Genomic DNA, 55,493 nt, shown 5'->3' with positions numbered 1-55,493 from the left:
GGGGGGACCCTGTGGGAGAGTAGGACGCCGCCGAACAATTCTTGTGAAGAACCCCCGGCCGGGGAGACCTGGCCGGGGGTTCTTCGCGTTTCCGGATCATTTCACCGGCTGGTGCGACTCCGTCCACCCCGCAGGTAGTCCTAGGTCCACCTTGGAATTGGGGTGCCATGGCCAGTGTGGGTGATGGACGGTTCGTGAAGACTGATGGAGGACGATCGGTACCGGCATCAGGAGCTTCCCGTGACAACAGCGAGTCGTACGAGCGGCGCGACCGTACGTGCTCAGGCCCAGGCGGCCCTCATGGCCGGGCGTGAGGGCCTGGTACGGCTTGCCCTGGTGGTGTTGGCAGCGGTGCCGGGGGCGGTGCTGCCGGTGGGTGCGGCGGTCTTCTCAGGGGCGATCACGGCCCGGGTCCTGGACTCTTACGACCTGGGCTTGTTCGTCTCCCTCGTGGTGGCCGCAACTGCCGGCGGGGTGGTGGCAGCCGCCAACATCCGCCGCACCGCGACGCGGACCCGGGGACAGGTGGAGCGCTGGTTCGCGATACGGCTGCCGGCCGTCTACGAGCCCTGGCCGGAGCTGGAGTTGGACGGCCGAGGGCACTGGTGGACGGGCCACACCTACCACCGTTCACGAACGGTGGCGAAGTACGCGCAGATGGTCCACTGCGGCCTGCGGGACCGGACCATCCGCGCCGAACTGGTCTGGCTGGTGGTGAACCCGTTCCTCGTGGTGGCGCTGGCCGGGCCGGTGGCCCTCCTGCTCGCGTTGGGCACCGCCTACGTCCTGACCGGCCCGGTGCCGGCCGACGGATTCGGCCCGGTGAGCAGCCGGATGGTGTCCGTCCTGCTGAGCGTCGTCCTCGGAGTGGCCATGATCGTGGTGGGCGTCCTCGTGGCCCCGTTCGCGCTGCGGGCGTACGCGGAGGCCGCCCGCCGGGTGCTGGACCAGGACGGCCGGGCGACGAACGCCCAGCTGACCAGGCGGGTGGCCGAGCTGACCGAGACGCGGGCGGACGCGGTCGGCAACCAGGCGGCCGAGCTGCGGAGGATCGAGCGGGACCTGCACGACGGCGCCCAGGCACGGCTGGTCGCGATCGGGATGACGCTGGGCACCATCGAGCACCTGATGGACACCGACCAGCAGGCCGCGCGGGAGCTCCTCGCCGAGGCCCGCCAGTCCTCGGCCCGGGCCCTCCAGGAGCTGCGGGACCTGGTCCGCGGCATCCACCCCCCGGTGCTCGCCGAGCGGGGGCTGGGCGACGCCGTCCGGGCCCTGGCCCTGGACAGCGCCCTGCCGACCGAGGTCTGCGTGAGCCTGCCGGACCGGCCGCCGGCCCCGGTCGAGGCCGCTGTGTACTTCAGCGTCTGCGAGCTGCTGGCCAACGCGGCCAAGCACTCGGAGGCCGAGCAGGTGTGGGTGGACATCCTCTACCGGGCCGGGCTCCTGCGGGTGACGGTGACGGACGACGGCATGGGGGTGGCGGATCCTTCGCGGGGGACGGGGCTGCGCGGGATCGAGAAGCGATTGGGTACCTTCGACGGTGTCCTCTCCATCGACAGCACGTCGGGCGGACCCACCACCATCACCTTGGAGTTGCCGTGCGAGTTGTCCTCGCCGAGGACCTCTACCTCCTTCGCGAAGGCCTGATCCGGCTGCTGGAAGCGCACGGTTTCACCATCGCAGCGGCGGTCGAGACCGGCCCGGAGCTGTTGGAGGCGCTGCTGACCCACCGGCCCGACGTGGCCGTGGTCGACGTCCGGCTGCCGCCGACGCTCACCGACGAGGGCCTCCAGGCGGCGCTCAAGGCCCGTCGGGAGATCGAGGGCCTCCCGGTGCTGGTGCTGTCGCAGCACGTTCAACAGCTCTACGCGCGGGAGCTGCTGGCCGACGGCACCGGGGGGATCGGCTACCTGCTGAAGGACCGGGTGTTCAATGCCGACCAGTTCATCGACGCGGTCCGCCGGGTGGCGGCGGGCGGCACGGCGATGGATCCGGACGTGATCGCCAAGCTGATGCAGACCACCTCGCGCCGGCCGGGTCCGCTGCTGCGGCTCTCCCCGCGCGAGCGCGAGGTGCTGGAGCTGATGGCCGAGGGCTGTTCCAACTCGGCGATCGCCGGCCGCCTCTCGGTGAGCGACGGCGCCGTGGCCAAGCACATCGCCAACATCTTCAGCAAGCTGGAACTCGCCCCCGATGAGGACGCCAACCGCCGGGTGCTGGCGGTCCTGACCTACCTCAACGGCACGGCGGGGCAGCCGCGCTGACGCTCCCGCCGGTCCCGCCTCCCGTCCCGCGCCGTGCGGTGGGACCGGGCCGTGGGCCGGCGCACCGTGAGACCCCAGGCTGTGGGAACGCTGGACAGGTGTACGAGTAAACTCCGGTGGGCCGAGCCCGGAGCCTGCCGGCAGTCCGGCGCCCGACCAGCGGGGCCCGGCAGCCGAGGCAGCGTACGGCCGCAGCCGACATCCAGGGGTTGATAGACGTAATGGCACGCCCAACGCTCACCAAGGCCCATCGGGGCCTGCTCGGCCTGGTCGCGGCCGGTGCCTGCATCATCTCGGGCATCGGCTTCGCGGGTTCGTACAACGCGGTGCGCGAGCTGGCCGAGCAGAAGGGTTTCGGCGCCTTCTCCTATGCCTTCCCGATCGGTGTGGACGCCGGCATCGTCGTGCTCCTCGCGCTCGACCTGGTGCTGACCTGGCTGCGAATACCCTTCCCGATGCTGCGGCAGACCGCGTGGCTGCTGACCGTGGCCACCATCGCCTTCAACGCGGCGGCCTCCTGGGGCGATCCGCTGGGCATGGGGATGCACGCCGTCATCCCGGTGCTCTTCGTCGTCGTGGTCGAGGCCTCGCGGCACGCGGTCGGCCGGATCGCGGCGATCACGGCGGACCGCCACATGGAGTCGGTCCGGGTGATGCGCTGGCTCCTCTCCCCGGTGCCGACCTTCCGGCTCTGGCGACGGATGAAGCTCTGGGAGCTCCGCTCCTACGACGAGGTCATCCGGCTGGAGCAGAACCGCCTGGTCTACCGGGCGCAGCTGCGCTTCCGGTACGGCCGCGGCTGGCGGCGCTCGGCACCGATCCAGGCGCTGCTGCCGCTCAAGCTGGCCAAGTTCGGCGTACCGCTGGACCCTTCGCTGCTGGACCGGCTCGACGACGAGGGCCGTGAGCGCGAGGCCGCCGGGATCCCGGCGGAGCAGGAGACGCAGGGGATCGCTCCCCAGGAGAACCATGCCGCCGCGGCCATCGCCCCGGTGGCTGGGGCGCCCGCCCCGCCGCAGCAGTCCCCGCAGCCGCAGCGGGCACCGCAGGCCGCCCCGCAGGTCCCGCAGGCCCAGTCCGGGCAGCCGCAGCCGCAGCCGCAGCCGCAGTCCGCACAGCCGCTGCCCGAGCCCCAGCCGCAGCCGCAGGCACCCGCCGCCGTCCCGCCCCTGTCCGCGGAGGTCGCCGCGCCGATGCTCGCGAAGCTGGCCGCCGTCCGGCTGCGGGTCGCCCAGGAGCCGGAGGAGGCGGCGGACGCCGTCCCGCAGCCGCGCGGCGAGGAGTTGAACGTCTGGACGGAGCGTCCGGTCCGCACCACCGGCCACCCCGCCGACGCCGCCCCGGGCGGACGGGTGCCCGGTCAGGCCTCGCCCTGGTTCAAGCCCCCGCGCCCGGTCGCCGGGGAGCCCGCCGTCGTGCCCGGGCCCGCGCACGCTCCGCAGGCCCCGCACCCGGCCGGCCCGCAGCAGGGGCCCGAGGCACCCGTGCAGCCCGCCGCGCCGGAACAGCCCGTCCCGGCGGACGAGCCCGCCCGCGCCGGTCAGCCGGTCCCGGCCGAGGAGCCCCCGCTCCCTCCGGCGCCCGCGCGCCTCGACCCGGACGTCGCCTACCAGGCGCTGGTCTCGTACATCGACACCTACGACCACCAGCCCGATCCCCAGCGCCTCGCCGACTGGCTGACCAGGGAGTACGGCGTCACCGGCAAGGGCCCGGACGGGTCGGTCCACCCCAAGGAGGTCGCCGACCTCTACCCGGAGCTGAACGAGCGCTACGCCGCCGCCGGTCGGGGCTGACCGCGAGCCGTCACCGTGCGGGGCCCGCTCGGCCATTGACGCCCGATCCCACCGGAGCTACCTTCGCCTCAACAAATTGTTGAAGCGCTGGTTCGGCATGGAGGAGTGCGGATGACACGGGTCGGGGTCGACGGGAACGGGCCGGCGGACGGGGCCTCCTTCTCCACCGCGGCACGCGCCGCGGTGGAGGCGCTGCTCGCGCCGGTCGATGCCGATCTGGCGCGCCGTTACCCGGGCGAGCCCGGCACCAGGCAGCCGGTGCACACCGTCTACGTCCCGGCCGACGCCTTCGGCGCCGACACCGTGCGGGAGTGGGGCCGCCGGGCCCTGGAGGCCTTCGACCGCCACGCCGCCACCCCTGCCGAGCTGGCCCGCGCCCTCGGCGTCCCGGACGACGGGCTGCTCGCCGACGTGCACGCCCGGGTCCGCGCCAAGCTGCAACGCGAGCCGGTCGAGGACCTGCGGATCGACTTCGAGGACGGCTACGGCCCCCGCCCCGACGCGGAGGAGGACGCGGCCGCCGTCCGGGCCGCCGAGCTGGTCGCGGCGGCGGTGGCCGAGGGCACCGCACCGCCGTACCTCGGCATCCGGATCAAGTGCATGGAGGCCGCCGTCCGGGCCCGCGGGATCCGCACCCTGGAACTGTTCCTGACGACCCTGCTGGCCGCCGGCGGACTGCCGGAGGGCCTGGTGCTGACCCTGCCCAAGGTGACCTACGCCGAGCAGGTCACCGCGCTGGTCCGGCTGCTGGAGGACTTCGAGGGCCGGGCCGGGCTGCCCGCCGGTCGGATCGGCTTCGAGATCCAGATCGAGACCACCCAGGCGATCCTCGGCCCGGACGGCCGGGCCACCGTCGCCCGGATGATCGAGGCCGCCGAGGGGCGTGCGACCGGCCTGCACTACGGGACCTTCGACTACAGCGCCGCCTGCGGGGTCAGCGCGGCCCACCAGAGCATGGACCACCCGGTCGCCGACCACGCCAAGGCGGTCATGCAGGTGGCGGCCGCGGGCACCGGGGTGCGGCTCTCCGACGGCTCGACCAACGTCGTCCCGACCGGTTCCACCGAGCAGGTGCACGCCGCCTGGAAGCTCCACCACGACCTGGTCCGCCGCTCGCTGGCCCGCGCCTACTACCAGGGCTGGGACATGCACCCGGCCCACCTGCCCACCCGCTACGTCGCCGTCTACTCCTTCTACCGCGAGGGCCTGGCGGCCGCGGCCGCCAGGCTGGCCGCGTACGTCGCCAAGGCGGGCGGCGACGTGATGGACGAGCCGGCCACGGCGCGGGCGCTGAGCGGCTACCTGCTGCGCGGACTGGACTGCGGTGCCGTCGACCCCGCCGAGGTCACCGCGCTGACCGGCCTGGACCGCGAGCGGCTGGACGCCCTGGCCGGCCGCTGACCCCACCGGCCGCCCGCCGCGCCCTCCGCCTCCCACCGTCCGCCTCCGGCCGTGCGCTGGTCCGTCCGTGGCCGACGGCCGCGGATCCCTCCCGCCGGGCGCCAACTAGGCTGGCGGTGCCGTCCCGGTGCGCCGGGGCGCGCGCCGTCAGCCTTCGCCGTCCTCGGGAGGACCCCCGCGCCATGTCCGCCACGCCGGAGCCCACCGCCAGGCCGTACCTCACCATCCGGCGGGCCGGCAGCCACGAGACCGAGATCAAGAAGTCCCGGTTCATCTGCCACCTCGCCCGGGTCGCCGACGAGGAGGAGGCACAGGCCTTCATCGCGGGCATCCGCAAGCAGTACTGGGACGCCCGGCACAACTGCACCGCCTTCGTGGTCGGCGAGGAGCAGCGCCGCGAGCGCTCCAGCGACGACGGCGAGCCCGGCGGCACGGCGGGGGTGCCGATGCTGGAGGTGCTGCGCCGGCGCGGGCTGACCGACACGGTCGCCGTGGTCACCCGGTACTTCGGCGGCATCAAGCTCGGTGCGGGCGGCCTGGTGCGGGCGTACGGGAACGCGGTGTCGGAGGCGGTGGACGAGGTCGGCCTGCTGGAGCGCCGGCCGGTCGCGCTGCTCGCGGTGACGGCGGACCACGTCCGGGCCGGCCGGGTGGAGAACGACCTGCGGGCGGCCGGCTATGCGGTGAGCGACCTGGCCTACCAGGCCTCCGGGGTGCGGATCGAGGTGGGCGTGCCGGAACCGGACGTGGCGGGGTTCCACACCTGGCTGGCCGAGGCGACCGGCGGAACCGCGGTGGCGGTCCCGGCCGGCCGCACCTACGTCGAGGTGCCGGTCTGACCGCGGAGGCGGGCGGTGCCCCCGTGGGACCGGCGGGACGGACGGTCCGTCGGACGGGCCGCGACCGGCCCTTCCGCGTAGCCCAGGCGCTGCGCCACGCGGAAGACCGCTTGAACAGATTCACCCGAACGTAGTGTCGTAGCCCGGAGTTGGAACTTCAGCTCCGGGCCGTGGCGTTTCCTGGGCAAGGTTCCGGCAGAACCGGACGAAACCATCGATGGAGGACACAGGACCCCACCCCCACCACGGAGGTATGCGCATGGCCTCAGACCGTTCGACCTCGATCCCCCAGACCGCGACGAACCCGACCTCGAACCGCCCGACGGACCACCTGACGGCCCACCCGGTGAACCGCTCGACGAACCGTCCGCCGTCGAACCACCCGGTCGCGTCCCGTCCCGCCCCCAACCGCGTCCGCTCGCACGCCGCCGCCGACCCGCCCGGCCCCCACGGGCCCGCCACGCCCTACCGGATGACGGTCACCACGGCCCTTCCGCACGCCGAGGCCGTCGCCCTGGCCGACGAACAGCTGGCCTCCTGGCTGAAGCTGGAGGGCTTCGAGGAACCCCCACCGGCCCCTGACACCGCCCGCACCCCCGTCGGGCGGAGCCCGGAGCCGGCCTCCACCGCCGAGCGCCTGCGCCTGGGCGAGCGCGTGCTGCTCGACCGCGACCGGGGCCGGCTGCGCGACGGTCCGGGCGCCGGCCGGTACGACCGCCGCCGCCTGCGGACCCCGGCCGCGCACGGCACCCAGCAGCTCACCCTCACCGTGGCCACCGGTGCCGAGGGCCCGACCTGGGTCCGGCTGGAGGCCGAGACCCACAGCACCGGCAGCGGCGTGCGCACCCCGTGCCGGGTGCCGGTGCCCGAACTCGCCCGCTCGCTCCTCCCGCTGCTCGACGCCACCGACGGCCCGGTCGCCGTCCACACCGCGCCCCGGGTGGTCACCGCCGACACGGTCGACGCCCTGATCGACGAGCTCTGCGACCCGGAGCGCAGGCTGCCCACGGTGGTGGCCAGCGTCCCGGTGAACCTCCCGCTCGACCCCTGGGTGCAGGACGTGGTGGCCCCGCTCTGCCAGCAGCTCCCCGGCCTCGCCACCGCCTACGTGCTGGACCCGGGCGCCCGCACCGGGTTCAACGTGGCGCTGGAGTACCACACCGTCTACGGCGGGGCGGTGCGCACCTACCTGCCCGAGGTCGACCCGGCATCCCGGGCGGACAGTGCCCGACATCCGGTACTCGCCCGCGGCCGAATAGAGGAGGACCTGCGCCGCGCCGCCGGGCTGCTCGCCCGGGAGCCGCGCCGCCTGGCCGCGGAGCAGCCGCTGCCGCCGCCGCTGGCGGCCGTCCCGGTGCTGCGCGTTCCGCCGCCGCAGCTGCGCCGGAGTGCGGAACGGGTCGCGGAGCGGACCACCGAGCCGACGGCCGGGCGCACCGTCGAGGCGGCCGTCCCGGACCAGGGCGAGGAACTGGCGGTGCTCGCCCGCGAGGAGCAGCAGGACCGCGCCGAGCAGCAGGCCAGGGCCGACGAGCTGGAGCTGGTCCGGCACACCCTGCGTCTGGAGCGCCGTGACCACCGGGAACGGAGCCAGGCCCGGGAGGGCCGGGACGGCCGGGACGTCCGCGAGGGCCGCCTGCGCTCCGGAGCCCGTGCCCTCACCGGCCGGCACTGCGTGGCGCCGGGCGGCAGCCCGGTCGGGCCGCACCCGGCGGCCCAGCCCCCCGGCGACGGCGGCGCACCCGAGACCTTCACCGAACTCATGGCCAGACTGGGCGAGTTCCCCCTGGTGACCTTCACCGGTGACCAGAAGAACGCGCTCGCCCTGGACGAGCTCCAGTGCACCGGCGCCGGCTGGGCCCGGCTCGCCTGGGACGGGTTGACGGCGCTCCAGGAGTACGCCGAGGCGGCCGTGCGCGGTGCGGCCGGCGGGGACTTCAAGCAGTGGTGCGAGCGCACCCCCGAGGGCTGTCGCCGCTTCCCGCCCCGCAAGGCGGTCCGCGGGGAGTCCCGGACGGTGTTCAGCCACACCAAGTGGAAGCGCGAGCGGATGCTGCCGGTGCCGGAATGCGTCGACTCCTCGCGGCGCGCCTTCATGGGGGCGCACCTTCGGATCGGCGGCGGCCGCACCGCGCCCCGGCTGCACTACCTCGACGACTGCTCCGGCAGCGGCCGGATCTACGTCGGCTACATCGGCCTGCACCTGACCAACACCCGGACCAACTGAGCGGCTTGGCTGACCGCTGCGCCCGTTCGGGGGACAATGTCCGGCAGGGGCGGGTCCACAGGCTCGCCGATCGCCCCGGGCAGGCGCCGGACGAGCATGGGGGAACGACGACCGATGCAGCACTCAGCAGACGGCCAGTCCGACGGAACCGCCACCGTCCAGTTCCCCCGGCCGGGCTTCCTCGCCTCGGTCTTCCGTGACCTGGGCGCCGAGGAGGGCCGGGAGCCGACCGGCGCCGGCACCGACCGCCCGGACGAGGGCCCGGTCGGTGCCGGGCCGTCCGGTGACGGCCGGTCCGGCACCGGTACGGCCGACAGCCGTGCGCCCGTCGGCGGTACGGTCGTCGGCGGTGCGGTCGGTGACGGCCCGTCCGTACCGGGCCCCGGTCCCGGTCCGGTTCCCGTTCCCGGCCCCGCCCCCGGCGCCGCGCCCGCCCCCGGTTCCGGCGAGGCGGACCCGGACGAGGCCGTGGCGGCGCACGCCCGGGCCGCCGCCCTGACCCACCACCGCACCCGAGCCGTCCAGGCCGAGCACGACCGGCTGGCCGACCTGCTGCGGCGGGCCGCGCTGCCGGTCTCCGCGATGGACTTCCAGAGCCAGCTGCGCACGTACCAGCCCCGCCCCTACCCGGCCGACGGCCCCGGCGCCACCCCCGAGGAGGGGGCCGAGCCCCGCTGGGAGGACTTCGCGCCCGCCGGGCCGCCCGCGGCCGACCCGGAGGCCGGCCCCTCCCGCCGACTGCTCGACTCCGGTTACCAGCGCGAGCTGGCCCAGGCCCGGCTCGCCCACCAGCGCGCCCTGCGCGAGTGGCGCACCCGCCGGGCCGAGGCCGGCAGCCCGGCCGCCGACGAGTCCCGGCGCGCCCACGAGGCGGCCGAGGAGGCCCGGGCCCGCGCCGTGCGCGAGTACAACGACAGTCTGGAGGAGTGTCGCCGGGCCTACCGGCTGGCCGAGCCGGCCGCCGTGGAGTCCCTGCTGGAACGGGCGCTGGCCGCCGCCGAGACCGCCACCCAGGACCTGCCCGCCCCCTGCCGGGCGGTCTTCCGCCCGCTCACCCGCACCGCCGTGCTGGACCTCGACCTGCCGCCGCTCGAACTGGTGCCCTCCCTCGCCGGCTACCGGCTCGCCCCGGACGGCGACATCCTCCCGGTGCCGCGCCCGCCCGCGGACCGGGCCACCGACTACCTGCGGCTGGTCGCCCGGCTCGCCCTGCGCGCCCTGCAGGCCGCCGACGCGGTGGACACCGACGAGATACTCGCCGGCGTCGTCCTCAACGGCTGGCTGCGCGGCCCCGGCACGGAGGAGCCGCTCTGCCTGGTCAGCGTGGACGCCGACCGCGACGCCCTGGCCCGCACCCGGCTGCTGCCGCCGGGCACCCCGTACGAGGAGCGCGACGACGAGGGCGTCTACGCCGACGCCGAGCAGGACGAGGCCCTCGTGCGGCTGCGTCAGCTCGGCGCCGCCGTCACCCCGGACCCGTACGACCGGGCGGGTGTCGAGCCGGCCGCCCGCGCCGGGGCCACCGTGCCGGCCGCCTCCGACCTGTCCGCTAACGAGTTCGCCCAGCTGGTGCGGGACCTGCTGACCCGCGGCGGCATCGGGCAGTGGAGCGTCCGGCTGCGCGGCCCGGCCGGGCTGGTCGCCACCGGCGAGGGCGCGCCCGGGACGGCGCTGCCCGGCCGCTGGGTGGTGTGGGCCTCCCGGGACACCGGGGCGGTCGGCACCGAGCAGATCGAGACCCTGGCCGAGGCGGTCGGGGAGGAGGCCGCCGAGCGCGGTCTGCGGCTGACCACCGGCCGGTTCACCGAGGAGGCCCTGGCCCTCACCGCCGGGGAGGGCCGCCGGCACATCCACCTGATCGACGGCGACGGCGTCCGCGAACTCGCCCACACCCACCTCGGGCTGCCGCTCGCCACCGGGGGCTGACGGCTCGCCGCCGCCCGTCCGGCCCGGCGGCGCCGCCCGGCGCGGACCTCACCCGGACGGTCCACCGGGCGGGCGGCCCGCCCGGCCCGGGCCGAGGCTGGGGGAACGGCACCCCGGCCCCGGCACCCCCGGGTGGTCACCGCCGAACGGGCGTCCGGTACGGTCGGCGGTCGGCCCGGCCACGGGCGGATCCCAGGGGGAGAGGAATGGGCAGAGCGCTCGGCGGACCATCAGGTGAGGCGCCCGGTGGAAGGTCCGGCGGAAACGCCGGTGAAGGGCCCGGCGGACGGGTCGCGGCCGTGAGGGAGCCGGTCCGGTGACCGCGGTGCTGGTCGCCGCGGCGGCCTTCCTGATGACCCTGGTCGGCGGCTTCGTCGCCCAGCGCACCCGTGACCGCCGCCACCTGGTGCTCGGCTTCGCCGCCGGACTGATGCTCGGCGTGGTCGCCTTCGACCTGCTGCCCGAGGCGATCCACCAGGCGCCGGGCGAGCTGCACGGCGTGCCGCAGGCGCTGCTGATGTTCGCGGCCGGCTTCCTGACCATCCACGTGGTCGAACGTGCCGTCGCCATCCACCGCGGCCACGAGGGCGAGTACGCCGCGCACTCCCACGGCCACCGGCACGGGCACTCCGGCGCCAGGCACCAGGGCATCGGGCTGACCGCCGCCCTGGCCCTGGTCGGGCACAGCGTGATGGACGGCTTCGCGATCGGCGCCGCCTTCCAGGCCGGCACCACCGTCGGCACGGTGGTGGCCATCGCCGTCGTCGCGCACGACTTCGCCGACGGCTTCAACACGTACACGATCACCCGGCTGTACGGGAACAACCGGCGGCGGGCGCTGACCCTGCTCGCCGCGGACGCGCTGGCCCCGGTGTCCGGCGCGGCGATCACCCTGGCGTTCACCATCCCGGGCCACCTGCTCGGCCTCTACCTGGGCTTCTTCTCCGGGTTCCTGCTCTACCTGGCGACCTCCGACATCCTCCCCGAGGCGCACAGCCCGCACCCCTCGCGCACCACCCTGCTCTGCACCGTGGCCGGGGTCGGCTTCATGTGGCTGGTGATCGGCTTCGCCGGCTGAGCCCGGCCCCGGCTCCGTACCCGGTTCCTGGCCGGGGAGACAGGGAGGCAGGGAGGCCGGAGACCGGGGGCGGCAGACCCTGGGGCCGGAAGGCCGGGAGCCGCCGGGCTCAGACCGGCAGCCGTGCCCAGCACTCCCGCATCGAGGCCAGCGCCTCGGTGATCGCCGGCCGCCGGGAGGCCTGGGAGCGCCAGAGCGCGAACACCCGGCGGCCCGGCTCCGGCGCCACCCGGCGGGCCGCCACCCCGGGCGGCAGCGGGCCCCGCCCGAGCCTGGGCACCAGGCCCATCCCCAGACCGGCCGCGACCAGCGCGATCTGCGTCTCGAACTCCCCGACCTGGTAGCACACGTCCGGTTCCTCGCCGGCCTCGCGCAGGGTCCGGACCAGCCAGTCGTAGCAGATGTTGCCCGGCGGCACGCTGATCCAGCGCTGCCCGCACAGCTGTTCCACCGGCACCGGGTCGAGCGCGGCCAGCTCGTCGTCGGCGGGCAGCAGCAGGTCCACCGGGTCGTCGCCGAGGTCCAGCCGGGAGACCCCCTCCTGCACCGGCAGCGGCACGGTCGGCCAGTCCTGCACCAGCGCCAGGTCCACCTCGCCCCGGGCCACCAACTCGGCCGCCGGGTACGGGTCGCGCTCCAGCAGCCGGACGTCCAGCTCCGGGCAGCGCCGCCGCAGGTCGGCCAGTGCCCCGGGCATCAGCCCGCGGGCGCCGGACGGGAAGGCGGCCACCAGCAGCCGCCCGACGGCCCGGCCGCGCTGCTCCTCCAGCCGCACCTCGGCCTGCTCCACCAGCCCCAGCACGGTCTGCGCGGTGACGGCCAGCTCGCGCGCGGCGTCCGTCAGCACCACGCCGCGGCCCTGCCGCTCCAGCAGCACCGTCCTCGTCTCCCGCTCCAGCTTGGCGATCTGCTGCGAGACCGCCGAGGGCGTGAAGCCGAGAGCGGCCGCCGCCCCGCCGACCGAGCCGTGCACCGCCACCGCGTGCAGCGCCCGCAGGCGCCCCAGGTCCATCATGCAGTGATCCTAAAGTGTTTCCTTCAGAACTCGTCGCTGGTGCTACACGGTCCGGCGCCACCATGCTCGACCCATGACCGTGACCACCGCCGCTTCGGGCGGCCAGCACAGCACGACCGGCACGACCGGCACGAGCAGCACGACCGGCACGAGCAGCGCGAGCAGCACGGACGGAACGGCCGGCATGAGCCCGCGCCACATCGCCCTGGCCGTGCTGGTGGCCGCCGTCTGGGGCCTCAACTTCGTCCTGATCCACGTCGGCCTGGAGAACTTCCCGCCGCTGCTCTTCTGCGCCCTGCGGTTCGCCGTCGTCGCCGTCCCGGCGATCTTCTTCGTCGGCCCGCCCCGGGTGGCCTGGCGCTGGGTGGTGGCGGTCGGCGTGGTCCTCGGGGTGGTCAAGTTCGGGCTGCTCTTCCTCGGCATGCACGCCGGGATGCCGGCCGGGCTCTCCTCCCTGGTGCTCCAGGGGCAGGCCGGCTTCACCGCGCTGTTCGCCGCCGTGCTGCTGCGCGAACGCCCCGGCGGGCAGCGGCTCGCGGGCCTGGCGGTCGCCTTCGCCGGCATCGCGCTGAGCGCCTGGGAGCAGGGCGCCGGGGGGCCGCTCGGGGCCTTCGCCCTGGTCGTCCTCGCCGCCGTCGCCTGGGGCCTGGCCAACGTGCTGACCCGCCGGGCCGCGCCGCCGGACGCCCTGCGCTGGATGGTCTGGGTCAGTGCCGTCCCGCCGCTGCCGCTGCTGGGCCTGTCCCTGCTGGTCGAGGGCCCCGAGGCGGACCTGCGGGCCCTGCGCGGGATCACCCCGGCCGGACTGGGGGCGATCGGCTACGTCGGGCTGGTCTCCACCCTGCTCGGCTTCGTCGCCTGGAGCTTCCTGCTGCGCAGCTACGACGCGACCGCCGTCGCGCCCTACTCGCTGCTGGTACCGGTGTTCGGGATGTCCTCGGCCTGGCTGCTGCTCGGTGAGCGGATCAGCCCGGCGGCCGCCGCGGCCGCGCTGCTGGTGATCACCGGGATCGGGATCACCGCGCTGCGCCCGGGGGCCGCCAGCGGTGTGGCGGCCCGGCTGCGAGGAAGCGGGCCTCGGCGGAGCGCAGCACCCGCAGCAGCACCTCCTCGTCGGCGGGACTGACCTCGCCGAAGTACTCCTGGGCCACCTCGTCCCGGACCTGCCCGATCCGCTCCACCGCCGCCCGGCCGGCCTCGGTCAGCAGGATCCGCACCGCCCGCCGGTCGGCCGGGTCGGGGCTGCGCTCGACCAGGCCGGCCTCCTCCAGCGCGTCGACCACGGTGGTCGCCGAGCGCGGGGCGATGTGCAGCTTGTCGGCGAGGTCGCTCAGCCGCATCGCGTGGTCGGGCGTCTCGCAGCCCGGCACGTGGGCGAGCGTGCGCAGCGCCCGGGCCTGGCCGGGGGTGATGCCGTACGGCTCCAGCCGCCAGCCGGTCTGACGGCGGATCCGCTTGATAGCCCGGGTCATCGCGTCGGCCAGTTCGGCGGCGGAGGCCGCGCTGCCGGGCCGGGGGCCGGGGGAGGGGTCCGCCGGTTCGTCGGGCGGCGTGGTGGTCATCGGCGGTCTCCTCGGCTGGCGTCCGCCCAAGGGTAGCCGTCGGCCCGCGGCCCGCGGCCGGCGGCGGAAGGCGATCGCGGAAATATGTTGAGCCTAGCTCAGCATCTGGGTTAGCGTTGCCCTAGTGAGGGGACCCTAAGTTCCCCTCCCCGACCCTGGAGGGCCCATGCCCCGCTCCGAAGCCCGCGTCGCCACCGACCGCCCGGGCCGCTACGCCAAGCAGCTCACCGCCCACATGGGGCGCAAGATCGAAGCCGTCTACTCCGAGGAGACCGGCCGCGGCACGATGGTCTTCGGTGCCGGTACCGCCACCCTGGAGGCCCTGCCCGACGCGCTGCTGCTCACCGTCGAGGGCGAGCGCGAGAACCTGCCCGGCCTGGAGGACGTCGTCGGCCGCCACCTGGTCCGCTTCGGCGCCCGCGACGAACTCGTCATCGCCTGGCACCGCGACAACGGCGAGCCCGGCCTGGTTCACCGCAACGAGGACCCCGAGGCCTGACGCGCCCCGGCGCCCGGCCGGGGCAGCCACCGGGCGAACGACCACAGCAGCAGGACGGACAGGCACCAGCTCGCCACCACGTCCAGCAGCCAGTGGAAGTCGCTCCACACCAGCCCCGCGCCCACCCCGAGCGACAGCAGCACCGCACCGGCCGCCAGCCCCCGGACGGCGCGCGGCCCCGCCACCCGGGCCAGCAGCAGCGCCGCCACCCCGTACGAGACCGTCGCGGTCGCGGTGTGCCCGGACGGGTACCAGCCCCACTGGCCCGCCGTCAGCGGCTCCCCCAGCGGGCCGGGCCGGGCGAAGGCCCACTTCGCCGGGACCACCAGCAGCGGGATCAGGGCCGAGGTCAGCACCGCCACCGGCAGCGGGAGCCACCAGCGCCCGGCCCCGGCCCGGCGCCCCCGCCAGGCCGCCAGCACGCCGGCCAGCAGCAGCACCGGGACGGCCGGGACCGCGCTGCCCAGGTCCGCCAGCAGGTGGCCCAGCCGGTCCCACAGCGCGTTCGGGAAGTCCTCGTGCGCGGAACGGACGGCCCCGCGGACCCAACGGTCCACGCCGAGCAGCGGCCCGTCCGCCGCGACCTGCCAGGACACCGCCACCAGCAGCACCGCCACCACCACCGGAACGGCCACCGAACGCGCCGCCCGGCCCAGGACGGCGGACAGCCGCCCCGGAGCAGGGGGGAGAGCTCCGGGGCGGCTCTGATGATCGCCGTTCCGTGCGCCCCGGGGGGTGTGGGTCGGACGGTCGGTCGATCGGCCTGCGGTGTGCGCCGACCCTCCCGGGCCGACCTGGTCGTCCTCGTGCGGCACCCGCGGAACCGGCCCCGGAAGGGGCCCCGCGGACGGCCGCGCCAACGGCTGAGGCTCGCTGTCCATCTGCGATGACACTACGTCAACAGCCCTTCCGCGCCGAGCGCCTTCAGCGATTCCGCACATCATCTTCACCCCGGTCCGGGCAGCCTCCGGGGCACCCCGTCGATCATGCCCCGACCGCCCCCGCGGCGCGCCCGGAACACCGAACGGCCCGTGCGGACCAGAGGTCCCCACGGGCCGTTCAGCGCTGTCCGGACAACCCTCCGGAGGGGTTTTCCCACCACCTGGCGGGCGCCACCGCTCAGAGAGCGGCGAACGCGCCCTCCAGGATGTCCAGGCCCTCGACCAGCAGGTGCTCGGGCATGACCAGCGGCGGCAGGAAGCGCAGCACGTTGCCGTAGGTGCCGGCGGTCAGCACGACCAGGCCCTCGGCGTGGCAGGCCTTCGCGATGGCCGCGGTGGCCTCCGCGTTCGGCTCCTTGCCGCCCGGCTTCACCAGCTCGACGGCGATCATCGCGCCGCGGCCGCGGACCTCGCCGATGATCTCGAACTTCTCCTGCATGGCCCGCAGGCGGCCCAGCATGACCTCGCCGATCCGCTGCGCCTTGCCGTTGAGGTCCTGCTCCTTCATCGTCTCGATGGCGCCCAGCGCGGCGGCACAGGCCACCGGGTTGCCACCGTAGGTGCCGCCCAGGCCGCCGGTCTGCGCGGCGTCCATGATCTCGGCGCGGCCGGTCAGCGCGGACAGCGGCAGACCGCCGGCGATGCCCTTGGCGGTGGTGATCAGGTCCGGGACGATGCCCTCGTCCTCGCACGCGAACCACTGGCCGGTGCGGCAGAAGCCGGTCTGGATCTCGTCCGCGACGAACACGATGCCGTTGGCCTTCGCGAACTCCACGATCGCCGGCAGGAAGCCCTTGGCCGGCTCGATGAAGCCGCCCTCGCCCTGGATCGGCTCGATGATGATCGCGGCGACGTTCTCGGCGCCGATCTGCTTGTTGATGGCGTCGATCGCCTGGGCGGCGGCCTCGGTGGCGGCGTTCTCCGCACCCGTCAGCCAGCGGTACGGGTAGGCGACCGGAACCCGGTAGACCTCGGGGGCGAACGGACCGAAGCCCTGCTTGTACGGCATGTTCTTCGCCGTCAGCGCCAGCGTCAGGTTGGTGCGGCCGTGGTAGCCGTGGTCGAACACCACGACGGCCTGGCGCTTGGTGTACGCGCGGGCGATCTTCACCGCGTTCTCGACGGCCTCGGAGCCCGAGTTGAACAGCGCGGTGCGCTTCTCGTGGTCACCCGGGGTCAGCTCGTTCAGCTGCTCGGCGACGGCCACGTAACCCTCGTACGGGGTCACCATGAAGCAGGTGTGGGTGAAGGCGGCCAGCTGCTCGGTCGTCCGGGCCACCACGGCCTCGGCGCTGTTGCCGACGTTCGTCACGGCGATGCCGGAGCCGAAGTCGATCAGCGAGTTGCCGTCCACGTCCTCCAGCACGCCGCCGTTGGCACGGGACACGTACACCGGCAGGGTGGTGCCGACGCCGGCCGCCACCGCACCCAGCTTGCGGGCGTGCAGCTCCTGCGACTTCGGACCGGGGATCGCGGTGACCAGGCGGCGCTCCTGCGGGAGCGGCGTTGCGGCGCTCATGGGGTTTCTCCAGACTTCTCGGCTCGGTGCTTCGCAGGCTACGGCCGCCCTCCCCACCCCGGCACGCGCCACTCGGTAGCAGTGCGCCGCCCGACTTGTCCGGCGCGGCCAGCGCAGGTGGTGCGACTACCGGCAGGCCGCGCTCCACTACCCTGAGCGCGGGCGTGTCGCCGGTACGGCGGCATGGGTATGGCGGCACCGACGGCGGTCGGGCCGGGCGGGCGAGGGAGCGGGGCCGTACATGGCACAGGACGGGGCACACCACCACGGCGAGCGCACCACCACCAGACCCCCGACCCCGGTACCCAGCCCCCGGCCGGGAGCGGGCACCCCGGCCTTCGACCTCGCGGCCTGGGCCTGCGCGCCACGCCCCGACGCCGACCCGGGCGTCTACCGGCTCGGCTACCGCCGCGTCGACCCGGAGCGGGCGGAGGCGGCCAGGGTCGCGACCTGGCCGCTGCTGCTGCGGGCGGGGCTCAACGCTGTGGTGGGGTGGTTGGCCTATCTTTACGGCACCCAGCTGCTGACGTACGTCCTGGTGTGGATCGGTGGTCAGACGGGCATCGGCCCGCTCGCCTCGCCGTCCGAGTCCGAGGCCATGTTCACGCTCCTGGTGGTCAACATCGTGATGATCGCTGTGGTCATCAAATTCTTCGGCCGAATGGGCCGCTGGCCCGAGGTATGGCGCCGCTACGTCACGCCCCTGCTGTCGCGCACGGTGACGCAGGAGCAGCCCGTCGAGGAGGACGCTCCCGGGGCGGCGGAGCTCGTGCGCGGGCAGGATCCGTGGGACGGGCTGCGCCAGGGCGGCGCGGCCGAGGCGGCCGCCCGGCTGGACGGCGAGGCCGTGGGGGACGTCGACTACGTGCGGATCCGGCGCGCCTGGGAGTCCGCCCAGGCAGACCCGGTGTTCGTGCCCGCGTTCACCGAGCAGGTGGCCGCCCGAGGTGCGGCGGCCTTCGCCCACCCCTCCGAGGCCCGCGAGCTGTCCGGCCGCGCCGAAGTGCACGACCTGCTGCTCGGGCAGGTCCGGCTCGGCACGACGCAGGACGTCCCGAAGAACCCGCTGGGCCACCGGGCCGCCGGTTTCGCACTGGACCCGGGGGTGCTGGGCACCTCGCTGCTGGCGGTGGGCCCGGCCGGGACGGGGAAGACGGCGCGGCTGGCCCGGCCGGTGGCCGAGGCGCTGTGCCTGCAGGCGCTGGCGGGTACGGCCTGCGCGGTGGTGGTCGGAGCGGCCGACGCCGATCTCGGCCCGGACTCCTGGTACGACGTGGTGATCTCGCCCGGCGACCGGTCCTCGGTGTACGGGCTGGACCTCTACGGTGCCGCGCACGACCCCGACGAGGCGGCCGCCCGGCTGGCCGAGGCGCTGCTGCCGGACGAGCTGACCGCGCGCGCGGAGCACGCCCGTACCGTGCTCCAGCAGGTGGTGGGCCCGTTCCACGCCGCGTACGGCCGCTACCCGGGGGTGCGTGAGCTGCGGGCGCTGCTGGCGGGCGAGGCGGACGCGCTGGCGGCCCTGGTGAAGGCGATCGGCACGGCCGGGCGGCTGGCCGTGTACGAGCGGGACCTGGAGCACCGGGAGCGGCAGCGCGACCGGGCGGACGATCCCGGGGCGCTGCTGGCGGACCGGCTGGCGCTGCTGGAGCGGCCCGCCTTCGAGGGCGCCTTCGCGACCGACGGCACCGGTCGGCCCCCGTTCGCGATGCGGGCGCTGGACCACCCCCTGCGGGTGCGGGTGAAGCTGCCGGAGCGGAGCCATCCTGAGGCGGCGCGGATGCTGTCCCGGTTGGTGGTGGGGCAGTTCGTGCAGGCGGCCGTGGCGCGCGGGGACCGCTCGCTGTTCGCCGGACTGGTGGTGGACGACGCCTCGGCGGCGCTGGACGCCACCGCGGTGCGCGGCCTGCAGCGGATGCGAGGGGTGAACGCCGGCGCGGTGCTGCTGCTGCGGACGCTGGTGGACCTGCCGGAGGCGCTGCGGGCGCCGCTGTTCGGCGCCGTGGGCTGCCGGATGGCGTTCCCGGGGATCGCGCCGTGGGACGGGAAGCTGTTCTCGGAGGCCTGGGGGACGCACCTGGTGCAGGAGACCGAGGTCACCCACACCCCCGACACCTCCGGCGGCGTGATACGGCGGGCCGGGCGGGTCGGGCGGAGGGCGTTGTCGGGGACGACGGCGCAGACGGAGTCGGTGACGACGCGGGAGGTGGAGCGGCTGCGGTGGTCGCCGTCCGACCTGGCGCACGCCTTGCCGGCCGGGCACGCGGTGGTGTCGTTGACGGCGGTGTCGGGGGAGCAGGTGCCGCCGCTGCTGGTGGACCTCCGGGGCTGAGGGCGGGCGGTGGCGGGCGGCGCCCGGGGGGAAGTCGCCTTCGAGGTGGATTCGGCAGTGCGGGTTGTCCGGAGCGTCCATAATGAAGGGGAGAGACCCTCACCAGTCCCACGTCCCTCTCCTCGCCCGGCCGCAACGGCGCGGTCAGGTCGATCCCTCGAAGGTGCCATGCCCCCCACACTCGCCTCCGTCGTCCGCAACACGTCGCTCCACCTGACGGTCCTCGCCGGTGCGGACCACCTGGAGCGGCCGGTCCGCTGGGTGCACACCAGTGAGCTGGACGACCCGACGCCGTTCCTGGAGGGTGGCGAGCTGCTGCTCACCACCGGTATCAAGCTCGGCCGTACGGCTGCGCAGCTGCAGGCGTACGTGCACCGGCTGGCCGACGCGGGGGTGGTCGGGCTGGGGCTCGGGGTGGGGCTGTCGCACACCGAGGTGCCGCAGCCGCTGGTGGACGCGGCGGCGCAGCGCGGGCTGCCGCTGTTGCGGGTGCCGGAGCCGACGCCGTTCATCGCGATCAGCAAGGTGGTGTCGGCGGCGCTGGCCGCGGAGCAGTACGAGGCGGTGACGACCAGCTTCGAGGCGCAGGAGGAGTTGACCCGGGCGGCGCTCGGCAAGGACGGCACGACGGCGGTGGTGCGCCGGCTGGCGGCCCGGCTGGGCGGCTGGGCGGCGCTGTACGACGGGTCGGGCGCGCTGTCGGTGGTGGCGCCGGACTGGGCGGCGCGCCGGGCGGGGCGGCTGGCGGCGGAGGTGGACCGGCTGCGTCGGCGGCCGGCGCCGTCGAGTGCGGCGCTGCAGGGGCGCGCGCCGGGGATAGACACGGCGGACGAGGACTACGTGGTGGTCCAGTCGCTGGGGGCGGACCGGCGGGCGCGCGGGTTCCTGGCGGTGGGGACCGAGGACCGGATCACGCCGACCGAGCGGTACGTGCTGAACGCGGCGGTGGCGCTGCTGACGCTCACCCTGGAGCGTTCGCGGGAGCTGCGGCAGGCCGAGGAGCGGATGGGCGCGGCGCTGCTGCGGATGGTGCTGGCGGGCGAGGTGGCGACGGCCCGCCAGGTCGCGGTGGGGCTGTTCGGGGGGCTGCCGGAGGGGACGATACGGGTGCTGGTGGCCGGCGCGGGGCCGGCCAGCGCGGACGCCGTGGAGGCGCTCGGGGAGCTGGGGGACCGCGCCGAGCAGGCGGGTGCCCGGGTGGGCGAGAAGCTGCTGGTGGCGCGGGAGGACGGTGCGCACGGGCCGCGGCTGATGGTGCTGGCGCTGGACAACGGCGCGGTGCACCGGGCGTGTCTGGGCGCGGTGGAGGAGCACGAGGGCCTGTCGCTGGGCGTCTCGGCGCCGGCCGCGCTGGAGGAGGCCGGGACGGCGCACGCGCAGGCCGAGCGGGCGTTGGCGGTGGCGCTGCGCGGTGGGCGCCGCTCGGTGGACCACGAGGAGGTCGGCGCGGGGTCGCTGCTGCCGCTGCTCGGGGAGGACGCGGTGACGGCGTTCGCGGAGGGGCTGCTGAGGCCGCTGCGGGAGCACGACCGGACGGCGCGCGGAGACCTGGTGGCCTCGCTGCGGGCGTGGCTGTCCCGGCACGGCCAGTGGGACGCGGCCGCGGCCGACCTCGGGGTGCACCGGCACACGCTGCGCTACCGGATGCGCCGGGTCGAGGAGTTGCTGGGCCGCTCGCTGGACGACACGGACGTGCGGATGGAGCTGTGGCTGGCGCTGCGCTCCGGCGAGGAGTGACCCACCGCGGCGCACGGCGTACGGCACGGAGGGCGAGCACGGCACCGGGCCCGGCGGCACACCGCCGCCGGTAGGACGCGGTGGAGTGGCCCCGGGGACGAACGCTCCTAGTCGGCCAATCCGATCGGCGTGCCGCCCCGCCTACCCTCGGAGCCGGGTCCCACGTCCGTGGGCCGTAGGACAGACGAGGAGAGGGCCGGTACCACGGTGACCACCACGTACGATTTCTGGCTCGCCGGCCGCCGGGCGAGCGGTGACGCCGACTTCGAGGTGCACAACAGCTGGGACGGCCGTCTGGTCGGCAAGGTGAGCATCCCGACCGAGGCCCAGGTCGACGAGGCGCTGGACGCCGCCGTCGCCGCGCTGCCGGTGTTCGCCGCCACCCCCGCGCACCAGCGTGCCGCCGCCCTGGACCACGTGGCCAAGCGGCTGACCGAGCGTACCGAGGAGCTCGCCCAGCTGGTCAGCGCCGAGAACGGCAAGCCGATCAAGTGGGCCCGCGGTGAGATCGGCCGCGCGGTGTCGGTCTTCCGCTGGGCAGCCGAGGAGGCGCGCCGCACCAACGGCGAGACGATGCGGCTGGACACCGACCCGGGCGGCGTGGGCCGTTTCGCGGTGGTGCGCCGCTTCCCGCGCGGCGTGGTGCTCGGCATCGCCCCGTTCAACTTCCCGCTGAACCTGGTCGCCCACAAGGTCGCCCCGGCGATCGCGGTCGGTGCCCCGATCATCCTCAAGCCGGCTCCGTCGACCCCGCTGTCGGCGATGGTGCTGGGCGAGATCCTGGCCGAGACCGACCTGCCGGCCGGCTCCTGGTCGATCCTGACCGTGCCGAACGACCGGATGCCGGCCCTGGTGCAGGACGAGCGCCTGCCGGTGATCTCCTTCACCGGTTCGGACAAGGTCGGCTACCAGATCATGGACTCGGTGCCGCGCAAGCACTGCACCCTGGAGCTCGGCGGCAACGCCGCGGCCGTGGTGCTCGCCGACTGGTCCTCGGAAGCCGACCTGGACTGGGCGGCCACCCGGATCGCGATGTTCGCCAACTACCAGGGCGGCCAGTCCTGCATCTCGGTGCAGCGGGTGATCGCCGACGCGTCGGTCTACGACGCGCTGGCGGAGAAGGTCGTCGCCAAGGTCAGGGCGCAGGTCACCGGTGACCCGGCCGACGACGCGACCGACGTCGGCCCGCTGATCGACGAGAACGCCGCGAAGCGCGTCGAGTCCTGGGTCGAGGACGCGGTCGCCAAGGGCGCCAAGGTGCTCACCGGCGGCACCCGCGAGGGCGCGACCTACGCCCCGACCGTGCTGGCCGACCTGCCCGGCGACGCCATCCTGGCCACCGCCGAGGTGTTCGGCCCGGTGCTCTCGCTGCACCGGGTGGACGGCGTGGACGAGGCCTTCGCGGCCGTCAACGACTCCGCGTTCGGCCTTCAGGCGGGTGTGTTCACCCACGACCTGCAGACCGCGTTCCGCGCCCACCGGGAGCTGGAGGTCGGCGGTGTGATCATCGGCGACGCGCCGTCCTACCGCGCCGACCAGATGCCGTACGGCGGCGTCAAGGACTCCGGTGTCGGCCGTGAGGGCGTCAAGTACGCGATGGACGACTACACCGTCGAGAAGGTCATGGTCCTGACCGGCCTCGACCTCTGAGTCTCGACTTCTGAGTCTCGAACGCTGAGCGCTCTCTGAGCCTCGAACGCTGAGCGCTCCGACGGTTCGGTGGCGCCGCCGCAGCGCCGCCGTCGCGACACGGCAGGAGGGCCCGGTTCCCCGAACCGGGCCCTCCTGCCGTCCGCTCCCCGGGCGGTCAGCCGTCGTGCCCGGCGGCCGCCGCGACCGCCTCCTCGACGGTGGCGTTCCCGGCGACCAGTTCCAGGGTCAGTCCGGCGGTGCCGGGTTCGTGCAGCAGGGCGGCCAGGACGGCGGCGACGTCGGCCCGGTCCACCGAGCCGCGGTCGACCGAGGGGGCCAGCCGGACCAGGCCGGTGCCGGGGCCGTCGGTGAGCAGCCCGGGGCGCAGCACCGTCCAGTCCAGCGCGGTGCGGGCCCGGACGGCGTCGTCGGCGGCGCCCTTGGCCCGCAGGTAGGTCCGGAAGACCTCGTCCGGGTGGTGCGCCGCGGCGTCGGCGGCCATCGCCGAGACCATCAGGTAGCGGCGGACCCCGGCCAGCTCGGCGGCGTCGGCGAGCAGCACGGCGGCGTCCCGGTCGACGGTGTTCTTGCGGGCGGCACCGCTGCCCGGTCCGGCGCCGGCCGCGAAGACCACCGCGTCGGCTCCGGTCAGCAGCGCGGCGAGCTGGGTGGCGGTGGCGGACTCCAGGTCGAGCAGCAGCGGCTCGGCGCCGGCGTCGAGGAGGTCCTGGGCCTGTTCGGGGCGGCGGATGATCCCGGCGGGGCGCTCGCCGCGGGCGGCGAGCAGCCGTTCCAGCAGGAGCGCGATCTGTCCGTGGCCTCCGGCGATGACGGTACGCATGGTTCCGACGGTAGCCCGGGGGCGGGAGCCCGTCCTGGGGAGCCCGTCCCGGGGAGGCCGCTTCAGGGAGCCCGTCCTGGGGAGTGCCGCGAAGGGGACACAATGGGCGCATGACTACGCTCGCCCACCCGCAGCTGCGCTTCACGCCCACCGTGGCGGACCCCTCCGGCCCCCGGGAGCTGGTGATCCTCGGGTCCACCGGCTCGATCGGCACCCAGGCCGTCGACGTGGTGCTCCGCAACCCGGACCGCTTCCGGGTGGTCGCGCTGTCGGCGGCGGGCGGCCGGGTGGAGCTGCTGGCCGAGCAGGCGGTGCGGCTGGGCGTGCACACCGTGGCGGTGGCCGATCCGGCGGCCGAGCCGGCGCTGCGCGAGGCGCTGGCCGCGAAGGCGGCGGGCGGTCCGCTGCCGACCGTGCTGGTGGGTCCGGACGCGGCGACCGAGCTGGCCGCCGTGGAGTGCCACTCGGTGCTCAACGGCATCACCGGGTCGATCGGCCTGCGACCGACGCTGGCGGCGCTGGCGGCGGGCCGGGTGCTGGTGCTGGCCAACAAGGAGTCGTTGATCGTCGGCGGTCCGCTGGTGAAGGCGGTGGCGAAGCCGGGCCAGATCGTACCGGTGGACTCCGAGCACGCCGCGCTGTTCCAGGCGCTGGCCGGCGGGACCAGGGCCGAGGTGCGCAAGCTGGTGGTCACCGCGAGCGGCGGCCCGTTCCGCGACCGCACCCGCGACCAGCTGGCCGGGGTGACCCCGCAGGAGGCGCTGGCGCACCCGACCTGGGCGATGGGCCCGGTCGTCACGATCAACTCGGCCACCCTGGTGAACAAGGGCCTGGAGGTGATCGAGGCGCACCTGCTGTACGACGTGCCGTTCGACCGGATCGAGGTCGTGGTCCACCCGCAGTCGGTGGTGCATTCGATGGTCGAGTTCACGGACGGTTCGACCCTGGCCCAGGCCAGTCCGCCGGACATGCGGATGCCGATCGCGCTCGGCCTGGGCTGGCCGGACCGGGTGCCGGACGCCGCCCCCGCCTGCGACTGGACCAAGGCCGCGACCTGGGAGTTCTTCCCGCTGGACGACGAGGCCTTCCCGGCGGTGGAGCTGGCCCGCGAGGTGGGCACCCTGGGCGGCACCAGCCCGGCGGTGTTCAACGCGGCCAACGAGGAGTGCGTGGAGGCGTTCCTGGAGGGGCGCCTCGCCTTCACCGGAATCGTGGACACTGTTGCCAAGGTCGTGGCCGAGCACGGCCGGCGCGACGGCGGCGGGGCGGCGGGAACTTCCCTGACGGTGGAGGACGTCCTGCACGCGGAGGACTGGGCGCGCGCCCGGGCCCGTGAGCTGGCGGCCGGCTGACGGTCGACGGACAGCCCTGATTGCGGTAGGACGAGACGATGAGCGGAGCGGCATGACGGAGGACCAGCGGTGGCAACGGTTTTGACGGTGGTCGGCATCCTGGTCTTCGTCATCGGGCTGCTCGTCTCGATCGCCTGGCACGAGCTCGGCCACCTCTCCACGGCCAAGCTGTTCGGCATCCGGGTGCCGCAGTACATGGTCGGCTTCGGCCCGACCCTGTGGTCGCGCCGGAAGGGCGAGACCGAGTACGGCATCAAGGCGATCCCGTTCGGCGGGTACATCCGGATGATCGGGATGTTCCCGCCGGGCGAGGACGGCCGGATCGCCAAGCGCAGCAGCTCCCCCTGGCGCACCATGATCGAGGACGCCCGCGAGGCCTCCTACGAGGAGCTCCAGGAGGGTGACGAGGGCCGGCTCTTCTACACCCGCAAGCCGTGGAAGCGCATGATCGTCATGTTCGCCGGGCCGTTCATGAACCTGGTCCTGGCGTTCGGGCTGTTCCTGACCGTCATGATGGGCTTCGGCGTCCAGATGAGCGTGCCGACGGTCAAGACCGTCGCCCAGTGCGTGGTCAAGGCGGGCCAGCCCACCGACAGCTGCCCGGAGGGCGCGCCGCAGACCCCGGCCGCCCGGGCCGGGCTGAAGCCGGGGGACAGGGTCCTCTCCTTCGACGGCGACCGGATCCGCAGCTACGACCAGCTCCAGGAGGACATCCGCAGGTCGGCGGGCAGGAGCGTGCCGGTGGTGGTCGAGCGGGACGGGCAGCAGCTCACCCTCTCCCCGACCATCGCGGTCAACGACGTCCAGAAGTACGACGGCAACGGCGTCCCCCTCAAGGGCCAGACCGTCCAGGCCGGGTTCCTCGGGTTCACTCCCGCGAGTGGTGTGGTCCAGCTGGGTTTCGGGCAGTCGCTCGACCGGATGTACGACATGACCGAGAACGGGGTCAAGTCGCTGCTCGCCCTGCCGGGCAAGATCCCCGGGCTGTGGAACGCGGTCGTCGGCGACGCCCCGCGCGACCCGGACTCGCCGATCGGCATGGTCGGCGCCGCCCGGGTCAGCGGCGAGGTCATCTCGCTCGACATCCCCGCCACCCAGCGGGTCGCGGTCTTCGTGAACCTGCTGGCCGGCATCAACCTGTCGCTCTTCCTCTTCAACATGCTGCCGCTGCTCCCGCTGGACGGCGGCCACATCGCCGGCGCGGCCTGGGAGGCCGTCCGGCGCCGGTTCGCCCAGGTGTTCCGGCGGCCCGACCCGGGCCCGTTCGACGTCGCCAAGCTGATGCCGGTCGCGTACGTGGTGGCCAGCATCTTCATCGGCTTCACGCTCCTGGTGATGGTCGCCGACCTGGTGAACCCGGTGAAGATCGGTTAGGACGTTCGGGTACGGCGGGTGTGCTGGCCCGTGTTGCGGTGCCGTACCGTGGAGGCCGGGCGTGCGATTCCCAGCGCGCCCGGCCTCGGCCGTGTCACGGCCGGGCGGTCGACCACACCTCAACCCCGGGGAACCCTGCGCACATGACCGCGATCTCGCTCGGTATTCCGTCCCTGCCGCTCAAGCCGCTGGCCAAGCGCCGCCACTCCCGGCAGATCATGGTCGGCAACGTGCCGGTCGGCGGCGACGCCCCGGTGTCGGTGCAGTCGATGACCACCACGGTGACCTCGGACATCAACGCCACGCTGCAGCAGATCGCCGAGCTCACCGCGTCCGGCTGCCAGATCGTCCGGGTCGCGGTGCCCTCGCAGGACGACGCGGACGCGCTGCCGATCATCGCCAAGAAGTCGAAGATCCCGGTCATCGCGGACATCCACTTCCAGCCGAAGTACGTCTTCGCGGCGATCGACGCCGGCTGCGCGGCGGTGCGCGTGAACCCGGGCAACATCAAGGCCTTCGACGACAAGGTCGGCGAGATCGCCAAGGCCGCCAAGGACGCGGGCGTGCCGATCCGGATCGGCGTCAACGCCGGTTCGCTGGACAAGCGCCTGATGGAGAAGTACGGCCGGGCCACCCCGGAGGCGCTGGTCGAGTCGGCGCTGTGGGAGTGCTCGCTGTTCGAGGAGCACGACTTCCGCGACATCAAGATCTCGGTCAAGCACAACGACCCGGTCGTGATGATCAACGCCTACCGCCAGCTCGCCGCCGCGTGCGACTACCCGCTGCACCTCGGCGTGACCGAGGCCGGGCCGGCCTTCCAGGGCACCATCAAGTCGGCGGTCGCCTTCGGCGCGCTGCTGGCCGAGGGCATCGGCGACACCATCCGGGTCTCGCTCTCGGCCCCGCCGGCCGAGGAGATCAAGGTCGGCAACCAGATCCTGGAGTCGCTCGGGCTGCGCGAGCGCGGTCTGGAGATCGTCTCCTGCCCGTCCTGCGGCCGCGCCCAGGTGGACGTCTACAAGCTCGCCGAGGAGGTCACCGCCGGGCTGGAGGGCATGGAGGTGCCGCTGCGGGTGGCCGTCATGGGCTGCGTGGTGAACGGTCCGGGCGAGGCCCGGGAGGCCGACCTCGGCGTCGCCTCCGGCAACGGCAAGGGCCAGATCTTCGTCAAGGGCGAGGTCATCAAGACCGTCCCCGAGTCGAAGATCGTCGAGACCCTGATCGAGGAGGCGCTCAAGCTCGCCGAGCAGATGCAGGCGGACGGCGTCGAGGCGGGCGCCCCGACCGTCGTCGCCGGGGAGTGAGCCGGCCCGGCAGCGGGCCGGGGCGCGCGGGGCCGCGGGGGAGCGGTCCCCGGGCCGGCCGTTCCGACCGCCGCCGGCCGTCCTGACCGCGCGGGAGCGTCCGCGCGGAAGTCCTTCCGGAAGCGGGGCCGTCCGTTCGCGGGCGGCCCCGCGGCCGTAGCCGGGTGGGGCCACGGAGTAGGGTGCGGCCAGAGTCGTCTCAGTGAGGTGCTGTCCCGATGCTCGATCGCGGTGTGATGCTCCCGAGCTCCTTCCAGGCTGCCCGGGCCCTGGCCACCACCCGCGTGCTGGAGCCGCCGGACCTGCCCGAGGCCCTGGAGGTCCTGCACCGCGACCCGGTCGCCAACGCCTTCGTGGCGACCAGGGTCGAGGCCGTCGGACTGGACCCGTGGCGGCTCGGCGGCGAGATGTGGGGCTGGTACGACCAGGACGGCGTGCTGGACGCGCTCTGCTACGCCGGGGCGAACCTGGTCCTGGTCGATGCCGGGCCCGAGGCGGTCGCGGCGTTCGCCGAGCGGGCCCGCCGGCAGGGCCGGCGCTGCTCCTCGATCGTCGGGCCGGCGGCGCCCACGGCGGCCTTCTGGGCCCTGCTGGAGCGCAGTTGGGGCCCGCCCCGGGAGGTGCGGGCGCACCAGCCGCTGATGGCGACCTCGGTGCCCTCGGCCGACGTGGCGCCGGATCCGCTGGTGCGCCGGGTGCGGCGCGACGAGGTCGAGGCCCTGATGCCGGCCTGTGTGGCGATGTTCACCGAGGAGGTGGGGGTGTCCCCGCTGGCCGGGGACGGCGGCCTGCTCTACCAGGCCCGGGTGGCCGAACTCGTGTCCACCGGACGGTCGTTCGCGCGGTTCGGGGGGGACGGGAAGGTCGTCTTCAAGGCGGAGATCGGGGCCGTGACGGAGGGCGCCTGCCAGATCCAGGGGGTCTGGGTCGCCCCGGAGCACCGCGGTCAGGGGCTCTCCGAGACCGGCATGGCGGCGGTCCTGGAGGTCGCGTTGCGGGAGGTGGCGCCGGTGGTGTCGCTGTACGTCAACGACTTCAACCTGCGGGCCCGGGCCGCGTACCGGCGGGTGGGGTTCCGCGAGGTCGGGGCGTTCATGAGCGTGCTGTTCTGAGCGGTCCGCGTCAGGCTGTTGGGATCTTCGGCCGCGCGGCGGGGCCACGGGTAGTAACGTCCGGAGCATGGATCAGCTGACCGGGGTGACGATCGGGGCCATCGACCTCGTGGCCTGGGCGCCGCAGGCGCTGGACGTCCAGGCGGTGGCGTTCGGGCTGACGCCCGAGGAGGTCGCGGTACGGCTGCACATCGTGGGGCGGCACGCCCAGCAGCCGGGGGTGATCGCGCTCGGGGCGATGAGCGGCGGGCGGCTGGTCGGCTTCGGGTACGGGATGCCCAACCGGCGGGAGCACTGGTGGAGCACGGTGATCGAGCCCTACCTGGCCGCCCGGGGCCACGGGGACTGGCTGGACGGGGCCTTCGCCGTCACCGAGCTGCACGTGCTGCCGGAGTTCCAGGGGCAGGGGATCGGCTCGCGGATCATCCGGATGCTGTGCGAGGGCTCGGGGCTGGAGCGGAGCATCCTCTCGGCGATCGACGCGGAGACGCCGGCCCGGCGGCTGTACCGGGCCCTGGGGTACCGGGACCTGGCGCGGGCGGTGCGCTTCCCGGCGACGGACCGGCTGTACGCGGTGATGGGGGCCCCGCTGCCGCTGCGCGGGCCCGGGGCCGGCGGCCGGGGCGTGTCGGACACGCCGTAGGGGAGCGCCTCCGGTCAGAGGGCGCCGGCGAGTTCCAGGTGGAGCTCGGCGTCCTCGCGGCGGTCCGCGGCGAGGGCGCGCAGGGCGAGGTCGACGGCGCGGAACAGGGTCCAGCCGCGCAGGCGGTCCGGGTCGACCTCCAGCGCTTCGGAGAGCCGGCCCAGCCGGCGGCGCAGGGCGGCGGGGGCGCCGGGCGAACCGAACAGGGTGTCGGCGCGGTCCAGAGCGAGCCGGGCCAGGTCGAAGGCGCGTTCGCCGGCCAGCGGGCGCGGGTCGATGGCCAGCCAGGGGGCGCGGTCGGCGGCCAGGACGTTGCCGTGGTGGAAGTCCCCGTGCAACAGGAGGGACTCCCCGGCGGACCGGGCGAGGCCCCGGGCGGTGTCCAGGGCCTCGGCGACCAGCTGCCGCGCCCCGGCCGCGGCGGGGTGCGGGTGCTCCGCGAGGCGGGCGGCGACGGCGATCCGCTCGGCGGTGCCGGGGAAGGGGTGGCCCTCGGGGAGCGCCGTCCAGAGCCGGTGCAGCAGGCTGGTGGCCTCCAGCATGGCCTTGGGCTCGGCCAGCGAGCGCAGCGGGATCCCGCCGTGGAGGCGCTCCAGCAGCAGGACGCCCTCGGCGGGGGCGGCGTCCAGGAGGAGGACGGCGCCGCGGCCGGCCCAGTGCCTGAGGGCGGCGTGCTCCTGGGCGGTCTCCGGGGTGGGCAGGCCGACCTTGAGGACGGCGGGGGAGAGGTCCTCGCGGTGGACGTACGCGACGAGGCTGAGGCTGCCGCCGGGGTCGAGGACCCGCTCCAGGGTGAGGTTCCAGGCGGCGAGGCGGGCGCCGGCTCTGGCGGGGAGGTCCGCCAGCCAGGAGCGGGCGGCGTCGCCGTGCGCGGCGGTGACGCTGTCCGTCAGCCAGGTGGGGACGGTGATGGTGGGTTCGGCTCCCGACATGGGTTCATTGTCGGGGTTTGGGGCGGGTTTCCTCGGCGTGGGCGCGCGGGGCCGCCCCGCACGCCGTCGGCCGCCCACCCGCGCGCTGTCGGTGGCAGCCCCGTGGTCAGGCGGGCAGGCCGGGGAACGCGGTGGCGGGAGCGCCCCAGCGGCGGGCGCGCAGGGCGCTCTCGCGCAGCGCGGTGGCGGCGGCGGGGCGGTAGGCCGCGGGCAGGGCGGCGACCAGGTCGGCGTAGCCGGCGGTCAGCCGGGTCTCCAGGTGGACGGCGAGCCGGCCGGCGTCGGCGGCGGAGGCGACGGGGAAGGGCAGCTGGTAGCCGCCGGCGGCGGGGGTGGGGGCCGCGGTGGCGGCGGTGAGCAGGCGCTGCCAGGCGTCGCGCTGGGCCTGGTGGGCGGCGTGGGTGGCGCGGGCCTCGGTGCGGCCGGGGTCGTCGGTGAGGTGGGCGCCGACCACGCCGTAGCCGTAGACGGCGGCGTGCTCGCCGCTGAGGGCGGCCTGGAGGGCGGGGACGGCGGCCGGGTCGGCGGTGCCGGCGGCGCCGTCGGGGGTGCGGACCGGGGTCTGGTCGCCGAGGGCGGCGGCGTGCAGGGCGTTGGACGCGGAGACGGAGGCGAGCAGCCGGGCGAGGGGAGGGCTGAGCTCGTCCAGGCCCTCCAGGCGGGACTCCGCGGTCCGGTGCTCCAGCCGGGCCAGGTCGACGGGGGTCGTCAGCGGGCGGTCCGGGGTGCCGGTGGGCGAGGGGCTCGCGCTCGGCAGGCCCTCGGCCAGCGCGGCGCGGTGCCGGGCGGTGTCCTCGCGCAGCGGCTGGAGCAGCGCGGTCCGCGCGCCGGGGGCGGCGAGCAGGCCGTCGTAGGCGCCGAGCAGGAGGTCGGTGTCGGCGACCGCCCGGAGGCGGGCCGGGGTGTCCGCGTCGCGGGGCGGGGAGGGGCCGGCCGGGGCGCCGCCGCGGGGGTCGGCGGTGCAGGCGGTGACGGCGGTGAGCAGTCCGAGGGCCAGGAGGGTCCGTCGGCTGGGCGGCTGCATCGGGTCCACTCCGGGCGGGTACGGGAGGACGGCCTCCCCGCCTGCCCTCGTTGGCCTGAATGATGGCAGAGTCCCCGCCTTCCCGGGCCCGGCCGGGGTGCGCCGTGCCGGGTGTGAGCTTGCTCGCAGTGGGTGGTGCGCGCCTGGTCGGCGGAGGTCCGGAATCGGTGGTTGGGTGCCTGACCGGATAGGCTTTGGGCCGAGCTGCCGTGATCCGGTGTGGCACCGGGGGCGCGGGGCGACCTTCTGACAACAGCAGACGCGGCCGAGGAGTCCACCCGGATGAGCACCACCCACACCGACCGGCTGCGAGCGTTGCTGGAGCCGCTGGCCGAGCAGGCCGGACTGGACCTGGAGGACGTCAGGGTCACCAGGGCGGGCAGCCGCCGACAGGTGCAGATCGACGTCGACACCGACGGCGGCGTGGACATGGACACCGTCGCCGAGTTCAGCCGGGTGGTCGGCGAGGCCCTGGACGCGTCGGATCTGATGGGGAACGAGGCGTACCTGCTGGAGGTCGGCTCGCCGGGGGCGGAGCGTCCGCTGGTCCTGCCCCGGCACTGGCAGCGGGCCGAGGGTCGGCTGGCCAAGGTCCACCTGGTCGACGGCGGGGAGCTCGTCGCCCGGGTGCTGGAGGCCGACGAGGACGGCGCACTGGTCGAGGTGCAGCCGGTGAAGGGGCGCGGCCGCCCGAAGGAGCGCCGTCTGGCGTACGCGGAGGTGGCCCGGGCGCGCGTCCAGGTCGAGTTCAACCGCAAGGGCGACGACGAGCTCCTGGACGGGGCCGCGGACATCGACGAGGGGGAGGACGGCGCCGAGTGACCCCGCGGTGCCGTACGACCATGACGAACGTGACGAAAGACGAGGAGGCGTAGCCGTGGACATCGACATGAGTGCCCTGCGCACGCTGGTCAACGAGAAGAACATCCCCTTCGACCTGCTGGTCGAGTCCATCGAGTCCGCCCTCCTCACCGCGTACCACCGCACCGAGGGCTCGCGCCGCCGGGCCCGGGTGCACCTGGACCGCAAGAGCGGCCACGTCACCGTCTGGGCCATGGAGGACCCGGCGGAGCTGGAGGAGGGCGTCGAGCCGAAGGAGTTCGACGACACCCCGAGCGGCTTCGGCCGGATCGCGTCCAGCATCGGCATCCAGGTGATGATGCAGCGCCTGCGCGACGCCGCCGACGACCAGACCTTCGGCGAGTACGCGGGCAAGGAGGGCGACATCGTCACCGGTGTCGTCCAGCAGGGCAACGACCCGAAGAACGTGCTGGTCGACATCGGCAAGCTGGAGGCCGTCCTGCCGCCGCAGGAGCAGGTCCCCGGTGAGGACTACCGGCACGGCACCCGGCTGAAGTGCTACGTCGTCGCCGTGCGCCGGGGCGTGCGCGGGGCTTCGGTGACGCTCTCGCGCACCCACCCGAGCCTGGTGAAGAAGCTGTTCGCGCTGGAGGTCCCGGAGATCGCGGACGGCAGCGTGGAGATCGCGGCGATCGCCCGCGAGGCCGGCCACCGCACCAAGATCGCGGTCTGGTCGCGCCGCCAGGGCCTGAACGCCAAGGGCGCCTGCATCGGCCCGATGGGCTCCCGGGTGCGCGCGGTGATGGGTGAGCTGCACGGCGAGAAGATCGACATCGTCGACTGGTCGGAGGACCCCCGGGAGATGGTGGCCGCGGCGCTGTCGCCCGCGCGGGTGACCAGCGTCGAGATCGTGGACGCCGCCCAGCGTTCCGCCCGGGTGATCGTGCCGGACTACCAGCTGTCGCTGGCGATCGGCAAGGAGGGGCAGAACGCCCGCCTGGCCGCGCGCCTGACCGGGTGGCGGATCGACATCCGTCCGGACACCGAGGGCCAGGCCGGGGAATCGCAGGACCAGTAGTCACTGTTGTCGTGGGCGTCCCTGTCGGTCCTCCGGGGCCGGTGGGGCGGCGCCATGTCGCTTCGGAGGGGTAGACTTGCCTTCGTCTGGCCGGACGCATGTCCGAGCACGCCCGGAACGCACCTGCGTGGGCTGCCGCAAGCGCGCGGCCAAGCACCAGCTGTTGCGTGTCACGGCGGTCGAGGGCGAGTGCGTTCCCGACCCCCGCGGCGCACTTCCGGGCCGGGGTGCTCACCTGCACCCCGACCCGGCCTGCCTCGACCTCGCGGTCCGCCGTCGGGCGTTCCCCCGGGCCTTCCGGCTCCAGGGGGCGCTCGACACCGAGCGGCTCCGCGGGTTCATCGGGGAGCGGGCGGACGGAGCCTCCTAGTCGGGCCGCCTCCCGCGACAGCCCGCCGCTCGCGCGGCGGGGAACCACCGCAACAAGCACAGCGCTCGGGCAGCCGCGCGCCGTGTCACCAGTCAGGTACCTCGCGATGTGGAAGTAGGTCGAGATTGCGATGAGCACTCGATGAGTACGCGATGAGTACGCGATGGGTACGCCCATGAAGTAGCGACAGTCCGGCGGACGAGACCCCCGGACTCATAGACAGGAGTGAAGTGGCTAAGGTCCGGGTTTATGAACTCGCCAAGGAGCTTGGCTTGGAGAGCAAGGCCGTCATGGCCAAGCTCACCGAGCTCGGCGAGTTCGTCCGTTCGGCGTCCTCGACGATCGAGGCGCCGGTCGTACGCAAGTTGACTGACGCGCTTGGTGTGTCCCCCACCGGTGGTGGATCCGCTGCCAAGCCGGGCCCGCGGAAGACCGCGGCGCCCTCCCCCGCCGCCGGCTCGGGTGCCCCGAAGCCGGGTGCCCCGACCCCGGGTCCGCGCCCCAGCGCGACCCCTGGTCCCCGTCCGACCCCGGCTGCCGCCGCGCCTTCCGCGCCGGCCGCCCCCGCCGCCCCGAAGCCGGGCGCGCCGACCCCGGGCCCGCGCCCGGCCGCGCGTCCCGCCGCTCCGGCGGCCCCGGCCGCGCCCGCGGCCGAGTTCTCCTCGCCGGCCCCGGCCGGCGACGCCCCGCGTCCGGCCGCCCAGGCCCCGCGCCCCGGTGGCCAGGCCGCCGGCGGTGCCCGTCCGGGCCCGCGTCCGGCCGGTCCGCGTCCGGGCAACAACCCGTTCACCTCGGGTAGCGCCACCGGCATGGGCCGCCCCGGCGACCGCCGCCAGGGCGGTCAGGGCGGTGCTCCTCGTCCGGGCGGTGCCCAGGGCGGCGAGCGTCCGCGTCCCGGCGGCGACCGTCCGCGTCCGGCCGGTGCCCCGGGTGCCGGTGCCCCCCGTCCGGGCGGTGCCCCGCGTCCGGGTGCGCCCGGTGCCGGCGGTGCCCCGCGTCCCGGCGGCGACCGTCCGCGTCCCGCGGGTGCCCCGGGTGCCGGTGCTCCCCGTCCCGGTGGTGCCCCGCGTCCCGACGGCATGCCGCGTCCGGCCGCGCCGCGTCCCGGCGGCCCGACCCCGTCCGGCATGCCGCGCCCGAACCCGGGCATGATGCCGCAGCGTCCGGCCGGCCCGCGTCCGGGTCCGGGTGGCCGTGGTCCGGGTGGCCCCGGCGGCCGTCCCGGCGGTCCGGGTGCCGGTGGCGCCCGTCCGGGCTTCCAGGGTCGTCCGGCCGGTCCGGGCTCGCGTCCGGCCGGTGGCGGCGGCTTCGGCGGTCCCCGTCCGGGCGGCGGCGCCCCCGGTGGCGGCGGCGGCTTCGGCCCGCGTCCCGGCGGCTTCGGCGGTCGTCCCGGCGGCCCGGGTGCCCGTGGTGGCACGCAGGGCGCCTTCGGTCGCGGCCCGGGCGGTCGCCCGGCGCGCGGTCGCAAGTCGAAGCGGGCGAAGCGCCAGGAGTACGAGGCCATGCAGGCCCCGTCCGTCGGCGGTGTGATGCTGCCCCGCGGCAACGGCCAGACCGTTCGCCTGTCGAGCGGCGCCTCGCTGATGGACTTCGCGGAGAAGATCAACGCCAACCCGGCCGCGCTCGTCTCCGTCATGTTCAACCTCGGTGAGATGGTCACCGCGACCCAGTCGGTCTCCGACGCGACCCTCGAGCTGCTGGCCGGCGAGATGGGCTTCCAGCTGGAGATCGTCAGCCGGGACGACGAGGACCGCGAGCTGCTGGAGTCGTTCGACATCGACTTCGGCGCCGACGAGGGCGACGAGGACCAGCTGGCCCCGCGCCCGCCGGTCGTCACCGTCATGGGTCACGTCGACCACGGTAAGACCCGCCTGCTGGACGCCATCCGCAAGTCCAACGTGGTGGCCGGCGAGGCCGGTGGCATCACCCAGCACATCGGTGCCTACCAGGTCGTCACCGAGGTGAACGGCGAGCAGCGTCCGATCACCTTCCTCGACACCCCGGGTCACGAGGCGTTCTCCGCCATGCGTGCCCGTGGTGCCAAGTCCACCGACATCGCGATCCTGGTGGTCGCGGCCAACGACGGTGTCATGCCGCAGACGGTCGAGGCGCTGAACCACGCCAAGGCCGCCGGTGTGCCGATCGTGGTCGCCGTCAACAAGATCGACGTCGAGGGCGCCGACCCGACCAAGGTCCGCGGCCAGCTGACCGAGTTCGGCCTGGTGGCCGAGGAGTACGGCGGCGACACCATGTTCGTCGACATCTCCGCGCGCCAGGGCCTGCACATCGACCAGCTGCTGGAGGCCGTGGTCCTGACCGCGGACGCCTCGCTGGACCTGCGGGCCAACCCCGAGCAGGACGCGCAGGGTATCGCCATCGAGGCGCACCTGGACAAGGGCCGCGGCGCCATGGCGACCGTGCTCGTGCAGCGCGGTACCCTCCGCGTCGGCGACTCGATCGTCGTGGGCGACGCCTACGGCCGCGTCCGCGCGATGCTGGACGAGAACGGCAAGAACCTCTCCGAGGCCGGCCCGTCCCGTCCGGTGCTGCTGCTCGGTCTGACCTCGGTGCCCCGCGCCGGCGACAGCTTCATCGTCGTCGACGAGGACCGCACCGCCCGTCAGATCGCCGAGAAGCGCTCGGCCCGCGACCGCAACGCCGCCTTCGCGCAGCGTCGGGTCCGGGTGTCCCTGGAGGACCTGGACAAGGCCATCGCCGCCGGCTCCATCGAGCAGCTCAACCTCATCATCAAGGGTGACGTCTCCGGTTCGGTCGAGGCCCTGGAGGACGCCCTCGTCAAGCTGGACGTGGGCGAGGAGGTCGAGCTCCGGGTCCTGCACCGCGGTGTGGGTGCCATCACCGAGTCCGACGTGGACCTGGCGATGGGCTCGGACGCCATCATCATCGGCTTCAACGTGCGCGCCGAGGGCCGTGCGCGCACCGCGGCCGAGAAGGAAGGCGTGGACGTCCGGTACTACTCGGTCATCTACCAGGCGATCGAGGAGATCGAGAACGCCCTCAAGGGCATGCTCAAGCCGGAGTACGAGGAGGTGCGCCTCGGCGCCGCGGAGATCCGCGAGGTCTTCCGCTCCTCCAAGTTCGGCAACATCGCCGGTGTCCTGGTCCGCGACGGCATCATCCGCCGCAACGCCAAGGCCCGCCTGCTGCGCGACGGCAAGGTCGTGGCGGAGAACCTCTCGATCGAGGGCCTGCGCCGCTTCAAGGACGACGCGACCGAGGTCCGCGAGGGCTTCGAGGCCGGTGTCACCCTGGGGTCGTTCAACGACATCAAGGTCGACGACATCATCGAGACCTACGAGATGCGCGAGAAGCCGCGCGCCTAGTCGGTGTCAGCCGGGGCCGGTCGACGGATGGTATTTCCGTCGACCGGCCCCGGTCTCGCTGTGTAGGGTCCGGGGTAGTTCAGACGTAGCGGCGCGAGCCCGTTCCGGGCTGCCCCCGAGGCCTTCCAGGTCGGCGAGACCTGTCACACATGTTCGTGGGAACACTCACCTTCGACCTGCTGCTGGGCGACGTCCACTCGCTCAAGGAGAAGCGTTCGATCGTGCGGCCCATCGTGGCCGAACTGCAGCGCAAGTACAGCGTGTGCGCTGCCGAGACCGGGAACCAGGACCTGCACCGCCGGGCCGAGATCGGCCTGGCGGCGGTATCCGGCGACGCCGGGTACGTCACCGAGGTTCTGGACAGCTGTGAGCGGTTGGTCGCCGGCCGCCCCGAGGTGCAGCTCCTCTCCGCGAGGAGGCGCTACCACAACGACGACGACGAATGAGGACCGTGGAGCCGGCCGGCGGAAGTCGCCGTTCTCACACGGATCAGGACCGAGAGCGCCCGCAAGGCCGGGCGCGGGCCGGTACTTTGGGGCGTGGGCCCCGACGGGTGCGCAGCTCGCCCGGGTACCGGGCCCACTGCACGAGGAGGCAACGTGACCGACACCGCAAGGGCGCGCAAGCTCGCCGACCGCATCCAGGTGGTCGTCGCCCAGACCCTGGAGCGGCGGATCAAGGACCCCCGCCTGGGGTTCGTGACCATCACCGACACCCGGGTGACCGGAGACCTGCGCGAGGCCACCGTCTTCTACACCGTCTTCGGTGACGAGACCGAGCGCGAGGCCACCGCGGCCGCGCTGGAGAGCGCCAAGGGCGTGATCCGCTCCGAGGTCGGCAAGATCGGGGTGCGCTTCACCCCGACGCTGACCTTCGTCGCGGACGCGCTGCCGGACAACGCCCGGAACATCGACGACCTGCTCGACCGGGCCCGCACCTCGGACGCCGCCGTGCGCACCCGGGCCGCGGGGGCGAGCTACGCCGGCGACGCGGACCCGTACCGGGCCCCGGCGTCCGAGCGTGACGACGAGGACGAGTAGTCATGGCGGGTGAGCCGGCGCAGGCCGCCTCGCGAGCCGGATCGACCACGGGGGCGTCCTCCACCAGCACGGTGGAGGGTGCCCTCGCGGCGCTCCCGGCCCCGCGGACCGAGGAGAGCGGGTTCGAGCTGCTCTGGCAGCAGGTGGTGGCGGAGATCGGGCGGGCCCGTTCGATCGACCTGATCTGCCACATCTGCCCGGACGGCGACGCGCTGGGCTCCTCGCTGGCGGCGGCGCTCGCGCTGCGCGCGCTCGGCAAGCGGGTGCGGGTCTCCTTCGGCGACGACCCGCAGGTCGTGCCCGAGTCGCTGGCCTTCCTGCCCGGCCAGGAGCTGATCGTGCCGGCCTCCGAGGTGCCGGACGTGCCCGAGCTGGTGCTCTGCTTCGACGTGGCCGCGGAGAGCCGGCTCGGCCTGCTGCGCGACAAGGCCTTCGCGGCGCCCGTCCTGGTGGTGTTCGACCACCACGCCTCCAACCCGGGCTTCGGCACCCACCAGCTGATCGACCCGACCGCGCCGGCCACCGCCGTGCTGGTCGACGAGCTGCTGCGCCGGCTCGGCGTCGAGCTGGACCAGGAGCTGGCCGTCTGCCTGTACACCGGCGTCGCCACCGACACCGGCTCGTTCAGGTACCGGGCCACCACGCCCGCCACCCACGAGCTGGCGGCCCGGCTGCTGGCCACCGGCATCCGGCACGACCTGATCTCCCGGCAGCTGTGGGACACCTCCTCCTTCGGCTACCTCAAGGTGCTCGCGGGCGCGCTCGACCGCGCCGTCTACGAGCCGGACGCGGCGGACGGGCTGGGCCTGGTGTGGACCTGGGTGCCGTACCAGGACCTCGCGCTGTTCAGCGTCACCGTCGAGGAGATCGAGGGGCTGATCGACATCCTGCGCCGCCCCGCCGAGGCCGAGGTGGCGCTGGTGCTCAAGCAGGACCCGGACGGCACGCTGCGCGGCTCCTCGCGCTCCAAGGGCGCGGTGGACGTCGCCGCGGCCTGCGCCGAGCTGGGCGGCGGCGGGCACGTCTACGCGGCCGGATTCAGCGTCCGCGAGGACGTGGCCGCGGTGGTCGGGCGCTTCCGGGCAGCGCTGCGCCCGGTACGTTGATCGTCTCTGCCGATGTTGTTGAGAGAAAGAACCCGATGAAGCGCAAAGGCACCGGCCCGGACGGCCTGGTGATCGTCGACAAGCCCGAGGGCATCACCTCGCACGGGGTCGTCGCCAAGCTGCGGTGGCTGGCCGGCACCCGGAAGGTCGGCCACGCCGGCACCCTGGACCCGATGGCCACCGGCGTGCTGGTGATCGGCGTCGAGCGGGCCACCCGGCTGCTCGGCCACCTGATGCTCACCGCCAAGACCTATGAGGCGACGATCCGGCTCGGCCAGACCACCGTCACCGACGACCGCGAGGGCGACGTCACCGGCTCGACCCCGGCCGACGCCGTCACCCGGGAGGCGATCGACGCCGGGATCGCGGCGCTCACCGGCGAGATCATGCAGGTGCCGTCCAAGGTCAGCGCGATCAAGATCGACGGCAAGCGCTCGTACGCGCGGGTGCGCGAGGGCGAGGACTTCGAGCTCGCGGCCCGGCCGACCACGATCCACTCCTTCACCGTGCACGGGCAGCGCGCGGCCGTCGCCGAGGACGGCACGCCGGTGGTCGACCTGGACGTCACCGTCGAGTGCTCCTCCGGCACCTACATCCGGGCGCTGGCCCGGGACCTGGGCGCCGGGCTGGGCGTCGGCGGGCACCTCACCGCGCTGCGGCGCACCAAGGTGGGCCCGTACGGGGTCGAGTCGGCACGCACCCTGGAGCAGCTGGAGGCGGAGGTCACCGGCGAGCCCGCCAGGGCCCTGGAGGTGCTGCCGATCGCCGAGGCGGCCGCGGCCGCCTTCCCGCGCTGGGACCTGGACGAGTCCTCGGCCGAGAAGCTGTCGCACGGCGCCCGGCTGAAGGCGCCCGGGCTGGGCGTGGACGGGCCGATCGCGGTGTTCGCGCCGGACGGGCGCTTCCTCGCGCTGGTCGAGGAGAAGGGCGGCCAGGCGAAGCCGGTCGCCGTCTTCGTCGGCTGACGGACCTGGGCGGAGCCCCCGTCGGGAGCCATCCCGACGGGGGCTCCGCCGTGTCCGGCTCCCGTTCACCCGGGCGAGGGAGCGCGCGGAGTGAACGCGCGTGGTGACCGGCGCGGGCGCGGTCGGGCCGCCGCCCCGGCGGGCAGGTTCCCGGCGGTGTGGGCGGACGAGGGTCGAGGGGGCACGGGATGCCGGGGTTTCCGGAGGGCGACGCGGGGCGCTACCTCCTGCGGATCCGCGATCCCGACGGGCGGCTGCACGGCTTGGGGTTCGTCGCCGGCCCGCAGGGGGGCGTGCTGACGGCGCTCGAGAGCGTGGCCGGGCCGGACCGGGTCGTCCTGCACGCCCCCGGCGGGCAGGCCAGGGTGCTCGGCCCGGACGCGGTGCTGCCGCTGCCCGGGTACGGGCTCGCCCTGCTGCGCACCGGAGCGGTCGGCGGGCCGCCGCTGCCGCCGCCGCTGCCGCTGGCCGTGGCCGGGGCGGGGCAGGCGGCGCTGCTGCTGCCCGCGCTGGCGGGGGAGGACGGGCGGGTGGTCGCGCTGCGCTGCGGACTGCTCGGGACCACCGGCGCGGTGTACCGCGGGCACCGGCTGGACGGCGTGCTGCTGCTGGACGTGCCGGTGGTCGCCGGGGTCGCGGTGCCCGCCGGATCGCCGGTGCTGGACGCCCGCAGCGGGGCGGTGGTGGCGCTGGCCGCACCCGGTGCGCGCGACGCCCGGCACGGCGGGGCGCTGCCGGCCGTGCCGGTGGGCGCCGGCCCCCGGGGCGGGCCGGGTGCCGGGGTCCTCTCCGGGCTGCTGGCGGGCGACGCGGCCGCGTCACCCGGTGGCGGGCCGGCCCTTGACCTGGCCGGGGCGCTGCGGCTGACCGCCGCCCAGCTGGCGGCGGCCGGCGCCGGGCCGGGCCGGGTGGCCGAGCTGGCCGCCGACCGGGTGGACCGGCCGGACGGGCTCGCCGGGGACGAGCCCGCCGCGACCGTGACGGCGCTGGTCGGCGCCCCCGGCAGCGGGCGCACCACCGAACTGGCCGCGCTGGCCGTCCGCCGCGGCGCCGGGGCCCACCCGCTGCCCACCCTCTGGCTGCGCGGCGCCGACCTGCGCGCCGGGGACCGCTCGCCGGCCCGACCGCTGGAGCGGGCACTGGCCGGCGCCGCCGCCGGGCTCGGCGTCCCGGCGCCCGCGCCGGAGCTGCTGGCGGCGCTGTGCGCGGCCGCCGGCCGGCCGCTGCTGGTGGTCCTGGACGGCCCCGAGGAGGCCCCGCAGGAGGTGGACGCCCGCTGGCTGCGCGGCGCCGGCCAGTGGCTGGCCGACCGCGGGGCCCGGCTGGTGACCGCCTGCGGGGAGGAGCTCTGGGAGCGGCTCGCCGCCGAGCCCTGGGGCAGCGGCGGCCCGGGCCCGCGCCGAGCCGAGGAGCCGCAGTCGGACGGCGGCCTGGGCAGCGCCCCCACCGTGCGGATGGACGGCCGCGGCCCCGGCGGGCCCGGCCTGGCCGGGCTGCGGCTCGGCCCGCTGCCCCCCGGGGCGGCCGAGCGGGTGCGCCGCCGGTACGGGCTGCCGCCGGGCCACCCGGCCGCCGCCGAGGACGCCCGGCACCCGCTGGCCGTCCGGCTGGCCGGGGAGCTGTGGGCCCAGGGGCTGCACGACGGGCCGGCGTGCCGCGGCGAGCTGTTCGGCGCCTACCTGGACCTGCGCTGCCTGCGGGTGGCCCAGCGGCTGGCCGGGGAGGGCCGGCCGCGCCGCCCGGGCGCCCACCGCCGGGGCGCGGTGCGCCCCGCCGGGCCGGGCCACCGCCGGGTGCGCCGGCTCGCGGCGGCGGTGGCCGGGCGGGTGCACGAGGCGGCCCGGCGGATGCTCGGCGGCCCCGTCGGCGGCGGGCTGGAGCGGGCCGTCTTCGAGGAGCTGTTCCCGGCCGAGGGCGGCTGGGCGGCGGCGGTGCTCGCCGAGGGCCTGTTCGTCCCGGCCGGGCCCGGGTTCCGCTTCGCGCACGGCGAGTTCGCGGACTGGCTCCAGGGCCGGCACCTGGACCTGGACGCGGCGCTGCGGGAACTGCTCGGCGAGGCCGAGGACACCCCGCCGTGGCCCGTCGGCGGGGCGCGGGAGCCCGGCGGCCGTCCGGCGGCGGACCGGGCCGCCGTCCCCCGGCACCGGATCGGCCCGGTCGCCGCCGCGCTGCGCCGGGTGGCCGAGACCTGGGGCGCCGACGCCCTCGACCCGTGGCTGCACCGGATCTGGCGCGCCCTGGACCTGCGCCCGCCGGGCAGCGAACCCGCCTGGTGGGCCGCCCGGTTGCTCGCCGACGGGCTGGCCGCCAGCCCGGACCGGGCGGCACACCGCGCGCTGCTCGGCCGGCTGGCGGCCCGGATCGCCGAACGGGCGGGTGAGGCGGGCGCGGCGGCGCTCCCGGCGGCCGGGCTCGGCCGCTTCGGCCCGGCCTTCTGGACCGGCCTCGGCCTGCCCGTGGCGGACGAACTCGCCCTGCTGCGCAGCCTGGTGGCCGCCGACGGCCCGGGGCAGCGCTACCTCGCCGCGGCCGCGGAGCGGCTGCGGGCCGACCCGGTCGGGGTGTTCCCGCTGCTCTGCGCCTGGTTCGAGGACCCGCGCGGCCTGCCGGGCCGCCCCGGCCGCGGGGTCGCCGACCTCGCCCACGACCTGCTGCACGCCCATCGGCGGCTCGCCCTGGACGAGTTGGCGGACGCGCTGGCCGCCGCCGCGCACCCGAGGGCGGACGCGCTGCTCACCGTGCTCGCCGCCGAGGAGCCCTCCGCGCTCTGCCGCGCGGTGGACCGCTGGAGCCACGACCGGCGGCCCGAGCGGCACGTCGCGGCCGCCGTGCACGCGCTGCGCACCGCCCCGTACGCCTCCGGTGCGGGGGCCGAGCTGCTGCGGTACGCCGCGCTGGCCCTGCTCGCCCGCGAGGACGAGCCCGGGCTGCACGGGGCCGCGCTGGCGCTGCTGGTCGGCGATCCGGTGACGAGGGCCGCGCACCTGCCCGCCGCGCTCGCCCGGTTCCGGGCCGGCGGCGACGCCTTCCTCACCCCGCGGGCGCTCGCCCCGGCCCTGGAGAGCGACCCGGAGGCCGTCCTGGCCGCGCTCGCGGACCGGGCGGGCGCCCCCGGTGCGGCCCCCGCCGAGACGCTGCGGGTGCTCGCCGACGCCACCGCGCCGTCGGCCGTCCGGCGGGGCGCCGAGCTGGCCGCCGGGCTGCTGCGCGGCAACCCGGGGCTGGCCGGGCCGGTCGCCGTCGACTACCTGGGCCGTCGGCTGGGGCGGGCCGGCGCCGTCGGCCCGGCCGGCCGGCTGGAGCTGCGGGTGGTGCTCGGCGCCGCACTGGCGGCCCGCAGCGCGGCGGTCCGGCGGCCGTTCGCGGCGGTGCTGTCCGTCCCGGTGGCCGACCCGGCGGCGGACGCGCTGCGCCGCGAGCTGCTGGAGACCCTGCTCGCCACCGAGACCGACCGGGCGGTGCTGACCGCGGCCGAGGAGCCGCGACCGGCCCGGCCGCGGGCCCCGGCGGGGGCCGGGCGGGGCCTTCGGCACCCCGCGGCCGAGGCCGCTCGGGCCGGGGCCGGGCGGCCGGCCGGGCCCCCGGTGGCCGCAACCCGTATTCCGGTGCCTGAGCCGGGGCAGGCGCATGGCACGCTATAGGGGTTCGGGTTTGAGCGTTTGAGCGTACAGAGGGTACGCGCCGTACGGAACAAGGAGCGGTCAGGTGCAGCGCTGGCGTGGCCTGGAGGAGATCCCCGGGGACTGGGGACGCAGCGTCGTCACCATCGGCTCGTTCGACGGGGTGCACCGAGGGCATCAGCTGATCATCGGGCGGGCGGTCGAGCGGGCCCGCGAACTCGGCATCCCGTCGGTCGTGGTGACCTTCGACCCGCACCCGCGCGAGGTCATCCGCCCGGGCAGCCACCCGCCGCTGCTCGCGCCGCACCCGCGCCGTGCCGAGCTGATCGCGGAGCTGGGCGTGGACGCGGTGCTGGTGCTGCCGTTCACCACGGAGTTCTCGCAGGAGTCCCCGGAGGACTTCGTCCGGCAGGTGCTGGTGGAGGCGCTGCACGCGCGGGTCGTCATCGAGGGCCCCAACTTCCGCTTCGGGCACCGGGCCGCCGGGACCGTCGCGCTGCTCGGCGAGCTGGGCCGGGCGGACGACTTCGAGGTCGAGGTGGTGGACCTCCAGGTGTGCGGCACGGCCGGGGACGGCGAGCCGTTCTCCTCCAGCCTGACCCGCCGCCTGGTGGAGAGCGGGGACATGGCCGGCGCCAACGAGGTGCTGGGCCGTCCGCACCGCGTCGAGGGCGTGGTGGTGCGCGGCGCGCAGCGCGGCCGCGAGCTGGGCTACCCGACGGCCAACGTGGAGACCGTGCCGCACAGCGCGGTCCCGGCCGACGGCGTGTACGCGGGCTGGCTGACCGCGGCCGGCGAGCGGATGCCCGCGGCGATCTCGGTCGGCACCAACCCGACCTTCGACGGCACCGCCCGCACGGTGGAGGCCTACGCCATCGACCGGGTCGGCCTCGACCTGTACGGGCTGCACGTGGCCGTGGACTTCCTGGCCTACCTGCGCGGGATGGAGAAGTTCGACTCCATCGACGCGCTGCTGGACCGGATGGCCGACGACGTCAAGCGGGCCCGCGAGCTGACCGACGGCCTCTGAGCGCCGAAGGACCACGGAAGGGGCCCACCGACACCAGGTCGGTGGGCCCCTTCCGTCGCCTCACGACCGGGGCGCCTGCGGCGGGTAGCCGTAGCCCGGCCCCGGCTGCTGCGGCCAGGGCGCCCCGGGGGCGGGCTGCTGCGGGTAGCCGTACCCGGGCAGGGGCGGCGGGGCCTGGCCGGGCTGCGGTGCCCACGGCGCCCCGGGCGCGGGCGGGCCGGCCTGCTGCGGGTACGGCTGGGGCTGCTGCTGCGGTTCGGCGTACGGCTGCGGCTGCCCGCCCGGCTGGGGGTAGCCCGCCTGTGCCTGCTGCTGCCAGCCGGTGGCCTGCTGGGCCCGGGCGATGTCCTCGCCGACCAGGGTGGCCAGCTCGAAGTAGGCCTCGCGGACCTTGGGCCGCATCATGTCGAGGTTGACCTCGGCGCCGGCCGCCAGGCTCTCGTCGAACGGCACCACGATGACGCCGCGGCAGCGGGTCTGGAAGTGCGCGACGATGTCCTCGACCTTGATCATCTTGCTGGTCTCGCGCACCCCGGAGACCACCGTGATGCTGCGCTGCACCAGGTCCGCGTAGCCGTGCGCGGAGAGCCAGTCCAGGGTGGTCGAGGCGCTGGAGGCACCGTCCACACTGGGGGTGGAGACGATGATCAGCTGGTCGGCCAGGTCCAGCACCCCGCGCATCGCGCTGTACAGCAGGCCGGTGCCGGAGTCGGTCAGGATGATCGGGTACTGGCGGCCCAGCACGTCGATCACCTGGCGGTAGTCCGAGTCGTTGAAGGTGGTCGAGACCGCCGGGTCGACGTCGTTCGCCAGGATCTCCAGGCCCGAGTTCAGGTCCTGCGAGGTGAACTGACGGATGTCCATGTAGCTGCGCAGGTGCGGGATGGCCGTCACCAGGTCGCGGATGGTCGCGCCGGTCTGGCGCTTGACCCGGCGGCCCAGGGTGCCGGCGTCCGGGTTGGCGTCGATCGCGATCACCTTGTCCTGGCGCTCGCTGGCCAGGGTCGCGCCGAGCGCGGTGGTGGTCGTGGTCTTGCCGACACCGCCCTTGAGGCTGATCACGGCGATCCGGTAGCAGCTCAGCACCGGGGTGCGGATGATCTCCAGCTTGCGGGCCTTCTCGGCCGCCGCGGCCTTGCCGCCGAACTGGAAGCGCGGCTGCTGGCGCTGCTGCTTGGGCTGGCTGCGCAGCAGCCGGTCCGAGGACAGCTCGACGGCCGCGGTGTAGCCGAGCGGGGCGCCGTGCGCGGTCTGCTGCGGGGCGGCGGCCTGCTGGAACGCGCTGGGCTGCGCGTGCTGCGGCTGCTGCCACGGCTGGCCGGGCAGGGGGTGGCCGGGCTGGGCCTGCGGGCCGGGCTGCGGCGGGGCCGGCTGCTGGTACGCGGCGGGCTGCGGCCAGCCGCCCTGGCGCGGGTCCACCGGGCCGGGCGGCGCCGGGGAGGGCTGCTGCGGGGCGGCGGCCTGCTGGGCCTGCTGGGCCTGCTGGGCCTGCTGGGCCGCCCAGGCGGCCTGCGGGTCCCAGGCCGGCGCCGGGCCCTGGGGGTCCTGGGGGTGCTGCGACGGGGCCGGCTGGACCGGCGGCTGGGCGAAGGCCTGCGGCGGCGCGGGTACGGGCGCGGGCGCGGGCGCGGCGGGTACGGGCGCCGCCCCCGGGTAGGGCAGCGGCGCGGGCTGCTGCTGCGCCGCGGCCTCCGGCACCGGCCAGGCCGGGGCGCCGGCCTGCGGCTGTTCGGCGGTCGGCGGGGTGGCGGTGGGCGGGGTGGCGGTCGGCGGGGTGGCGGCGGCCGTCGGGAACGGGACGTGCTGCGCCTCGGCCTGCACCGGAGGGACCGGTGCGGCGGACGCGGGCGTCGGAGCCGGGACGGCGGCCGGTGCGGCCCCGTCCGCGGGAGCCTGGGCCTGGGCCGGAGCCTGGGCCTGCTGCGGCACCGGCGCGGGCTGCCCGGCCGGAGCCTGCTGGGCCGCCGGAGCCTGCTGGGCCGTCGGGGCCTGCTGGGCCGGAGCCTGCGCCGGACCGGCCGCGGGCGCCGGGGCGTCGACCGCCGCCGGAGCAGCCGCCGCGGGCTCGGTCTGCACGTACCAGGACGGGGGAGTGTAGTCAGGCGCGTCCGACCAGTCGTCGTCGTCCTCCGCCGCGTTGTCGCCGACGTAGACGCCGTCCCGATCGCTGCTCACTCTGGCTCCCTCGTGTTCGCCGCCGCTTGCTCAGCGGTGCCGTTGCCGCATCAAAGACTAGGCCGTACGGCAACCCCCGTTGAAGGCGGCTTCGGTTCCCCGGCGGCCCGCCCGGCGCGGCGAGCGCGCTCAGTCGATCCGGCGCGGCCCGCCGAGCACCTGCTGTTCGGCCTGCCCGGCCACGGCCCGTACGTACTGGCGCCGCATCCTGGTCGCCCACAGCGTGAGGTCGTCGCCGAGGGTGGGCAGGGCGGCCACGTCCTCCGGGGGCAGCGACAGCACCCGGCCGGTCAGCTCCGCCTCCTGGGGCGAGATCCGCTGCACGCCGACCAGGTCGGCCGCGTTCAGCACCCGGGCGGCGTTCGGGCCCAGGTAGGGCAGCAGCGTCAGGGTGGTCTGCCAGGGCGCGGCCGAGAGCCGGCTGCGCGGCGGGCGGGCGCCGAGGTCGCGCACCACCAGCACCGGCGAGGCCACCGAGGCGCCCTGCGGGCCGAGCCGGCCGACCTGGTGCACCGTCACGCAGGGCTGGCCGCCGCCGGCCGCCTGGGCCATCGGGCCCCAGAGCTGCCCGCGGGCCGTCTCCACCACGACGCGGGCGCCGATCGCGGCCGCCCGCAGCGCGATGACCTGCGCCGTCCACATGCCACCGACCAGCACCAGGTCGTACGAGGTCGGGCGGAACAGGCCGAGCACCGCGGGCAGCCCCTGCGGGTCGACGCCGATCACCACGCCGTCGTCGCCGACCGGGAAGGCGAGCGCCGCGAGGTCGGCCGGCTCCAGTACGTGCTTCTCCCGGCGAGGGCCGCGCAGCCCGAAGCCGGGCAGGATCCGCGGCCGGGCCCGGCGCTGCTCGGCACCGGGCTGGGGCGCGGCGGTGGGGTAGGCCTGGTACGCCATCAGGAAGCCCCTCCGAGCGGCAGGGTGGCGAGCATGCCGGGAGCCTGCTCCAGGTCGAGCCGGACGAGGCCGAGCCCGGTGCTCTGGGCCCGCGCCTCCACCTGGCGGCCGACGTCGGCGACCTCGCTCTCGTTGCGCCCGGTCACCCGCAGGTGCCCGCTGACCGTCACCGAGCCGCCGGTGCCGTGCCCGGCGGTCAGGCTGAAGGTGCTGGCGAGCGCCGGGGAGCCGGTGACCAGGTTGACCAGGTCCGGCGCGGCGATCCGCCCGGGGGCGCCGCCGGGGCGGCTCAGCTGGGGCCAGCGGGAGATCCAGTACGTGGTGTGCCAGCGGTCGTCGATCCGCCAGAACCGGTTGCCCTCCTGGGTGCGGCGGGTGGTGCCGCCGCCGCTGCCGGTGCCCTGGCGGCCGGCCACCGCGATCGGGTTGGCGCAGGTCGCGATGGCCAGCGCGGCGATCAGCTCGCGCTCGTCCAGCACGGTCGCGTTGAAGCCCGCGCTGTTGAGCCGGCCGGCCAGCTGGTCGGTGACCCGCTGCAGCGCCTTGCGGGCGCCCTCCTCGCCGCCGCCGCGGGCACGCACGGCGGTCGCCGCGCGCTCCGGGTCGAGCTTGAGGGCGATCCAGGTCAGCCGCAGCCCCGGGGTGGAGGTGCCGTCCGGCAGCTCGCGGTAGGCGCGGGCGGCCAGCGACTGGTCGGGCAGGTGCCGGGCCGGGGCGGGCTGGGTGTGCTGGACCAGCTGGACCGACTCCAGGGTGATGTCGTCCACCGTGAGTGCCGAGCAGACCACGTCCAGCGGCAGTGGCAGCGCGGTGCGCACCGGGCGCAGCGGCTGGTCCTTGGCCTGGACGAGCAGTACCGAGCTGAGGAAGGTGCCGTCGCCGACCATGCCGGTCTCCCGGCGGACGGGCCGGCCGCCGAACTCGGCCTCGGTGGCGTGGGTGCAGGTGCGCAGCGCCGGTTCGAGCTCCAGCGCCGGCGCCAGTGCCGGGTCGGTGCCGGCCGGCGGGAGCAGCGCCCTGGCCTGCCTGCGGCGGGACTTGAGGGCGGCGCGGACCTGCAGCAGCTCGGGGAGGGTGCGCCCGCGGACCGGGACGAGGGCGAGCACCACCAGCACCAGGGCGACGGCGCCGAAGCCGGCCGCCGCCGTCCGGCTGATCGTCCAGCCGACCGCGACCAGGGCCGCCGCGACCTCGACCAGGACGAGCTGCTGGAGCTTCAACCGCCCGCCGAGCAGGCCCGGTCGGGGGTTGATCCGGACCTGGACGGCGCCGCCGCTCCCGGTGCCGTCCGGCCGGGGCCGGGCGCCGCCCGTCCCGGGCCCGGCCGTCGGCGCGTTGCGCCGCTCCCGGCGCGACCTCCCGCCGTCCGCGCTGCGGCGGCGTCCTGGAGCGGTCTGGCTTGGCATCCCCCGGTGGCCCTCTCTGATCCGTTGTCGCGGCCCGGCTGGCTGTGTCGCGGACCGTACCCGTACCGTACTCACCGTCTGCTGCCGCATCGTAGAGGGTTCGCGCCGGTTCGTGCCCGGCGGGTGACCACGGCGCAGGTCGGTCTGACACCGCCCGACGACGTCTGACTAGGGGGACGACGAGGTATGGCATCGCGCCGGGACGAGCTGAACGCGTACACCTTCGCCCGCAAGCGCACGGTGGGTGCCTTCCTGCTGCCCGGCGGCGGTGGCAGTGACGAGGACGCGCCGCGTCCGGTGAAGGCGGTGCTGCCGAGCGTGCTGGCCGGGGCGGTGGCGGTGGCCGGCTTCGGGCTCTGGGGGGTCTTCAAGCCGAGCGCTCCGGTGAACTGGGACGACGGCAAGAACATCATCCAGGGCAAGCAGTCGACCACCCGGTACGTGGTGCTCCTGGACAGCGACAACCGGACCAAGCGGCTGCACCAGGTGCTCAACATGTCCTCGGCGCGGCTGGTGCTGCCCGCGGGCGCCAAGGTCGTGGTGGTGGACGACGGGGTGCTCGACCGCTACCCCAACCACGGGCCGACGATCGGCATCCCGTACGCCCCGGACAAGCTGCCGACCACGGACAACGCGAGCAAGCCGATGAAGTGGACGGTGTGCGACCGCCCGGGCTCGGACGACCGGCAGGAGACCGTCAACCAGGCGGTGTTCGTGGCGGCCGGCGCGGACGCGGCGGCGCTGGCGGACAGGGGCCGGATGCTCGGCCCGGACCAGCTGATGCTGGTGCAGCAGGCCGACGAGCAGCAGGTCTCGGCGGCGCCGGCGCCGGGCCAGCCGGCCGTGGCGGGCGCGGCGGTGTACCTGGTGGACGCGCAGGGGCGCAAGCACCTGATCGGCACCCCGCAGTCGGACGACAGGGAGCGCAAGGCGCTGATCACCGCGGTGTTCGGGCCCAACGCGGTGCCGCAGCGGGTGAAGCGGGACTGGCTGGACACCCTGGTCAACGCCACGCCGATCACCTTCCCCCAGGTCGACGGCGTCGCCGACAGCCCGGGCGCCAACTCCAGGGTGGAGCTGGGCAACCCGGCCGACCGCCGGATCGGCCGGCTGGTGCACTACCAGGACCGCCACTACGTGGTCGGCAGGGACCAGCTCTTCCTGGTCACGCCGTTCCAGGCGGAGCTGATCCGGCAGAACCCGGCGTTCCAGATGCTCTACAAGTACGACCAGGACAAGAAGCCGCGCAGCGACGAGATGAACCCGGCGGACAACGCCCAGTGGGGCGGCGACGTCCGGCTGAAGGACACCGCCGCGGACTGGCCGCTGAGGACCGGCGCGCCGGTCAACAACTGGCAGGACCGCCAGGACGCCCGGATGGTGGTGTGCAGTACCTACGACGGCGTCGCCGAGGACGGTGCCACCGCCCGGCGCAGCGTCTGGGCCGGGACGTCGTACCCCGCGCCGTACAACAACGGTGCCGGCGCCGCGTACGTGACCCCCGGTCACGGGCTGTTCTACCGCTCGCTGGACGCCGCGGCCGCCGGCTCCGGGACGGACTTCCTGATCACCGAGACCGGCCTGCGCTACTCCGTCCCGTCCAACGGCGACGGCGGGCAGCGTCCGGCCGCCTCGCCGCAGCCCGGCCAGAGCGCCGCCCCGAAGCCGCCGACGCCGCAGCCCGGCGCCGCGCAGACCCCCGGCGCGCCGTCCCAGGAGCCCGGCCGGCCGCAGGAGGAGCCCGGCGGCAACCAGGCCCGGTTGGGCTACCAGGGGGTGCAGCCGCTGCCGGTGCCGAAGGAGTGGTCGAACCTGGTCCCGGCCGGTCCGCCGCTGACGGCGAAGGGTGCCGCGCAGCCGCAGAACGCCTGACCGGGCCTGCGCGGCAACCGAATTGGCCGCGGTGTCATGGTCTGGTAACTACTCAGTGTTCGGTGTTGGGTGAGCTGCGTGTGCCGACTACAGTGCTCCTGGACATCACACGGGTGATGTGGCGGAGGGCCCGCGCGGGCCCTCCGGGCACGCAGCATGTTGTCTCATGGGGGACGGTGGAGCATGGCTCAGGGTCAGTTCACGATGACCGCACAGGAGATGCTGGCTTTCGCCAAGCAGATCGAAGAGGCCATCGGCAAGATCGAGGCCGAGCGGACCAAGCTGATCAGCACGGTCTCCGGCATCACCGGTGGCTGGCAGGGCCAGGCCGCCACCGCCTACACGAACCTGCAGAACCGGGTCAACGAGGACATCGCGAAGCTCAAGGAGTCGCTGACCGCGATCAAGCACGCGATCGAGCTGACCACCAAGCACTACGCGAGCACCGAAGAGGAGCAGAAGGCGATGTTCTCCTCGGCCCAGGGCTGATCACCGCTTCCGCGCTGATCGTCGCACCCGCGCCGACCGCCGTTCTGTCCCGATCCACCGCTCCGCGGAGCGCCCGCCACTGACCGCGCGGCGCTCCGCACCCTCGTCAAGGGAGACACCGTGTCCGACCACATCCTCGTCAACTTCGAGACCGTCCACCACGCGTCCGAGGAGGTCAAGGCCTCGGCAGCGCGCATCGACCAGCTGCTGAACGACCTCAAGGGCAACGTCACGCGCATCGCCGCCAGCTGGCAGGGTGCGGCCCAGGAGGGCTACCGCCAGCACCAGACCCAGTGGGACAACCGCGCCGGCGACCTGCAGAAGACCTGCACGCAGATCGCGACCTCGCTGGACCAGGCCGCGCAGAGCTACAAGACGACCGAGGACGCCAACGCCAAGCTCTGGGGCTGACGTTCGGGTTCCCTAGGGAACGGCAGGGGGCGGGTACCCGGATTCCGGGCACCCGCCCCCGACGCGCGACACGGGTGGACGACATGAGGGGTGGCAGGGTGTCCCGACACGGGTACCGGAAGGCGGCGGCGGCGCTCGCCGCGCTCGCGGTGCTGGGCGGCCCGCTCGCCGCCCCGGCGCACGCCGAGGGCGGGCCAGGACTGGCCGCGGCCGGCGACTGCCCCAAGAACGCGCCCGACGTGCAGACCGTGCCGTGGTCGCTGCAGCGCCTGCTGCTGAACGAGCTGTGGCAGGACGGGAGGACCACCGGCGCGGGCGTGAAGGTCGCGGTCATCGACACCGGGGTCGACCGGAACAACCCGCAGCTGGCGGGCCAGGTCCCGCGCGAGCCCGGCAGCGCGCAGCTGGTCGACAAGGTCCAGGCGGGCTCCAACCTGCTGGTCAACCGGGAGACCAAGGAGCCGGTCAAGGGCGCCTCGACCGAGGACCCGGTCGGCCACGGCACCAAGGTGGCCGGCATCATCGCCGCCGGCGTCCGCAAGCAGACCGGCTTCGTCGGACTGGCGCCCGACGCCCAGATCCTCGCGATCCGCCAGAACGACAGCGACGGCAACGGCGACGTCTCCACCCTCGTCCAGGCGATCAGGGAAGCGGTCGACAAGGGCGCCGGCGTCATCAACATCTCCCAGGACGTGCGCGGCGCGGGCGACGCCCGCTTCGGCGGCTACGCCGAGCTGAAGGCCGCCGTCGAGTACGCCGAGGCGCGCGACGCCGTGGTGGTCGCCTCCACCGGGAACGACGGCAAGGAGGGCGACACCTACCCCGGCGCCTTCCCGACCGTGCTGGCCGTCGGCGCCTCCGACCGCAACAACGAGCGCGCGCCGTTCTCCCAGTACGGCGGCTTCGTGAAGGTCGCCGCGCCCGGTGTCGACATGCTGTCCACCGTGCCGGGGAGCGGCCAGTGCGTGGACAACGGCACCAGCTTCGCCGCCCCGTACGTCTCCGGGCTCGCCGCGCTCCTCAGGAGCGCCCACCCGGGCTGGAAGGCGCCCCAGGTGCGGGCCTGGATCGAGCAGACCGCCCAGCGCACCCAGCGCGACCCGGACACCTTCGTCGGCTGGGGCGTGGTGGACCCGGTCCGGGCCGTCACCAAGGCCCCCGCCGAGGCGCCCTGGGCACCCACCCCGGACGCCCCGGTGCAGCTCGCCGCCGCGCCGATCGTGCCGCGTCCGGTGGGCCTCGGCGAGACCCAGGCCGACCGCGACGGCCGCACCGCGACGTACGTCCTCGGCGTCGGCGCGCTGCTGGTCGCCCTGCTGATCGGCGGCGGCACGGTGCTGCGCGACCACCGGCGCCGGTCCGCGGACTGACCCGCCCTGAAGCCCGGCCGACGTCCGGCCGCCGCAGAGCCGCCGGGAGCGCCGGAGAGCCGCCGGAGCGCCGCCGCAGAGCCACCGGCAACCGCCGGGAACCGCCGGGACACCTGTAACACCGCGGCCCGCCCGCCGCATCGATGGAGTGTCAGGGCGGGCGGAGCACGGGGGGCGGGGCGCATGCGGTGGATCGGGGCGGGCCGGGAGGCCAAGGACGCGGAGTTCCTGGAACTCGTCTCCGGCCGGACCGGCCACCTGTACCGCTCGGCCTGCCTGCTCACCAGCGGCGACACCCACTACGCCGAGGACCTCGTCCAGGAGGCCCTCAGCCGGATGTACGTGCTGTGGCGGCGCAGCGCCTTCACCGGGCGGGGCCGGATCGACAACCCGGCGGCCTACACCCACACCGTCATGGTGCGCACCTTCCTGGCCCAGCAGCGCCGCCGTTCCAGCGGCGAGCGCCCCAGCGACACCCTGCCGGAGCCGGCGGGGCAGGAGGCCGACAGCACCCTGCGGCTGACCCTGCTCGACGCGCTCGGCCGGATGCCGCCCAAGGACCGGGCGGTCCTGGTGCTGCGCTACTGGGAGGACCGCAGCGTGGAGCAGACCGCCGAGGCGATGCGGGTCTCCTCCGGGGCCGTCCGTACCCGTACCACCCGGGCGCTGGCACGGCTGCGCACCCTGCTCGGCGACTCGCTGGCCGAGCTCGCCGACCGCTGAGGCCCGCACCGGGGGCGGCCCGCCCGTCCCGCACCTTCCACACCCCGCAACGCAAGGAGACGGTGGACACCCATGTCAGAACCGGAGAAGTTCGAGGACGACCTGCTCTACGCCCTCACCCGTACGGGCGAAGGCTTCCGCCCCGGGAGCCCGGCCGAGCTGGTCGCCGGCGGCTACCGGCGCGGCCGCGGCCGCTGGCGCCGGCGCTCGGCCGCCGCCGTGGCTGCCGGCGCGGCCGCGCTGGCCCTGGTCGGCACCGGCACGTTCTACCTGGGCCTCCCGGGCCCGAAGGACGCCGGCACGGTGAGCGCGGCCTCCGCCCCGGCGTCCGCCGCCGCGCCGGCATCCGCCGCCGCCCCCGCCTCCGCCACCGCGGCCACGGCGAAGCCCGTGGTCACCGGGGACGAGATGGTCGCCACCTTCCGGGCCCTGCTGCCCCAGGGCCGGGTGTCCGACGCCAAGGGGCACGGGACGGACGAGAACCAGGGCACCTTCGCCAACGTCGACCTGGTCTTCGACGACGGCCAGGGCCCGTCGCTGCTGGGTCTCGGCGTCCAGAAGCACCGCCCCAAGGACGCCCAGCCGCAGACCTGCCCGGCGGACCTCGAGAAGGCCTCGCTGGACTCCTGCAGCGTCACCACCCTGCCGGACGGCTCGCGGCTCATGCTCACCCAGGGCTACGAGTACCCGGACCACCGGGCGACCACCAAGGAGTGGCGCGCCTCGGTGTCCCGCCCGGACGGCGGGCTGATCGGCCTCAGCGAGTGGAACTCGCCCCAGGAGAAGGACGCGCCGGACAGCCGGCCCAACCCGCCGCTCACCCTGGAGCAGCTGAAGGCCGTCGTCACGGACCGGTCCTGGGACCGGGTCGTCGCGGCCGTCAGGTTCGACGGCGTCGACACCGAGGCGGTCGACCCGGGCCTGTCGCTGGAGGAGCGCGAGCGGGCCCTGACCGGGCTGCTGCCCGCCGGGGTGACGGTGACCGACCGCAGGAGCCGGGGGCTGCGGGCCGACTTCGACCTGGCGGGGGCCGGGCGGGCCGGGACGCTGTCGCTGACGGTCGAGAACTGGGCGGCGTCCCCCGACGGCCGGCCGGGGACGGAGGCGGACCGGGACGCGGAGGTCCTGCCGGACGGGACGAAGCTCCTGGCGCACGGCCAGGCGGGCGTGTTCCCGAAGGGAGTGCTGGTCGTGGACGCGGTGCGGCCGAACGGCGTGGAGGTCCTCGTCACGCTGGCCTCGAAGGGCGATCCGCTGCTGACCGCGGAGCAGCTGCGGGCGATCGCCACCAGCCCGCGGTGGCAGCCCACGAAGTAGCGACGGCGGTGGCCCCGGGCCGGGGGGGGGGGCCGGGGGCCCCCGGGGGGGGGGGGGGGGGGGGGGCGGGGGCGGGGGGGGGCCGGGGGGGCGGGGCGCCCCGCGGGGGGGCCGGCCGGGGGGCCCGGT

The 55,493-nt window shown here is 75.3% G+C and carries 44 protein-coding genes; 34 read left to right on the top strand and 10 right to left on the bottom strand.

What is annotated here, in order from left to right:
- Window positions 1-240 precede the first annotated feature (240 nt).
- From ACH5AR_RS32095 to ACH5AR_RS32060, 8 genes are all read left to right on the top strand, one after another.
- Window positions 241-1,650 (top strand): sensor histidine kinase, encoded by a 1,410-nt coding sequence (locus ACH5AR_RS32095; RefSeq protein ID WP_396305054.1) that lies wholly within the window; start codon window positions 241-243, stop codon window positions 1,648-1,650.
- Window positions 1,602-2,267, top strand: coding sequence for a LuxR C-terminal-related transcriptional regulator (locus tag ACH5AR_RS32090; RefSeq protein WP_396305053.1), 666 nt, complete (start codon window positions 1,602-1,604; stop codon window positions 2,265-2,267). Before ACH5AR_RS32095 ends, ACH5AR_RS32090 begins: the two co-directional genes overlap by 49 nt.
- A gap of 221 nt (window positions 2,268-2,488) precedes the next feature.
- Window positions 2,489-4,060, top strand: coding sequence for a DUF2637 domain-containing protein (locus ACH5AR_RS32085; protein WP_396305052.1), 1,572 nt, complete (start codon window positions 2,489-2,491; stop codon window positions 4,058-4,060).
- Window positions 4,061-4,171: 111 nt separating this feature from the next.
- Complete coding sequence (locus tag ACH5AR_RS32080; protein WP_396305051.1) at window positions 4,172-5,461, top strand: DUF6986 family protein; 1,290 nt, start codon at window positions 4,172-4,174, stop codon at window positions 5,459-5,461.
- A gap of 182 nt (window positions 5,462-5,643) precedes the next feature.
- A complete protein-coding gene (locus tag ACH5AR_RS32075) occupies window positions 5,644-6,300 on the top strand; it encodes a YigZ family protein (RefSeq protein WP_396305050.1) in 657 nt (218 codons plus the stop codon).
- A 259-nt stretch (window positions 6,301-6,559) separates the two neighbouring features.
- Complete coding sequence (locus tag ACH5AR_RS32070; protein WP_396305049.1) at window positions 6,560-8,527, top strand: hypothetical protein; 1,968 nt, start codon at window positions 6,560-6,562, stop codon at window positions 8,525-8,527.
- A gap of 114 nt (window positions 8,528-8,641) precedes the next feature.
- Window positions 8,642-10,453 (top strand): restriction endonuclease, encoded by a 1,812-nt coding sequence (locus tag ACH5AR_RS32065; protein WP_396305048.1) that lies wholly within the window; start codon window positions 8,642-8,644, stop codon window positions 10,451-10,453.
- A 352-nt stretch (window positions 10,454-10,805) separates the two neighbouring features.
- Window positions 10,806-11,531: a ZIP family metal transporter gene (locus tag ACH5AR_RS32060; protein WP_396305057.1), complete on the top strand. Its 726-nt coding sequence runs from the start codon at window positions 10,806-10,808 to the stop codon at window positions 11,529-11,531.
- Window positions 11,532-11,640: 109 nt separating this feature from the next.
- Here the strand turns inward: ACH5AR_RS32060 and ACH5AR_RS32055 are convergent, their stop codons facing one another.
- Window positions 11,641-12,546 (bottom strand): LysR family transcriptional regulator, encoded by a 906-nt coding sequence (locus tag ACH5AR_RS32055; RefSeq protein ID WP_396305047.1) that lies wholly within the window; start codon window positions 12,544-12,546, stop codon window positions 11,641-11,643.
- Window positions 12,547-12,730: 184 nt separating this feature from the next.
- Here ACH5AR_RS32055 and ACH5AR_RS32050 point away from each other — a divergent pair, with 184 nt between their 5' ends.
- Entirely contained in the window at window positions 12,731-13,672 is a 942-nt protein-coding gene (locus tag ACH5AR_RS32050; protein WP_396305056.1) for an EamA family transporter, read from the top strand.
- Here the strand turns inward: ACH5AR_RS32050 and ACH5AR_RS32045 are convergent.
- Window positions 13,563-14,108, bottom strand: a complete 546-nt coding sequence (locus ACH5AR_RS32045; protein WP_396305046.1) for a MarR family winged helix-turn-helix transcriptional regulator — start codon at window positions 14,106-14,108, stop codon at window positions 13,563-13,565. The genes ACH5AR_RS32050 and ACH5AR_RS32045 overlap by 110 nt on opposite strands.
- Before the next feature lie 166 nt (window positions 14,109-14,274).
- Between ACH5AR_RS32045 and ACH5AR_RS32040 the strand changes: the two genes are divergently transcribed.
- Window positions 14,275-14,607 (top strand): DUF2218 domain-containing protein, encoded by a 333-nt coding sequence (locus ACH5AR_RS32040; RefSeq protein WP_396305045.1) that lies wholly within the window; start codon window positions 14,275-14,277, stop codon window positions 14,605-14,607.
- Here ACH5AR_RS32040 and ACH5AR_RS32035 read toward each other — a convergent pair.
- Both ACH5AR_RS32035 and gabT read right to left on the bottom strand, forming a co-directional pair.
- Window positions 14,580-15,242, bottom strand: a complete 663-nt coding sequence (locus ACH5AR_RS32035) for a phosphatase PAP2 family protein (RefSeq protein ID WP_396305044.1) — start codon at window positions 15,240-15,242, stop codon at window positions 14,580-14,582. The two genes, ACH5AR_RS32040 and ACH5AR_RS32035, sit on opposite strands and share 28 nt — an antisense overlap.
- 484 nt (window positions 15,243-15,726) lie before the next feature.
- On the bottom strand, window positions 15,727-17,067 hold the full coding sequence (gene gabT / locus ACH5AR_RS32030) for a 4-aminobutyrate--2-oxoglutarate transaminase (RefSeq protein WP_396305043.1): 1,341 nt from the start codon (window positions 17,065-17,067) through the stop codon (window positions 15,727-15,729).
- A gap of 241 nt (window positions 17,068-17,308) precedes the next feature.
- Between gabT and ACH5AR_RS32025 the strand changes: the two genes are divergently transcribed.
- The 3 genes from ACH5AR_RS32025 (at window position 17,309) to ACH5AR_RS32015 (ending at window position 22,786) form a co-directional block, all read left to right on the top strand.
- Window positions 17,309-19,399 (top strand): ATP-binding protein, encoded by a 2,091-nt coding sequence (locus ACH5AR_RS32025; RefSeq protein WP_396305042.1) that lies wholly within the window; start codon window positions 17,309-17,311, stop codon window positions 19,397-19,399.
- Window positions 19,400-19,567: 168 nt separating this feature from the next.
- The gene (locus ACH5AR_RS32020) at window positions 19,568-21,136 is read left to right on the top strand and encodes a PucR family transcriptional regulator (RefSeq protein ID WP_396305041.1); all 1,569 of its coding nucleotides are present in this window, start codon (window positions 19,568-19,570) and stop codon (window positions 21,134-21,136) included.
- 207 nt (window positions 21,137-21,343) lie between these two features.
- The gene (locus tag ACH5AR_RS32015; RefSeq protein WP_396305040.1) at window positions 21,344-22,786 is read left to right on the top strand and encodes an aldehyde dehydrogenase family protein; all 1,443 of its coding nucleotides are present in this window, start codon (window positions 21,344-21,346) and stop codon (window positions 22,784-22,786) included.
- 157 nt (window positions 22,787-22,943) lie between these two features.
- Here ACH5AR_RS32015 and ACH5AR_RS32010 read toward each other — a convergent pair whose 3' ends face one another.
- On the bottom strand, window positions 22,944-23,609 hold the full coding sequence (locus ACH5AR_RS32010) for an NAD(P)H-binding protein (RefSeq protein ID WP_396305039.1): 666 nt from the start codon (window positions 23,607-23,609) through the stop codon (window positions 22,944-22,946).
- A 110-nt stretch (window positions 23,610-23,719) separates the two neighbouring features.
- On the opposite strand from ACH5AR_RS32010, the gene dxr reads away from it, so the two are divergent.
- The 5 genes from dxr to ACH5AR_RS31985 all read left to right on the top strand — a co-directional run bounded on the left by dxr (window position 23,720) and on the right by ACH5AR_RS31985 (window position 29,394).
- Window positions 23,720-24,961, top strand: a complete 1,242-nt coding sequence (dxr, locus tag ACH5AR_RS32005) for a 1-deoxy-D-xylulose-5-phosphate reductoisomerase (RefSeq protein WP_396305038.1) — start codon at window positions 23,720-23,722, stop codon at window positions 24,959-24,961.
- Window positions 24,962-25,030: 69 nt separating this feature from the next.
- Complete coding sequence (locus tag ACH5AR_RS32000; protein ID WP_396305037.1) at window positions 25,031-26,335, top strand: M50 family metallopeptidase; 1,305 nt, start codon at window positions 25,031-25,033, stop codon at window positions 26,333-26,335.
- Between the two features lie 143 nt (window positions 26,336-26,478).
- Window positions 26,479-27,639, top strand: a complete 1,161-nt coding sequence (gene ispG, locus ACH5AR_RS31995; protein WP_396305036.1) for a flavodoxin-dependent (E)-4-hydroxy-3-methylbut-2-enyl-diphosphate synthase — start codon at window positions 26,479-26,481, stop codon at window positions 27,637-27,639.
- A gap of 236 nt (window positions 27,640-27,875) precedes the next feature.
- Window positions 27,876-28,751, top strand: a complete 876-nt coding sequence (locus ACH5AR_RS31990) for a GNAT family N-acetyltransferase (RefSeq protein ID WP_396305055.1) — start codon at window positions 27,876-27,878, stop codon at window positions 28,749-28,751.
- Window positions 28,752-28,818: 67 nt separating this feature from the next.
- A complete protein-coding gene (locus ACH5AR_RS31985; RefSeq protein ID WP_396305035.1) occupies window positions 28,819-29,394 on the top strand; it encodes a GNAT family N-acetyltransferase in 576 nt (191 codons plus the stop codon).
- A 14-nt stretch (window positions 29,395-29,408) separates the two neighbouring features.
- Here ACH5AR_RS31985 and ACH5AR_RS31980 read toward each other — a convergent pair whose 3' ends face one another.
- On the bottom strand, window positions 29,409-30,326 hold the full coding sequence (locus tag ACH5AR_RS31980) for an aminoglycoside phosphotransferase family protein (RefSeq protein ID WP_396305034.1): 918 nt from the start codon (window positions 30,324-30,326) through the stop codon (window positions 29,409-29,411).
- Window positions 30,327-30,432: 106 nt separating this feature from the next.
- Window positions 30,433-31,350 (bottom strand): ferritin-like domain-containing protein, encoded by a 918-nt coding sequence (locus tag ACH5AR_RS31975; protein ID WP_396305033.1) that lies wholly within the window; start codon window positions 31,348-31,350, stop codon window positions 30,433-30,435.
- A gap of 282 nt (window positions 31,351-31,632) precedes the next feature.
- Between ACH5AR_RS31975 and rimP the strand changes: the two genes are divergently transcribed.
- The 10 genes from rimP (at window position 31,633) to ACH5AR_RS31925 (ending at window position 44,704) form a co-directional block, all read left to right on the top strand.
- Entirely contained in the window at window positions 31,633-32,172 is a 540-nt protein-coding gene (gene rimP, locus ACH5AR_RS31970) for a ribosome maturation factor RimP (RefSeq protein WP_396305032.1), read from the top strand.
- A 55-nt stretch (window positions 32,173-32,227) separates the two neighbouring features.
- Window positions 32,228-33,229 (top strand): transcription termination factor NusA, encoded by a 1,002-nt coding sequence (nusA, locus tag ACH5AR_RS31965; protein ID WP_396305031.1) that lies wholly within the window; start codon window positions 32,228-32,230, stop codon window positions 33,227-33,229.
- Between the two features lie 76 nt (window positions 33,230-33,305).
- A complete protein-coding gene (locus tag ACH5AR_RS31960; RefSeq protein ID WP_396305030.1) occupies window positions 33,306-33,599 on the top strand; it encodes a YlxR family protein in 294 nt (97 codons plus the stop codon).
- A gap of 230 nt (window positions 33,600-33,829) precedes the next feature.
- Window positions 33,830-36,943, top strand: coding sequence for a translation initiation factor IF-2 (gene infB / locus ACH5AR_RS31955; protein ID WP_396305029.1), 3,114 nt, complete (start codon window positions 33,830-33,832; stop codon window positions 36,941-36,943).
- A 149-nt stretch (window positions 36,944-37,092) separates the two neighbouring features.
- Window positions 37,093-37,389, top strand: coding sequence for a DUF503 domain-containing protein (locus tag ACH5AR_RS31950; protein WP_396305028.1), 297 nt, complete (start codon window positions 37,093-37,095; stop codon window positions 37,387-37,389).
- A gap of 153 nt (window positions 37,390-37,542) precedes the next feature.
- On the top strand, window positions 37,543-37,983 hold the full coding sequence (gene rbfA, locus ACH5AR_RS31945) for a 30S ribosome-binding factor RbfA (RefSeq protein WP_359830297.1): 441 nt from the start codon (window positions 37,543-37,545) through the stop codon (window positions 37,981-37,983).
- A 2-nt stretch (window positions 37,984-37,985) separates the two neighbouring features.
- Window positions 37,986-39,089: a bifunctional oligoribonuclease/PAP phosphatase NrnA gene (locus ACH5AR_RS31940; RefSeq protein WP_396305027.1), complete on the top strand. Its 1,104-nt coding sequence runs from the start codon at window positions 37,986-37,988 to the stop codon at window positions 39,087-39,089.
- 35 nt (window positions 39,090-39,124) lie between these two features.
- Window positions 39,125-40,054 carry a tRNA pseudouridine(55) synthase TruB gene (gene truB / locus ACH5AR_RS31935; protein WP_396305026.1) on the top strand — a complete coding sequence of 310 codons (930 nt, stop codon included), beginning with the start codon at window positions 39,125-39,127 and terminating at the stop codon, window positions 40,052-40,054.
- A 188-nt stretch (window positions 40,055-40,242) separates the two neighbouring features.
- On the top strand, window positions 40,243-43,695 hold the full coding sequence (locus ACH5AR_RS31930; RefSeq protein ID WP_396305025.1) for a serine protease: 3,453 nt from the start codon (window positions 40,243-40,245) through the stop codon (window positions 43,693-43,695).
- Between the two features lie 64 nt (window positions 43,696-43,759).
- On the top strand, window positions 43,760-44,704 hold the full coding sequence (locus tag ACH5AR_RS31925) for a bifunctional riboflavin kinase/FAD synthetase (RefSeq protein WP_396305024.1): 945 nt from the start codon (window positions 43,760-43,762) through the stop codon (window positions 44,702-44,704).
- 60 nt (window positions 44,705-44,764) lie between these two features.
- Here ACH5AR_RS31925 and ACH5AR_RS31920 read toward each other — a convergent pair whose 3' ends face one another.
- The 3 genes from ACH5AR_RS31920 to eccE all read right to left on the bottom strand — a co-directional run bounded on the left by ACH5AR_RS31920 (window position 44,765) and on the right by eccE (window position 49,182).
- Window positions 44,765-46,879: a MinD/ParA family protein gene (locus tag ACH5AR_RS31920; RefSeq protein ID WP_396305023.1), complete on the bottom strand. Its 2,115-nt coding sequence runs from the start codon at window positions 46,877-46,879 to the stop codon at window positions 44,765-44,767.
- A gap of 129 nt (window positions 46,880-47,008) precedes the next feature.
- The gene (locus tag ACH5AR_RS31915) at window positions 47,009-47,776 is read right to left on the bottom strand and encodes a hypothetical protein (protein ID WP_396305022.1); all 768 of its coding nucleotides are present in this window, start codon (window positions 47,774-47,776) and stop codon (window positions 47,009-47,011) included.
- On the bottom strand, window positions 47,776-49,182 hold the full coding sequence (gene eccE, locus ACH5AR_RS31910; protein ID WP_396305021.1) for a type VII secretion protein EccE: 1,407 nt from the start codon (window positions 49,180-49,182) through the stop codon (window positions 47,776-47,778). Before eccE ends, ACH5AR_RS31915 begins: the two co-directional genes overlap by 1 nt.
- 186 nt (window positions 49,183-49,368) lie before the next feature.
- Here eccE and eccB point away from each other — a divergent pair, with 186 nt between their 5' ends.
- From eccB to ACH5AR_RS31880, 6 genes are all read left to right on the top strand, one after another.
- Complete coding sequence (gene eccB / locus ACH5AR_RS31905) at window positions 49,369-51,054, top strand: type VII secretion protein EccB (protein WP_396305020.1); 1,686 nt, start codon at window positions 49,369-49,371, stop codon at window positions 51,052-51,054.
- A 183-nt stretch (window positions 51,055-51,237) separates the two neighbouring features.
- Window positions 51,238-51,543, top strand: a complete 306-nt coding sequence (locus tag ACH5AR_RS31900; protein ID WP_360354488.1) for a WXG100 family type VII secretion target — start codon at window positions 51,238-51,240, stop codon at window positions 51,541-51,543.
- Window positions 51,544-51,663: 120 nt separating this feature from the next.
- Window positions 51,664-51,954 carry a WXG100 family type VII secretion target gene (locus tag ACH5AR_RS31895; protein WP_396305019.1) on the top strand — a complete coding sequence of 97 codons (291 nt, stop codon included), beginning with the start codon at window positions 51,664-51,666 and terminating at the stop codon, window positions 51,952-51,954.
- Window positions 51,955-52,052: 98 nt separating this feature from the next.
- Window positions 52,053-53,324, top strand: a complete 1,272-nt coding sequence (mycP, locus tag ACH5AR_RS31890) for a type VII secretion-associated serine protease mycosin (protein WP_396305018.1) — start codon at window positions 52,053-52,055, stop codon at window positions 53,322-53,324.
- A gap of 183 nt (window positions 53,325-53,507) precedes the next feature.
- Window positions 53,508-54,047, top strand: a complete 540-nt coding sequence (locus ACH5AR_RS31885) for a SigE family RNA polymerase sigma factor (protein WP_396305017.1) — start codon at window positions 53,508-53,510, stop codon at window positions 54,045-54,047.
- Window positions 54,048-54,119: 72 nt separating this feature from the next.
- Window positions 54,120-55,364, top strand: a complete 1,245-nt coding sequence (locus ACH5AR_RS31880) for a hypothetical protein (protein ID WP_396305016.1) — start codon at window positions 54,120-54,122, stop codon at window positions 55,362-55,364.
- Window positions 55,365-55,493: the final 129 nt, after the last annotated feature.

The organism is Kitasatospora sp. NPDC018619, assembly GCF_044391605.1.
In the GTDB taxonomy this organism is placed as follows: domain Bacteria; phylum Actinomycetota; class Actinomycetes; order Streptomycetales; family Streptomycetaceae; genus Kitasatospora.
The sequence above is the reverse complement of the archived record's forward strand: the minus strand, read 5'-3'. Positions and strand labels throughout refer to the sequence as shown.

Excerpts from the sequence above, each read along its gene's own strand:
- ACH5AR_RS32085 (WP_396305052.1), top strand. The coding sequence starts at position 2,489 with ATGGCACGCCCAACGCTCACCAAGGCCCATCGGGGCCTGCTCGGCCTG.
- ACH5AR_RS32080 (WP_396305051.1), top strand. The coding sequence starts at position 4,172 with ATGACACGGGTCGGGGTCGACGGGAACGGGCCGGCGGACGGGGCCTCC.
- ACH5AR_RS32075 (WP_396305050.1), top strand. The coding sequence starts at position 5,644 with ATGTCCGCCACGCCGGAGCCCACCGCCAGGCCGTACCTCACCATCCGG.
- ACH5AR_RS32070 (WP_396305049.1), top strand. The coding sequence starts at position 6,560 with ATGGCCTCAGACCGTTCGACCTCGATCCCCCAGACCGCGACGAACCCG.
- ACH5AR_RS32065 (WP_396305048.1), top strand. The coding sequence starts at position 8,642 with ATGCAGCACTCAGCAGACGGCCAGTCCGACGGAACCGCCACCGTCCAG.
- ACH5AR_RS32060 (WP_396305057.1), top strand. The coding sequence starts at position 10,806 with ATGACCCTGGTCGGCGGCTTCGTCGCCCAGCGCACCCGTGACCGCCGC.
- ACH5AR_RS32055 (WP_396305047.1), bottom strand. The coding sequence starts at position 12,546 with ATGATGGACCTGGGGCGCCTGCGGGCGCTGCACGCGGTGGCGGTGCAC.
- ACH5AR_RS32050 (WP_396305056.1), top strand. The coding sequence starts at position 12,731 with ATGAGCCCGCGCCACATCGCCCTGGCCGTGCTGGTGGCCGCCGTCTGG.
- ACH5AR_RS32045 (WP_396305046.1), bottom strand. The coding sequence starts at position 14,108 with ATGACCACCACGCCGCCCGACGAACCGGCGGACCCCTCCCCCGGCCCC.
- ACH5AR_RS32040 (WP_396305045.1), top strand. The coding sequence starts at position 14,275 with ATGCCCCGCTCCGAAGCCCGCGTCGCCACCGACCGCCCGGGCCGCTAC.
- gabT (WP_396305043.1), bottom strand. The coding sequence starts at position 17,067 with ATGAGCGCCGCAACGCCGCTCCCGCAGGAGCGCCGCCTGGTCACCGCG.
- ACH5AR_RS32025 (WP_396305042.1), top strand. The coding sequence starts at position 17,309 with ATGGCACAGGACGGGGCACACCACCACGGCGAGCGCACCACCACCAGA.
- ACH5AR_RS32020 (WP_396305041.1), top strand. The coding sequence starts at position 19,568 with ATGCCCCCCACACTCGCCTCCGTCGTCCGCAACACGTCGCTCCACCTG.
- ACH5AR_RS32010 (WP_396305039.1), bottom strand. The coding sequence starts at position 23,609 with ATGCGTACCGTCATCGCCGGAGGCCACGGACAGATCGCGCTCCTGCTG.
- dxr (WP_396305038.1), top strand. The coding sequence starts at position 23,720 with ATGACTACGCTCGCCCACCCGCAGCTGCGCTTCACGCCCACCGTGGCG.
- ispG (WP_396305036.1), top strand. The coding sequence starts at position 26,479 with ATGACCGCGATCTCGCTCGGTATTCCGTCCCTGCCGCTCAAGCCGCTG.
- ACH5AR_RS31990 (WP_396305055.1), top strand. The coding sequence starts at position 27,876 with ATGCTCCCGAGCTCCTTCCAGGCTGCCCGGGCCCTGGCCACCACCCGC.
- ACH5AR_RS31985 (WP_396305035.1), top strand. The coding sequence starts at position 28,819 with ATGGATCAGCTGACCGGGGTGACGATCGGGGCCATCGACCTCGTGGCC.
- ACH5AR_RS31980 (WP_396305034.1), bottom strand. The coding sequence starts at position 30,326 with ATGTCGGGAGCCGAACCCACCATCACCGTCCCCACCTGGCTGACGGAC.
- ACH5AR_RS31975 (WP_396305033.1), bottom strand. The coding sequence starts at position 31,350 with ATGCAGCCGCCCAGCCGACGGACCCTCCTGGCCCTCGGACTGCTCACC.
- rimP (WP_396305032.1), top strand. The coding sequence starts at position 31,633 with ATGAGCACCACCCACACCGACCGGCTGCGAGCGTTGCTGGAGCCGCTG.
- ACH5AR_RS31950 (WP_396305028.1), top strand. The coding sequence starts at position 37,093 with ATGTTCGTGGGAACACTCACCTTCGACCTGCTGCTGGGCGACGTCCAC.
- ACH5AR_RS31940 (WP_396305027.1), top strand. The coding sequence starts at position 37,986 with ATGGCGGGTGAGCCGGCGCAGGCCGCCTCGCGAGCCGGATCGACCACG.
- truB (WP_396305026.1), top strand. The coding sequence starts at position 39,125 with ATGAAGCGCAAAGGCACCGGCCCGGACGGCCTGGTGATCGTCGACAAG.
- ACH5AR_RS31930 (WP_396305025.1), top strand. The coding sequence starts at position 40,243 with ATGCCGGGGTTTCCGGAGGGCGACGCGGGGCGCTACCTCCTGCGGATC.
- ACH5AR_RS31915 (WP_396305022.1), bottom strand. The coding sequence starts at position 47,776 with ATGGCGTACCAGGCCTACCCCACCGCCGCGCCCCAGCCCGGTGCCGAG.
- eccE (WP_396305021.1), bottom strand. The coding sequence starts at position 49,182 with ATGCCAAGCCAGACCGCTCCAGGACGCCGCCGCAGCGCGGACGGCGGG.
- eccB (WP_396305020.1), top strand. The coding sequence starts at position 49,369 with ATGGCATCGCGCCGGGACGAGCTGAACGCGTACACCTTCGCCCGCAAG.
- ACH5AR_RS31900 (WP_360354488.1), top strand. The coding sequence starts at position 51,238 with ATGGCTCAGGGTCAGTTCACGATGACCGCACAGGAGATGCTGGCTTTC.
- ACH5AR_RS31885 (WP_396305017.1), top strand. The coding sequence starts at position 53,508 with ATGCGGTGGATCGGGGCGGGCCGGGAGGCCAAGGACGCGGAGTTCCTG.
- ACH5AR_RS31880 (WP_396305016.1), top strand. The coding sequence starts at position 54,120 with ATGTCAGAACCGGAGAAGTTCGAGGACGACCTGCTCTACGCCCTCACC.